General features: G+C 72.4%; 32 protein-coding genes and 4 pseudogenes. 16 read left to right on the forward strand and 20 right to left on the reverse strand.

Going from position 1 to position 43,470, the window contains the following annotated elements; translation table 11 throughout:
* Nucleotides 1–335: 335 nt before the first annotated feature.
* Nucleotides 336–530, forward strand: a pseudogene (locus MXD60_RS15235) (DUF6444 domain-containing protein); the annotation flags it as partial.
* Between the two features lie 153 nt (nt 531–683).
* Here the strand turns inward: MXD60_RS15235 and MXD60_RS15240 are convergent.
* The 4 genes and pseudogenes from MXD60_RS15240 to MXD60_RS15255 all read right to left on the reverse strand — a co-directional run.
* Nucleotides 684–977 (reverse strand): annotated as a pseudogene (locus MXD60_RS15240) (SAM-dependent methyltransferase); the annotation flags it as partial.
* A gap of 178 nt (nt 978–1,155) precedes the next feature.
* A complete protein-coding gene (locus MXD60_RS15245) occupies nt 1,156–3,006 on the reverse strand; it encodes a diguanylate cyclase domain-containing protein (RefSeq protein WP_248819721.1) in 1,851 nt (616 codons plus the stop codon).
* Nucleotides 3,007–3,335: 329 nt separating this feature from the next.
* A complete protein-coding gene (locus MXD60_RS15250; protein ID WP_248819724.1) occupies nt 3,336–3,881 on the reverse strand; it encodes a cupin domain-containing protein in 546 nt (181 codons plus the stop codon).
* The gene (locus MXD60_RS15255) at nt 3,881–4,816 is read right to left on the reverse strand and encodes a LysR family transcriptional regulator (RefSeq protein ID WP_248819725.1); all 936 of its coding nucleotides are present in this window, start codon (nt 4,814–4,816) and stop codon (nt 3,881–3,883) included. The genes MXD60_RS15250 and MXD60_RS15255 overlap by 1 nt, the downstream gene beginning before the upstream one ends.
* A 462-nt stretch (nt 4,817–5,278) precedes the next feature.
* On the opposite strand from MXD60_RS15255, the gene MXD60_RS15260 reads away from it, so the two are divergent.
* Genes MXD60_RS15260 through MXD60_RS15275 form a run of 4 tightly spaced genes read left to right on the forward strand, consistent with a single transcriptional unit; the run spans nt 5,279 to nt 9,651 of the window.
* The gene (locus MXD60_RS15260) at nt 5,279–6,748 is read left to right on the forward strand and encodes an LLM class flavin-dependent oxidoreductase (RefSeq protein ID WP_248819726.1); all 1,470 of its coding nucleotides are present in this window, start codon (nt 5,279–5,281) and stop codon (nt 6,746–6,748) included.
* Between the two features lie 58 nt (nt 6,749–6,806).
* Nucleotides 6,807–8,240, forward strand: a complete 1,434-nt coding sequence (locus MXD60_RS15265; RefSeq protein ID WP_248819727.1) for an NtaA/DmoA family FMN-dependent monooxygenase — start codon at nt 6,807–6,809, stop codon at nt 8,238–8,240.
* A gap of 5 nt (nt 8,241–8,245) precedes the next feature.
* Nucleotides 8,246–9,163: an alpha/beta hydrolase gene (locus MXD60_RS15270; RefSeq protein WP_248819763.1), complete on the forward strand. Its 918-nt coding sequence runs from the start codon at nt 8,246–8,248 to the stop codon at nt 9,161–9,163.
* Entirely contained in the window at nt 9,157–9,651 is a 495-nt protein-coding gene (locus MXD60_RS15275) for a flavin reductase family protein (RefSeq protein WP_248819728.1), read from the forward strand. Before MXD60_RS15270 ends, MXD60_RS15275 begins: the two co-directional genes overlap by 7 nt.
* Nucleotides 9,652–9,740: 89 nt before the next feature.
* On the opposite strand, the gene MXD60_RS15280 is transcribed toward MXD60_RS15275, so the two are convergent.
* Nucleotides 9,741–10,691, reverse strand: coding sequence for an SDR family NAD(P)-dependent oxidoreductase (locus tag MXD60_RS15280; RefSeq protein WP_248819729.1), 951 nt, complete (start codon nt 10,689–10,691; stop codon nt 9,741–9,743).
* 93 nt (nt 10,692–10,784) lie between these two features.
* Here MXD60_RS15280 and MXD60_RS15285 point away from each other — a divergent pair, with 93 nt between their 5' ends.
* Complete coding sequence (locus MXD60_RS15285; protein ID WP_248819731.1) at nt 10,785–11,348, forward strand: TetR/AcrR family transcriptional regulator; 564 nt, start codon at nt 10,785–10,787, stop codon at nt 11,346–11,348.
* 293 nt (nt 11,349–11,641) lie between these two features.
* Here the strand turns inward: MXD60_RS15285 and MXD60_RS15290 are convergent, their stop codons facing one another.
* The gene (locus tag MXD60_RS15290) at nt 11,642–13,834 is read right to left on the reverse strand and encodes a serine/threonine-protein kinase (protein WP_248819732.1); all 2,193 of its coding nucleotides are present in this window, start codon (nt 13,832–13,834) and stop codon (nt 11,642–11,644) included.
* 75 nt (nt 13,835–13,909) lie between these two features.
* Nucleotides 13,910–15,646: an ABC-F family ATP-binding cassette domain-containing protein gene (locus tag MXD60_RS15295; protein ID WP_308222491.1), complete on the reverse strand. Its 1,737-nt coding sequence runs from the start codon at nt 15,644–15,646 to the stop codon at nt 13,910–13,912.
* Nucleotides 15,647–16,030: 384 nt separating this feature from the next.
* Here MXD60_RS15295 and htpG point away from each other — a divergent pair, with 384 nt between their 5' ends.
* Complete coding sequence (gene htpG / locus MXD60_RS15300) at nt 16,031–17,995, forward strand: molecular chaperone HtpG (RefSeq protein WP_248819734.1); 1,965 nt, start codon at nt 16,031–16,033, stop codon at nt 17,993–17,995.
* Nucleotides 17,996–18,012: 17 nt separating this feature from the next.
* Here the strand turns inward: htpG and MXD60_RS15305 are convergent, their stop codons facing one another.
* Nucleotides 18,013–18,813, reverse strand: a complete 801-nt coding sequence (locus tag MXD60_RS15305) for a VOC family protein (protein WP_248819735.1) — start codon at nt 18,811–18,813, stop codon at nt 18,013–18,015.
* Nucleotides 18,814–18,964: 151 nt separating this feature from the next.
* Between MXD60_RS15305 and MXD60_RS15310 the strand changes: the two genes are divergently transcribed.
* Nucleotides 18,965–19,957, forward strand: coding sequence for an alpha/beta fold hydrolase (locus tag MXD60_RS15310; RefSeq protein WP_248819736.1), 993 nt, complete (start codon nt 18,965–18,967; stop codon nt 19,955–19,957).
* A 181-nt stretch (nt 19,958–20,138) separates the two neighbouring features.
* On the forward strand, nt 20,139–20,714 hold the full coding sequence (locus tag MXD60_RS15315) for an aldo/keto reductase (protein ID WP_283098406.1): 576 nt from the start codon (nt 20,139–20,141) through the stop codon (nt 20,712–20,714).
* A 152-nt stretch (nt 20,715–20,866) separates the two neighbouring features.
* On the opposite strand, the gene MXD60_RS15320 is transcribed toward MXD60_RS15315, so the two are convergent.
* The gene (locus MXD60_RS15320; protein ID WP_248819737.1) at nt 20,867–21,517 is read right to left on the reverse strand and encodes a FadR/GntR family transcriptional regulator; all 651 of its coding nucleotides are present in this window, start codon (nt 21,515–21,517) and stop codon (nt 20,867–20,869) included.
* A gap of 645 nt (nt 21,518–22,162) precedes the next feature.
* Here MXD60_RS15320 and MXD60_RS15325 point away from each other — a divergent pair.
* Both MXD60_RS15325 and MXD60_RS29405 read left to right on the forward strand, forming a co-directional pair.
* Nucleotides 22,163–23,800 carry a metallophosphoesterase gene (locus tag MXD60_RS15325; RefSeq protein WP_248819738.1) on the forward strand — a complete coding sequence of 546 codons (1,638 nt, stop codon included), beginning with the start codon at nt 22,163–22,165 and terminating at the stop codon, nt 23,798–23,800.
* Between the two features lie 104 nt (nt 23,801–23,904).
* A complete protein-coding gene (locus tag MXD60_RS29405) occupies nt 23,905–28,662 on the forward strand; it encodes a TIR domain-containing protein (RefSeq protein ID WP_248819739.1) in 4,758 nt (1,585 codons plus the stop codon).
* 307 nt (nt 28,663–28,969) lie between these two features.
* Here the strand turns inward: MXD60_RS29405 and MXD60_RS15335 are convergent, their stop codons facing one another.
* Both MXD60_RS15335 and MXD60_RS15340 read right to left on the reverse strand, forming a co-directional pair.
* On the reverse strand, nt 28,970–29,212 hold the full coding sequence (locus MXD60_RS15335; protein WP_248819740.1) for a hypothetical protein: 243 nt from the start codon (nt 29,210–29,212) through the stop codon (nt 28,970–28,972).
* A gap of 135 nt (nt 29,213–29,347) precedes the next feature.
* The gene (locus MXD60_RS15340) at nt 29,348–29,866 is read right to left on the reverse strand and encodes a hypothetical protein (RefSeq protein WP_248819741.1); all 519 of its coding nucleotides are present in this window, start codon (nt 29,864–29,866) and stop codon (nt 29,348–29,350) included.
* Between the two features lie 40 nt (nt 29,867–29,906).
* Here MXD60_RS15340 and MXD60_RS15345 point away from each other — a divergent pair.
* Nucleotides 29,907–30,284: pseudogene (locus tag MXD60_RS15345) on the forward strand (DUF6157 family protein); the annotation flags it as partial.
* A 138-nt stretch (nt 30,285–30,422) separates the two neighbouring features.
* Here the strand turns inward: MXD60_RS15345 and MXD60_RS15350 are convergent.
* A pseudogene (locus tag MXD60_RS15350) lies at nt 30,423–30,860 on the reverse strand (cupin domain-containing protein); the annotation flags it as partial.
* A gap of 138 nt (nt 30,861–30,998) precedes the next feature.
* On the opposite strand from MXD60_RS15350, the gene MXD60_RS15355 reads away from it, so the two are divergent.
* On the forward strand, nt 30,999–31,718 hold the full coding sequence (locus MXD60_RS15355) for an SDR family NAD(P)-dependent oxidoreductase (RefSeq protein WP_248819742.1): 720 nt from the start codon (nt 30,999–31,001) through the stop codon (nt 31,716–31,718).
* A 417-nt stretch (nt 31,719–32,135) separates the two neighbouring features.
* Here the strand turns inward: MXD60_RS15355 and MXD60_RS15360 are convergent, their stop codons facing one another.
* On the reverse strand, nt 32,136–32,675 hold the full coding sequence (locus MXD60_RS15360) for a TetR/AcrR family transcriptional regulator (RefSeq protein ID WP_248819743.1): 540 nt from the start codon (nt 32,673–32,675) through the stop codon (nt 32,136–32,138).
* An 84-nt stretch (nt 32,676–32,759) separates the two neighbouring features.
* On the opposite strand from MXD60_RS15360, the gene MXD60_RS15365 reads away from it, so the two are divergent.
* Nucleotides 32,760–33,593 carry a nuclear transport factor 2 family protein gene (locus tag MXD60_RS15365; RefSeq protein ID WP_248819744.1) on the forward strand — a complete coding sequence of 278 codons (834 nt, stop codon included), beginning with the start codon at nt 32,760–32,762 and terminating at the stop codon, nt 33,591–33,593.
* Between the two features lie 46 nt (nt 33,594–33,639).
* Here MXD60_RS15365 and MXD60_RS15370 read toward each other — a convergent pair whose 3' ends face one another.
* Nucleotides 33,640–34,344, reverse strand: a complete 705-nt coding sequence (locus MXD60_RS15370) for a response regulator (protein ID WP_248819745.1) — start codon at nt 34,342–34,344, stop codon at nt 33,640–33,642.
* A complete protein-coding gene (locus tag MXD60_RS29410; protein ID WP_248819746.1) occupies nt 34,341–35,594 on the reverse strand; it encodes a sensor histidine kinase in 1,254 nt (417 codons plus the stop codon). Before MXD60_RS29410 ends, MXD60_RS15370 begins: the two co-directional genes overlap by 4 nt.
* A 277-nt stretch (nt 35,595–35,871) precedes the next feature.
* Between MXD60_RS29410 and MXD60_RS15380 the strand changes: the two genes are divergently transcribed.
* Nucleotides 35,872–36,591, forward strand: a complete 720-nt coding sequence (locus MXD60_RS15380) for a hypothetical protein (protein ID WP_248819747.1) — start codon at nt 35,872–35,874, stop codon at nt 36,589–36,591.
* Here MXD60_RS15380 and MXD60_RS15385 read toward each other — a convergent pair.
* The 5 genes from MXD60_RS15385 to MXD60_RS15405 all read right to left on the reverse strand — a co-directional run bounded on the left by MXD60_RS15385 (nt 36,525) and on the right by MXD60_RS15405 (nt 41,702).
* Nucleotides 36,525–37,415 carry a MerR family transcriptional regulator gene (locus MXD60_RS15385; RefSeq protein WP_248819748.1) on the reverse strand — a complete coding sequence of 297 codons (891 nt, stop codon included), beginning with the start codon at nt 37,413–37,415 and terminating at the stop codon, nt 36,525–36,527. The genes MXD60_RS15380 and MXD60_RS15385 overlap by 67 nt on opposite strands.
* Nucleotides 37,416–37,497: 82 nt before the next feature.
* Nucleotides 37,498–37,965: a DJ-1/PfpI family protein gene (locus tag MXD60_RS30345; RefSeq protein WP_308222496.1), complete on the reverse strand. Its 468-nt coding sequence runs from the start codon at nt 37,963–37,965 to the stop codon at nt 37,498–37,500.
* A gap of 142 nt (nt 37,966–38,107) precedes the next feature.
* Nucleotides 38,108–38,716, reverse strand: a complete 609-nt coding sequence (locus MXD60_RS15395) for a TetR/AcrR family transcriptional regulator (protein WP_248819749.1) — start codon at nt 38,714–38,716, stop codon at nt 38,108–38,110.
* Nucleotides 38,717–40,411: an MFS transporter gene (locus MXD60_RS15400; protein ID WP_248819750.1), complete on the reverse strand. Its 1,695-nt coding sequence runs from the start codon at nt 40,409–40,411 to the stop codon at nt 38,717–38,719.
* A gap of 553 nt (nt 40,412–40,964) precedes the next feature.
* Nucleotides 40,965–41,702, reverse strand: a complete 738-nt coding sequence (locus MXD60_RS15405; protein ID WP_248819751.1) for an SDR family NAD(P)-dependent oxidoreductase — start codon at nt 41,700–41,702, stop codon at nt 40,965–40,967.
* 1,022 nt (nt 41,703–42,724) lie between these two features.
* On the opposite strand from MXD60_RS15405, the gene MXD60_RS15410 reads away from it, so the two are divergent.
* Nucleotides 42,725–43,339 carry a hypothetical protein gene (locus tag MXD60_RS15410; protein WP_248819752.1) on the forward strand — a complete coding sequence of 205 codons (615 nt, stop codon included), beginning with the start codon at nt 42,725–42,727 and terminating at the stop codon, nt 43,337–43,339.
* Nucleotides 43,340–43,470: the final 131 nt, after the last annotated feature.

The raw sequence follows: 43,470 nt of genomic DNA on the forward strand, positions 1-43,470 counted from the left end.
ACGATGATTACTTGAAAAGACAGTCCGCTGCGTAGATCAGCTTAATAACGCCTGTCCGGAATCAACGGGGCACACCAGTCCAGGTCTCGAGAGTGCTCACCTGCCGGCAGCTACCGGCACCGAGCCTGCCCTACGGCGACCCGGCACGTCCCATTAGGTCTTGTAGATCGTTTGTTTTTGGTTCCCCGGCTGGTGGGGACGTTTCGATGGCCGGACGACCCCGGGGTGTTGGTGCGGCATGGTTGATCGGACCGTAGGGTCCGGGTGTGTCCGATGATCCGCTCGTGCCGTCGGTGCCGTCGGTGCCGTCGTATGACGAGCTCGCGGCGCTGGTGGTGGAGCAGGCGGCACTGATCGCGCAGTTGCGTGCCGAGTTGGAACAGGCCCGGGCGCGGATCGCGGAGTTGGAGGCCCAGGTCGCCAGGACCTCGCGGAACTCCTCGAGGCCACCGAGTTCGGACGGGCTGGCCAAGCCAGCGCCGACGTCACTGCGGACGAATGCGGGCCGGCGCCCTGGTGGGCAGAACGGCCATCCCGGGTCGACGCTGGGCATGGTCGCCGATCCTGATGTGCGCGTGGCGCACGAGCCGGGGCCGTGCTCGGGGTGCGGGACGTCGCTTGCGGGTCGGCCGGTGACCCGGACCGAACGCCGGCAGGTGTTCGACCTGCCCGAACTACGCCCGGTCGTTGTCGACGTAGAGGATCCGCGACTCCGGCGCGACCCGCTGGACGACCTCGTGCAGGTTCGGCGCGGTCGGCAGGCCGGCGCCGATGTCGAGGAACTGGCGGATGCCGTGATCGCTGGCGAGCACGTGACCCAGGCGCGCCATGAACTGGCGATTGGCGCGCATGGACGTCGGCAGGTTCGGCCAGTGCGCGACGATCTGGTCGGCGGCCGCGCGGTCGACCGGATAGTTGTCCTTGCCACCGAGGATGTGGTCGTAGACCCGCGCCGAGTGCGGGACGTCGGTCCGCAGGTCGAGCCCCTTCGCGGGATCAGGGGTGGCGGTACCCGGCTGGTGTCCGGCACTGGCGAGTTCGCTCACGGTGATCCTCCGTCGACGGATGCGCGAGGCCATGGATAGCACGCACCCGGACCGTCGCATGACCCTTCGTGGCATGGTGACCGGTCCCGGCGAAACCGGGCCGGACTGGTCATTCCGGATCGTTGGCCGCCGACCGGGGGCGAACGTCGTGGCACCGCAGATCGTCGTAGCCCGCTGGAGTCCGGCTCCAGAAACTCGACGCTCTGGTGTCGAGCCGCGGTTGGCGAACCTCGCCTGAGGCGGCACTGGATGGCGTGGCCGAGGCTGCTGTCCAGCCTGACGTCGCCGCATTCGTGGTGGGAGGGCGGGTCCGGGCCGGCGGCCGGCCGGAGCGCCGTCCGCGGGCCTTGACGCAGTACATCGCGTAGTCGGCCTGGCGCAGGAGGTCCTCGCTGGTCTCGACGGACTCGCCGCTGCCGTCGGCGACGGCGACACCGATGCTGAGGCCGATGTGCAGGTGGCGGCCGCCGAGGGTGAACACGGGATGCATGACGTCGGTGATGCGGCGGGCGGTGTGGTCGCTGGCGGTGGAAAGGTCGTCGGTGTCGCGGAGCAGGACGGCGAACTCGTCGCCGCCGAGGCGGGCGGCGAGGTCGCGCTCGCGGATGGCGCCGCCCAGGCGGCCGGCGACGGCGCGCAGGAGGTCGTCGCCGACGGCGTGGCCGTAGGTGTCGTTGATGGATTTGAAGGCGTCGACGTCGCAGTAGAGCAGGGCCAGGCCGGCGCCGTTCGCAAGGTGTTCGGCGACGGCGGCGTCGAGTTCGTCGGCGAACAGGGCGCGGTTGGCCAGGCCGGTGAGCGGGTCGTGGTTCGCCTGGTGGTGCAGCCGGCGTTGGGATGCCTGGACCTTCACCAGCAGCCGGGCGTTCTGGCCGATCATGACGACCTGGCGGATGGTCACCAGGGCCGCGAGGGCGACCGCGAGCTGGAGCGTGACGCCGCCGAGGTTCTCGCCGCGTACAGCGCGTGGCAGTACCAGGACGGTCGCGACCCCGAAGGGCAGGTACGGCAGGCACTGGTGGGCCCAGTGCAACAGCGTCTCGGTGCGTTCCGAGCGCTCGCGGCCCTGCTGGTCCGCGCGTCGCGGTGGCGCGATGATGGCGAGCCCGAGCAGCAACGGCGCGATCGTCAGCCCGAGGACGGCGATGATCGTCTGGTTGGCCGGGTCCGGCCCGTTCTGGGTCACGTGGATGATCGATGCCTCCGCCGCGGTGGTCAGGGACATCCCGGCGATGAGCAGGGCCATCGTGCGCACGTTGCGGGGCCGGCGGAAGGTCAGCACCAGCAGCAGGCCGACGATGGTCGCCGTCCCGGCGAGGGAATGGGTCAGCGCGAGCACGAGCCGCAGGCCGTGGATCCGCGCGGTCGATTCGTGCAGCAGCACGACCCACGAGATCAGCGTCATCGACGCCACGATCAGCAGGGTGTCGATGAGTACGACGGCGTCGCTGCGGATCCGGGTGCCGCGTTCCCCGGGTGACGGTGGCGCGCGGGAGTCGCGAACCGACTGGCTGGGATAGGCCACCAGCGCCAGCATCGCGAGCAGGAGGGGAACAAGATGCGCCGCGTCCGCCGGCCGCGGGGCCTGGGTGGCATATCCCGCGACGATGTCAAGATAGAAGAAGCTCCACTCGACCGCACCGACGAAGATCGCGAAGACGCTGGGGATCAGCAGTGCCCGCCAGAGGCGTTCGCCGGCGGGCGCGCGGGCGAGACCGGAACCAGCGAGGACGAGCCCCGTGGCACTCGCCGCCAGTGGTGGCACCCCCGTGGCGTACTCCCCGGCGGTGCCGGTCAACACCTGCCGCAGCACCAGGGCCACGGCGAGGATCCCGGCGAGCACCAGGACAAGCCGCCGGAAGGCGGTCTCGCTGATGGGCCGCCCCGATGCGGTCCAGGCCGGTCGGCCACGCGGCCAGGGGGAGCGGCTGGACGCGACCGCCGTCCCGAACAGCCCCACAGTCCCTCGCCTCCTACCCCAGTACTTCCCCGCCACCTGCGGTTTGGCACCTCGCAGCCACATCCCGGCCCGAGGGACCGGGATACGACGTTCGGGAGCTCTCGCGCCGGGCGGGCGTCATGGCGACGTTGTCGTTCCCACGCGTGCGCGACCAGCGACCAGCCTGGCGCAGGCGCGAACCGGAGCTCGGGGGCGGCGCTACACAGCCGTACCGTCGACCGCCAGAGCAGGTACGAACATTCGGGTAAGAATTCACGATTCGCGCGTATGCGAACGATGTGGCGGCGGTTCGTGGTGTTGTGGCCGGCGCAGGGTGGTCGAGGGCGTGCTCAGCACTCGGTGCCGGCGGTGCCCTGCTCGTCGGTGTGGACCTCGGACCAGTCGAGGCCGTCGAGGTTGACGACGATGGCCTCCTGGGTGGTGCGGGCGATGACGACGACGGCCTCGACGGAGGGGTCGGGGTTCTCCTCGCGGTGCGGGACGAACGGCGGGACGAAGATGTAGTCACCAGGCGCGGTCTCGACGCGGGTCTCGACGGGCTCGTCGCCGTCGACGTCGAGGAACACGAACACCGGGTTGCCGGCGACGATGTAGATCGCGGTCTCCGACGCGCCGTGGTGGTGGTTGCCGGACGCGGTCGACGCCGGCACGTGGGTCTGGCCCATCCACAGGTTGCGGGCGCCGACGGTCTTGCCGCTGATCGCCTCGCGGCGGCGCATGCCGGAGGTCTGCGTGGTGTCCTCGACGAGGCCGGCGGGCGCGACCCGGTGCAGCCGGGTGTGGAACGGGTCGATGTCGGCGGGCAGCAGCACCCCGGCGGGGGAGCGGACGAACTCCCCGTCGGCGCTGCCGGCGGGGACATGGATCGCGGGCATCAGGCTCCCTTGGCCAGTTCGGTCGTCGGAACGCGGTTGAGCTTCGGCGCGGGATCGAGGTCCGCCGCTGCCGGCCCGGGCGCGGCCCGTTCGGCGAGCAGGCCGCGCAACGCCTCCGCGACCCGCCACGAGATCGTCTCCGCCAGGCCCTGGCGGGACCAGACGGCGAGCGGCAGCGGTCGGGGGGCCGGCAGGTCGTCGCGGGCGACGAGCCCCTCGGGAGTCTGGCTGAGCGTCGCCATCAACGCCACCCCCAGTCCCGCGCCGACGGCGGCCTGCACGCCGGCGAGCTGGATGGCCTCCGCGCCGATGACAGCCGGGATGGCGTGCGCCGAGAGCGTCTCCAGCGCCCGGGTGCGCAGCGCGCAGGGATGGTCGAAGGCCACCACCGGCACCGGATCCGGACCGGCGGGCCGCTGCCACAGCGGCGAGCTGTACCAGACGAGCTCCAGCTCGCCGATGTGGATGGCGCGCGGGTCGTCGGCCGGGCCGAGCAGCAGGGCGAGGTCGACGCCGCCGCCGTCGAGGCGTTCGCGCAGCTGGGAGCCGCGGTCGAGGCGGAACCGGATGGCGTGGTCGGGCAGCGAGCGTTCCAGCGCGGCGGCGAGGTGGGGCAGCAGTTGCGCCGCGGCGTGCTCCGTCGACCCGATGACGACCGACCGCTCGGCTCCGCGGCCGAACTCGCGCAGCGTCTCGTCGTGGATGGCGAGCAGGCGCCGCGCCTGGGCGAGCAGCCGCTCCCCGTCGGGGGTGAGCCGCGACCCGCGGCCCGCCCGCTCCACCAGGGTCCGCCCGGTCACCGCCTCCAGTCGGCGGACATGCTGGCTCACCGCGGCCTGACTCAGGTGCAGCGAGGTGGCGGCCCGCTGGAACCCGCCGCAGTCCGCGACAGCGACGAGGCTGCGCAGCGGCGCGATGTCCAACGTATGGCCCACGCCGCCACACTACTCACAAATCCATAAGGAAACGTGATGTTTCGTCATCACGAAGAGTCGTTGGACATCGACACGCCCGCGCCGCATGCTCACTGACATGACCCAGCTGACCGCCGTGATGCTCACGTGTTGTCGCTGGCTGGACCTGGCCCGCGGCCAGGCAGCCCTCTGTAGCTGACCCCTCCGGCTGGCCGCGCCTCCCGGACGGGAACCGTGATTGTCACTCCGCGTGATCGGTCGCGGAGCGGTCGCCGCCCCCGGAACGACCCGCGGGCCCGCGCGACCGTCGCGGGCCGACCGCCTCGCCGTCGGCCCGGCGCCTCCCCCTTCTGATCGCCACCGCCCGCCTGCCCGCCGGTCGCATGTGCCGGCGCCCGGGTCCGCCCCCATCACCGCCGTCCGGCCGTCCGCCCGTCCGCCACCGCCCGCAGGCCCGCCGCCCACCGTCTGGAAGGTCCCACCATGTCTCGTCGCACCCTCACGCTGGGCGCCGTGCTTTTCGGCGTCGGCGGGCCCGGCCAGCATGCCACCTGGCTCAACCCCGAGATCCCGACCGACGCCAGCGTCGACGTCCGGTGGTACATCGCCCGCGCGCAGCAGGCGGAGGCGGCGAAGTTCGACCACATCTTCATCGTCGACAGCCAGTTCATCACCGCCGACTCGCCGAACCACTATCTCAGCCGGCTCGAGCCGCTCACCCTGCTGTCCGCGGTCGCGGTGCACACCAGCCACATCGGCCTGGTCGGCACGATCACCACGTCCTACAACGAGCCGTTCAACGTCGCGCGCCGCCTCGCCTCGCTCGACCACATCAGCGGCGGGCGCGCCGGGTGGAACGTCGTCACCAGCGGCGACGCCGGCACGGCCGGCAACTACAGCCGCGACGCGCACTTCGACTACCCGACCCGCTACGGCCGCGCGCTCGAACACGTACGCGTCGCCCAGGGACTGTGGGACTCCTACGAGGCCGACGCGTTCCCCCGCGACCGCGAGCGCGGCGCGTTCTTCGACCGCTCCCGCCAGCACGAGCTGAACCACCGCGGCGAGCACTTCTCCGTCGTCGGGCCGCTGAACCTGGAGCGCACCCCGCAGGGGCAGCCCGTCATCTTCCAGGCGGGTGACTCCGAGGAGGGCCGTGACCTCGGCGCGAGCGTCGCCGAGGCCATCTTCACCCACGCCGAGAGCCTGGAGCAGGCGCAGGCCTTCCGCCGGGAGATGCGCGCCCGGGTGGCGGCCAAGGGCCGGGATCCGGAGAACCTGCTCATCGTCCCCGGCATCTTCCCGATCATCGCGGACACCGACGAGCAGGCCCGGGCCAAGGAGGCCGCGGGCCGCGGCGAGCTCAGCTTCGAGCGCGCCCTGGCCGAGCTCGGCCGGCCCTTCGGCTGGCACGACTTCTCCCGCTACGACCTCGACGCCCCGTTCCCCGAGGTCGGCGACGCCGGCGAGCGCAGCTTCCGGACCCAGGCGGACGCGATCAAGAAGCTGGCCCGGGACAACGACCTCACCCTGCGCCAGGTCGTCGAGCACCAGCTGGGCGCCTCGCGCTCGCCGTTCGTCGGCTCGCCGCTGACGGTGGCGAACGAGATCCAGCGCTGGTTCGACGCGGGCGCGTTCGACGGCATCAACATCATCGTGACCGCCCCGAGCGAGTTCGCCCGCTTCACCGACGAGGTCCTGCCGATCCTGCGCGAGCGTGGCGTGGCGCGGACCGAGTACGAGTCCACGACGCTGCGCGGCAACCTCGGCCTGCCCGTCCCCGCCAACCGCCACACCGCCGCGCGGCAGCCGTCGCCGGCACCCGCAGAGCCCGCCGCCACGCCGCCCGCCGCCACGCCGCCCGCCGCCACGCCGCCGGCCGACGTCCACGGGTCCGCCGGTGTCGCTGCGGCCGCCGACGTCGCGGCCGTCCCGCCCGCGCTCGTGTCCTGACCGCGCCCGCCGCCCGCCGCCACGCCCGCATCCGACCAAGCCAGGAGGGAGAACCGAGTTGACCCGCACGCTGCACCTCGCGCTGAGCGCCTACGGCGTCGGCGGCCCCGGCCAGCACGGCCTGTGGAAGGACCCGCGGGTCCCGGCCAACGCCAGCATCGACATCGACTACTACATCCGGCAGGCGAAGACCGCCGAGGCGGCACTGTTCGACGCGTACTTCATCGTCGACAGCCAGTTCATCAACGCCACCTACCCGTCGCACTACCTCAACCGGCTCGAACCGCTGACGCTGCTGTCGGCGGTCGCGACGCACACCCGCCACCTCGGCCTGGTCGCCACCGCGAGCTCCACGTACAACTCGCCGTTCAACCTCGCCCGGCGCCTGGCCTCCCTGGACCAGATCAGCCACGGCCGGGCCGGCTGGAACGTCGTGACCAGCTTCGACTCCGGCACGTCCCGCAACTACGGGCTCGACGAGCACCTCGACCACCCCACCCGCTACGGTCGGGCGCTGGAGTCCGTCGAGGTGGTGCGCGGCCTGTGGGACTCCTACGAGGACGACGCGTTCCCCGCCGACGTCGAACGGGACATGTTCCTCGACCCGTCCCGCCTGCACGCCCTCGACCACGTCGGCGAGCACTTCCGGGTCGCCGGACCGCTGAACGTGTCCCGCTCGCCGCAGGGCCAGCCGGTCATCTTCCAGGCCGGCGTGTCCGAGGAGGGCCGCGACCTGGCGGCCCGGGTCGCCGAGGGGATCTACGCGCCGGGCGGCTCGATCGAGGCGTCGCGGGCCTACTACCGCGACGTCAGGACCCGGGCCGCCGCGCTCGGGCGCGACCCGCGGCACGTGGTGATCCTCGTCGGCGCCGCGCCGGTGATCGCCGACAGCGACGAGGGCGCCTACGAGCTGTCCCGGGACATCTTCGAGGCCGACAACGACTTCGGCCGCAAGCTCGGCTTCCTCGGCCGTGCCTTCGGCGCCCACGACTTCTCCCGCCACGACCTCGACGCCCCGTTCCCCGACGTCGCGCACCTCGCCGAGCGCAGCGGGCGCACCCGCGGCCTGGAGATCGTCCGGCAGGCCCGAGAGGAGCAGCTGACCCTGCGCGAGGTCGTCGAGGCCGTCACCGAGTACACGCCGTCGCCGTTCACCGGCGCACCGGACACCGTCGCCGACGCCATCGAGGACTGGTTCCTCACCGACGCCGCCGATGGCCTCAACCTGCACTTCCGCACGCAGGACGACCTGGAGCGCTTCACCGGCGATGTGGTGCCGCTGTTGCAGCAGCGCGGGCTGTACCGCACCGAGTACGAGGCCGACACGCTGCGCGGCCACCTCGGCCTTCCGATCCCCGCCAACCGCCACACCGTCGAACGCGAGCGCCGGGCCGCGGCGGCGCCGGTCGCGGCGGAGCGGACCGCGTCGTCGGCGTCGTCCGCGCTGGCGTCGGCGGCGCGGAGCACCGAACCCGAACCGGCAGGAGTCTGACCGCGATGACCGACCCCCGCGTCACCGATCCGCTCGCCCTCGACCCACCACCGGGGCTGCGTACCCGGGGAACCGTGCTGGTCGTGCCGGGCCGCGGCGAGTCCACCGGCACCTACCGCCGGTTCGGCACCCGCCTCGCCGTCGACGCCTACCAGGTTCGGGTCCTGTCGGCGCCGACCCTCGACCAGGCCGATCTGCGTGGCTCGCTCGACCGCCTCGGCGCCCGGCTGAGCGCCGCCGTCACCGCCCTTGACGGCCCGGCGCCAGCGCTCGCCGCCGCGAATGCCCCCGCCGGCGGCGGAACGGGCGCCGCCGCGAGTGCCCCCACCGGTGGGGGAGTGCCCGCCGGTGGGGGAGCATCTGCCTGCCGGGGGGCCGGCGCGGCCGGTGAGGGGCTGGTGCGCCCGCTCGTCCTGGTCGGCGCGGACAGCGGCGCCGCCGCCCTCGCGGCGCTCGCCGCGACAGTCCCGCCCGGCGCCCGCTGGTGGCCCGACGCACTCGTCCTGGCCGGCCTGCCCGGCCACGGCGCCCGCGTGATCGGCGACTGGGACAGCGAACTCGACGCGCGCACCCACTGTCCCGTGCACCGCGGCGCACTGCGTGACGATCCGGCCGTGCGACCCGGCGCGCTCGCCGAGGCCGTGCCCGACGCGCTGCTCGACGCGGCCTACGGCAGCACCGCCGAGCTGCCCCAGCTCCTGCTCGTCGGCGACGCCGACCCGCTCGCCGACCGCGCCGCGCTCGCCCGGCTCGCGAAGGGACTGCCCGCGGCCCGCCTCGCCGTCGTCCGCGGCGGGCACCGCGACGTCCTCAACGACCTGCAGCACCGCTCCGTCGCCGCCGAGATCGTGAGCTTCCTCGAGGTTCTGCGCGGCGGCCTGCCCCTCGTCCCGACCATCACGGTGGAGGCCAGCTCATGGTGAGCCCGACGCAGGTGTTCGACCCCCGCCGGCTGCGGCACGTCTTCGGCGCCTTCCCGTCCGGGGTCGCCGCCGTCGCCGCCGTCGTCGACGGTGCGCCGGTGGGGCTGCTGGTCAGCTCGTTCACGTCGGTGTCGCTCGACCCGCCGCTGGTGTCGCTGTGCGTCGCGCATGCGTCGTCGACCTGGCCGGTGCTGCGCGCCGCGCCCCGACTCGGCGTGAGCATCCTCAGCGCCGTGCAGGAACGCGCCGGGCGCCAGCTCGCCGGCCGCGGCGCCGACCGGTTCACCGAGCTTGCCTGGCGCGCCAGCGACGACGGTGCCGTGCTGCTCGACGGCGCCAGCGGCTGGCTGGAGACCAGCGTCGACCAGCAGGTCCGCGCCGGCGACCACGACATCATCGTGCTGCGCGTCCACGACCTCGACGCCGACCACGACGTCAGCCCGCTGGTCTTCCACGCCAGCCAGTTCCGCCGCCTCGGCCGCACCTGACCCACGTGCCGCCCACGCCCCTGCCGGGCGGGGGCGTGGGCGGGCGGCGCGACCACACGGCGCTTCGTCCCGCCCGCACCGCCCCAGGGTCAGGCGCTGGCCAGCGCCGTTGTCGACAGCTCCCACAGGCGGGCCGCCGCGGCCGGGTCGAGGGCGTACTCGGCGACGCCGTTGCGGGGGCCGCGGACGCCGCGTTCGGCCTCGTGGCAGTCCTCGAAGTAGCGACCGCCGATGCCGTCGAGCAGGGGTGAGGTCGCGACCAGCACCGACGTCGCCGCACCCTGCTCGGTGGTCTTCCAGCGCAGCTCGGTGTCGCCGGCGCCGGCGGCCGCGCGCATCCGGTCCAGCTCCTCCTCGGTGATGTAGCGCTGCAGGTTGGTGCGGATGCCGCCGGGCATCAGCGCGTTGACGGTGATGCCGTCACCGGCCCAGCGCCGGCTCGCCTCGACGGCGAACAGCACGTTCGCGGTCTTGGACTGCCCGTAGGCCGCCCACGGGTCGTAGTCGCGGCGCTCGAAGTGGATGTCGTCGAAGACGACCGGCGAGCGGTGGTGGGCGCTGGAGCTGACCGAGACGACCCGCGCGCCCCCGCCGGCGGCGGCCAGGGCGCCGTGCAGGCCGGTGGTCAGCCCGAAGTGGCCGAGGTGGTTGGTGGCGAACTGCAGCTCCCAGCCCTGCGGGGTGCGCAGCAGCGGGGACGCCATGATCCCGGCGTTGTTGACCAGGATGTCCAGCGGGCCGTCCCAGCGCGCGACGAAGGCGGCCACGCTCGCCTGGTCGGCCAGGTCGAGCGGGCGGACCAGAAGCTGCTTGCTGCCGGTGCTGTCGGCGAGTTCCGCGGCGACGCGCTCGCCGGCCTCGACATCACGCACGGCGAGGGTCACCTCGGCGCCGGCGCCAGCGAGTGCCCGCGCGGTCTCCACGCCGATGCCGGAGGCACCGCCGGTGACGATGACCCGCTTTCCGGTGAGGTCGATGCCGTCGACGACCTCGGCGGCCGTCGACTCCGCGCCGAACGGGGTGGTGAGCCGGTCGATCATGGACGTCCCCTGTCGGTAGAATGAATCGGAGGAACCTCCGCTTGCTGTCCCAGGCTAACCGGAGGTTCCTCCGCAACATTCCCGGGAGGTGGGATGGCGAGCGCACGACCGCTGCGCGCCGACGCCCGACGCAACCGCGAACGGCTACTCTCCGTTGCCGTCCAGGCGCTGTCCCGCGAGGGCGCGGACGTCTCGCTCGAGGCGATCGCGCGCGAGGCCGGCGTCGGTATCGGCACGCTCTACCGGCACTTCCCGACCCGTGAGGCCCTCGTCGACGCCGCCTACCAGGGCGAGCTCGACCGGCTCTGCGACCGGGTCGACGACCTGCTCGCCGCCGCGCCGCCCGAGCAGGCCCTGCGCGCCTGGATGAACCACTTCGTCGACTACATGGGCACCAAGCGCGGCATGGGCGACGCGCTGCGCGCGCTCATCGCCAGCGGCGGCGACCCCTTCGCCCGCAGCCGGGACCGGCTGACCGCCGCCGTCGCCGCCCTGCTGGGCGCCGGCGCCGCGGCCGGCACGCTGCGCGCCGACGTCGCCCCCGACGACGTCCTGGTCGGCCTCAGCGGCATCTCGCTGGCCGCCGCCGACCGTCGCGACCGCGCGCAGACCGACCGCCTTCTCGGCCTGCTGATGGACGCCCTGAGACCCCGCTGACCCGGCCGGCCCCGCCTCGGAGATCCGTTCGGGCGGCTCGTCGCCGAGAGGTGCAGGATGCTCGTCCCGTGGACGGCCTCGCACCCATCCCGGCCGAGTTGCTGCGGAGTGACGGAAGTCACGTTGAGTCGATGGCAGCGTCAATGCTCACGTACCGCGATTTCTTGGGCAACGAGCAACAACGGACGCGTATCGATACCGCTGATCGAAAAGCTCGCCTGTCGCCGCGCTAAGTCCGGGCTGGTCGAACGACCGGCTTTCGTGGGCCCGGCGGCTGCCCGGCGCCGTACTCGTCAGGGCATGGGCGTCGCCGACGATCGCGGTGGCGCCGGATCCGGCGGGGGCGGGGGCGGGGAGCTGGAGCTGGCGGCGCTGGCGACGGTGAGCGTCACCGTGGTGTCGCGGCGAACCGTGCCCGCTTCCGGTGACTGGGCGAGAACCGTGCCCGCCGCCTGGCCGGTCGCCGGCTGCTGCTGCACGATGACGTCGAGACCGTAGCCCTGAAGCGTCGCCTCGGCGGTGGCGACCGGCTGACCCTTCACGGTGGGCACGCTGATCTGCGTGCTCACCACGGTGATCGTCACCGGCGAGCGGGGTGCCACCCGGGTGCCCACCGGGGGCTGCACCGCCTCCACCCGGCCGGGCCCGATCGAGGACGGGCCGGTCTGGGTTCGTACCGTCACCACCAGGCCGAAGGTCGTCAGGGTTCCCCGCGCGTCCAGCTCGGTGCGGCCGATCACGTCGGCGACGGTGGCGAACTCCGGCCCCTGGGTCTCGGTCGCGCCCGGCTCGGGCGTCGTCCCGGTCGGCGGGTTCGGGCTCACCCCGGACGGCCCCGCGGTCCGGTCGCCGGGGGAGGCGGTGACGCCCGCCGTGGCGGCGGTGTCCCCGTCCGACACCGTGATCGTGATCTTCGTCGAGCGGCTGACGACGCTGCTGCTGGGCGGACTGACCTGCACGACCCGGTCTCGCGGGACGCTTGCGTCCGGCTTCGTCACCCACGCGATGTTGGTGAGACCGGCGGCGCGCAGTCGCGCGGCAGCGTCGTCGGCGGTCAGGCTGATCAGGGCGGCGGGGACGACGAGGTGCCCGGCATCGGCGATGGCGGTGGGGGTGGTGGCGGGGCCGGGCCCACGCGGGTCGCGTGCGGCGAGCGCCACGGCGCTGGCCGTGACCAGCGCGGCCAGCGTCATTACCGCGATCAGAACTCTGCCCCGGCGCCCGATCGCCCTCGTCGTGGGCTGCCGGCCGCCCCGCGTGACAGGCTCCCCGACACCGCCGAGCGCGTCCACGCCGGCGGCACCGGCCGGCGCCGCGGCCGCCGCGGATGCCGAGCAGTCGGCGGATGCCGAGCAGTCGGCGGATGCCGAGCAGTCAGCGGATGCCAAGGAGCTAGCGGACGCCGAGGAGCCAGATGCCGAGGAGCCGGCGGACGCCGGGGGGAGGGCCGTACCCGCGGCGCCGGCCGTCCCGGGAAGGCCGGCGGCGTCGGCGGGGGTCGGCGCGGCGGTGGGGCGGCGCAGGTCGAGGAGCCCGGTCGCCGGGTTCGTCGGTGCCGCGGACGGTGCGTCGAGCTGCACCCCGAGCCGGACCATGCGGGCGAAGATCTCCTCGGCCGTCGGGCGTGCGGCCGGATCGCGGCGCATCGTGTCCCGGACGATCGCGGCGAGGTGCTGGTCCAGTCCGTCGAGATCGACGTCCGTCGTGGCGATGCGGTACAGCAGCGTGGGCACCGAGCCGGTGCCGAACGGCGGCCGTCCGGTGCTCGTGAACACGACCAGGCCGCCCCAGGCGAACACGTCGGTCGCCGGCGACACGGGCTCACCCCGGGCCTGCTCCGGCGCCATGAACATCGGCGTGCCGATGGCCTTGCCCTGGGTGATGGTCGGGCTGTCCGCGGCCCGGGCGATCCCGAAGTCGATCACACGGGGGCCGAGCGGGGAGAGCAGCACGTTCGACGGCTTGAGATCGCGATGGACCAGCCCGGCGCCGTGGATCGCGGTCAGCGCCGCCGCGACGCTCACCGCGACCCGCTCGCCGTCCGCGGACCCGAGCGGGCCGTCCGCTGCGACCTGATCCGCCAGCGTCCGCCCGGCGATGAACTCGGTGACCAGGTACGGCGCGGCGTCCGGCGGGTCTGCGACGGCCAGCACCTCCGCGGTGCAGAACCGGGCGACGCGGCGGGCGACCTGCGCCTCCCGACGGAACCGGGCCCGGTACTCGGCGTCGTCGGCGAGCTCCGCACGGACCACCTTCACCGCGACCAGCCGGCCCGTCGCGGTGTCCCGGCCGAGATAGACGGTGCCCATCCCGCCCTCGCCGAGGCGGGAGAGCATCTCGTACCCGCCCAGGTCACGGGGGTCGGACGGCCGCAGCGGACTCCCCGGGGGGTCCGCGCCACCGGACGCGGCGTCGCTCCGCTCGCCACGGCGGGGGTCCGCGCCCGGCCCAGGCCCGCCCGCAGCCGCGTATGAGTGCGAGTTCACGACACCTCCGCCCGGGAACACCTGAGTGCTCGGACGGCGTTCCGCCCTCGCACACCGTGACGCGCGGGACCATCATCAGGTTGCCCGGCTCCGGCGCGTCGGCGACTGTCCACCACCCGACACCGGGCCGGGCGTTTGGTCGGTCTCGGGCGGGAGAAGGGTCAGGCGCTCATCGTGCCAGCGGCGGCGGATCGCCCGGTCATGGCTGACCAGCACGATCGCGCCCGGGTAGGCGTCGAGCGCCGCCTGCAGCTCCTCGACGAGCGCCAGGCTGAGATGGTTCGTCGGCTCGTCGAGCAGCAGCACGTCGACGGGGTCGCGCAGGACCCGGGCGAGGGCGAGGCGCTGGCGCTGGCCGGCGGAGGCCCGGCCGATCGGCAGGCTCAGCTGCTCGGCGGTGAACAGACCGAACGACAGCAGCGCGGCGGCGTGCTCCCGGGCGTCACCCGGATGGCCCCGGGCGAAGGTCGCGAGCAGGCTGCGGTCGGGGTCGTCGACGTCGATCCGCTGCGGAAGGTGGCCGGCGGTGGCCCGCCGGGTCAGCGTGCCGTGGTCGGGGGCGAGCTCCCCGGCGAGCACGCGCAGCAGGGTGCTCTTGCCCGCGCCGTTCGCGCCGTCGACCAGCAGCCGCCCGCCGGCCGGGACGGCGACGGTGACGGGCGCCAGCCGGCCGGCGACCGACACGTCGACCGCGTCGAACAGGACGCCACCGCCCGTGCCTGTTGGCGCCGGGCCCGCGGGCAGGGCGAAGCGCAGCGGCTGCGGGGGTGCCGCGACCGGATGGTCGAGCAGACGGCGCAGCCGTTCCTCGGCGTTGCGTACCCGGCTGGCGACCGCCTGCTGGACACGATCCCCGGCGATGCCGTAGGACATCTTGTTCTTGTCCGTCGGGCCGCGGTGGGACGCGCCCCGGCGGGCCGTGCTCGCGGCGGCCTCGCGCTGGCGGGCGACGTCGGCGGTCCAGGTGGCGTGCGCCTGGGCCCGGCGGGCGCGGGTGGCGGCGCGGGCGGCGAGGTAGCCGCCGTAGCCGTCGCCGTAGCGGCGGACGCCGTGGGTGTCCCCGTCGACCTCGATGAGGGTGTCCGCGACCTGGTCGAGGAAGATCCGGTCGTGGGAGACCACCGCCGTCGTCCCGGTGCGGGCCCGCAGGTGGCTGGCGAGCCAGGCGAGCCCGTCGTCGTCGAGGTGGTTCGTCGGCTCGTCGAGCAGCAGCACCTCGCGGCCGGCCGCGAGCACGCAGGCCAGCCGCAGCCGCGCCTGCTGACCGCCGGAGAGCGCGCCGAGCGGCCGGTCGCGGCGCAGCCCGCCGAGGCCGACGCCGTGCAGCACCTGTTCGACGCGGGCATCCGCGTCATAGCCGCCGCGCAGCTCGAACGCGGCGAGCAGCGTGCCGTACTCGGCGAGCACCCCCGCGTCGCCATCGCTGTTGCCGCTGTGGGCGCCGCCGTCGCAGAGTGGCGGACCGGCGGACATCGCCGACTCCAGCGCGCGCAGCCGGGCCTCGATCGCCCGCAGGTCGGCCAGCGCGTCGTCGACGGCGTCGGCGACCGTCCAGCCGGGCGTCGGGGTCGCCTCCTGCGGCAGATGTCCGATGCCGCCGCCGGCCTGGCGGATCACCCGACCGTCGTCGGGCAGTTCGACCCCGGCGAGCAGGCGCAGCAGGGTGCTCTTGCCCGAGCCGTTCTCGCCGATGATGCCGGTGCGGGCGCCGGTCGGCAGCGAACAGGTCACCTCCCGCAGCACGGGGCGATGATCATAGAACTTGCTGGCAGCGTCCAGCGTGAGCTGGGTGGATGTGAGAGGGGAAGACACGGCGAACCTCGGAGACGGGACCGGGCACACGTCCGGGCAGGGGCCGGCGTGCGAGGGCGGCGTCTCACAGGTCCATCTGGCGGCTCCCGGGGAAGGCAACGTGTCCGTCCGTGACGGTGCCATGCCCACGGGCGGCCCGCAACATGTTTTCCGGCCGCGGCCACGCCGGGCGGCCGCGGGCGGCGGGCTGGCCGAGGGACCGGACGGATCCGGTCGAGGGCGCGTCGCGTCCCGGTATGATTCCTGCCGCTGAACCTGCTGGATAATCCGCTCACGGCCGGGGGCGCGGCTCCTGCGGCGCCGGTCGTCGCGGAGAATCGGCGCCGGTCGCATTTCTTGCCACCTGTCCAACACCCTGTCCGTGTCCGCATGGAGGAAATCCCCGTGAGTAGCCGGGTCGAGACGCTGGAATTCCAGGCCGAGGCGCGTCAGCTTCTGCGGCTGATGGTTCATTCGATCTACTCCGACAAGGACGTGTTCCTGCGGGAACTCATCTCCAACGCGTCCGACGCGCTGGACAAGCTGCGCCTCGCCTCCCTGACCGACCAGGACCTGCGGGTCGACCTCCCCGATCTGCACATCGAGCTGGTCGTCGACCGCGACGACCGGACGCTGACCGTGCGCGACAACGGCATCGGCATGTCCCGCGACGACGTCGTCGGCCTCATCGGCACGATCGCCCGCTCCGGCACCGCCGAGCTGCTGGGCAAGCTCCGCGAGGCCCGGGAGTCCGGGGACGCGGGCGCCTCGGCGGATCTCATCGGCCAGTTCGGCGTCGGCTTCTACTCGACCTTCATGGTCGCCGACCGCGTCACGCTGCTCACCCGCCGCGCCGGCGAGGACACCGGCACCCGCTGGGAGTCCACCGGCGAGGGCACCTACGTCATCGAGGCCGTCGACGACGCGCCGCGGGGGACCGCGGTCACGGTGCACCTCAAGCCCGAGGACAGCGAGGACCGGCTGTTCGACTACACCGACGAGCGCAAGATCCGCGAGATCGTCAAGCGCTACTCCGACTTCATCGCCTGGCCGATCCGGATGGCCGTCGAGCGCCCCGCCCCGGCCGCCGCCGACTCCGACGGCGAGGGTGACGGCGAGCCCGCGGACGACGCGACGGTGACCGAGATCGAGACGCTGAACTCGATGAAGGCGCTGTGGGCCCGCCCCCGCGAGGAGGTCGACCAGGCCGAGTACAACGAGCTCTACCGCCACCTCAGCCACGACTGGACCGACCCGCTCGAGGTCATCCAGATGAAGGGCGAGGGAACGTTCGAGTACGAGGCGCTGCTGTTCATCCCCGCCCGCGCGCCGCTGGACCTTTACACCCGCGACGCCCGCCGCGGAATCCAGCTCTACGTCAAGCGTGTGTTCATCATGGACGACTGCGAGGCGCTGCTCCCGAACTACCTGCGCTTCGTCAAGGGCGTGGTCGACGCCCGCGACCTCTCGCTGAACATCTCCCGGGAAATCCTGCAGCAGGACCGGCGGATCCAGCAGGTCCGCCGCCGGCTCGTCCGCAAGGTGCTCGCGTCGGCGCAGAGCCTGCTCGACGGCGACCGCGAGCGCTACCGCACCTTCTGGGGGGAGTTCGGCGCGGCGGTGAAGGAGGGCCTGCTGGAGGACGCCGACAACACCGAGGCGATCCTCGAGATCGTCTCCGTCGCGTCGACGGCCGACCCGGAGGCGACGACCACCCTGCGCGAGTACACCGAGCGGATGAAGGACGGCCAGACCGAGATCTACTACATGACCGGCGACTCCCGGGCGACCATCGAGAACTCCCCGCACATGGAGGCGTTCGTGGCCCGCGGGTACGAGGTGCTGATCCTCACCGACCCCGTCGACGAGGTCTGGGTCGAGCGGGTCGGCGCCTTCGACGGCAGAACTCTGCAGTCGATCGCGAAGGGCCAGGTCGACCTCGGCACCGACGAGGAGCGCAAGGAGGGCGAGGCCGAGCGGGAGCGGCAGCGCAAGGAGTACGCGGACCTGCTCACGTGGATGGCGCAGCGCCTCGGGGAGGACGTCAAGGAGGTCCGGCTGTCCTCGCGGCTGACGACGTCGCCGGCCTGCGTCGTCGGTGACACCTTCGACATGACCCCGGCGCTGGAGAAGATGTACCGCGCGATGGGCCAGTCCGTCCCGCACCCCAAGCGCATCCTGGAGCTCAACCCGACCCATCCGCTGGTCACCGCGCTGCGCCGGACACACGAACAGGACGTCGAGTCCGTCGCCCTCGCCGAGACCGCCGACCTGCTCTACGACCTGGCGCTGCTGGCCGAGGGCGGCGACCTGCGCGACCCGGCGCGGTTCACCCGGGTCCTCGCCGGTCGCCTGGCGAGCGCCCTGTAGTCCCGCCCCGCCCGGTGTCACCGCGCCGGCGCCGTACCCGTGGCGCCGGCGCGGGCAATGATCGCGAAGGCGTCGCCGTGCGGACCGGCGGCCAGCGCGAAGCGGCCGGTGGGCAGGTCCGACGCCGTGACGAGCACGGTGCCCCCGAGCTCGCCGACCCGGGTCAGTGCGGCGTCGGTGTCGGCGACGGCGAAGTAGGTCAGCCAGCGCGACGGCACCTGGGCCGCAACGACCGGGGGCATCGCGAGCAGCCCGGCCACCGGCGCGCCGGCGAGCTTCCACTCGTAGTACTCCATGGGACCGTCGCCGGGACCGGGATCGGCGATGGTCCAGCCGAACACCGCCGGGTAGAAGGCGCGGGCGGCGCGGAGATCACGACTGTCGAGCTCGTTCCAGCAGAAGGAGCCGGGCTCGCCCCGCACCCCCGCCCCGGGGAACGCGCCCGGCTGCCAGACCGAGATCGCCGCGCCGGCCGGATCGGCGAACACCGCCATCCGCCCCAGGTCGGACACGTCCCGCGGCGCCGCCAGGACCGCGCCGCCGGCCGCCCGCACGGACCTGGCGACCTCGTCGGCGTCCTCGACGCGGAGGTAGGTGGCCCAGGCCGCCGGCCACGCCGGATCGAGCCGCGGGCCGAGGCCGGCCACGGGCAGTCCGCCGAGGGTGAAGATCGTGTAACCGCCGGCGGCGGGGTCCGGGAAGACCTGGGCCTCCCAGCCGAACAGGGCGCCGTAGAACGCCCGCGACGCCTCGACGTCGGGACTGGCGAGGTCGACCCAGCACGGCGTCCCGGGTTCGTACGCGGTGATCACGGCCATCGGGGCAGCCCTTCGTCGCGGAACGGGACCGCACCGCCCGTTCGATGAACCCGCACGCTAGCGCCGGCGTCCGACAGTTCCGGGCTCCGGCGCCGGCTGCCGACGTCACACCCGCGGGCCCCGCACCCGCCCGTCGCATTACGGTGACCGGATGAGGCACGTTGACCCCGATCGGGAGGACACCGGCGCTTTCGTCGCCCTTCCCGCGGCCGGCCACACCCCCCCGCGACGGCGCCCGGTGACCGAGGCGGTACAGCCGGTGCTGCTCGCGGCCGGCTGCTACGCGCTGTCCGGGCTGTTCGCCCCGGTGCCGCGGCCCCGGGGGACCATCGTGGCGCTGCACGGCGGCGGTGTGAACGCCACCTACTTCCACTGCGCCGCGGACCCGGAACTGTCGCTGCTCACCCTGGCCGCGGCGGCGGGCTGGCAGGTGCTCGCGCTGGACCGCCCCGGCTACCGGGCGTCGGCGGACCTGGCCCCCGCCGACCAGAACCTCCCCGCGGGAGCCGAGATCGTCCACCGCGCCCTCGACACCTTCGCCGCGTCCCACGAGGTCGGCGCCGGGTGGTTCGTCCTCGCCCACTCCTACGGCGTGGAGCTGGCGATCCACCTCGCCGCCCACGCCCGTGGCGGGGAGCTGCTGGGCATCGACGGTTCGGGCTCGGGACGCCGCTTCCAGCCCGGCCGCTTCGGCCTGGACCCCCACGCCACGGCCCCCCGGACGGCCCGCGAGGTGATGGCGCTGTTCTGGGGTTCGCCCGAGCTCTACCCGCCGGGGGTCCTGCGGGCCCGCCAGGGCCTGCTCGAGCCGGTGCTGCCGGGCGAGGCCGCCGAGGCGCCGACCTGGCCGGACGCCTTCCCCGCGCTGGCCGGGCGGGTCCGGGTGCCGGTGCGCCTGACGATGGCGGAGCACGAGCAGTGGTGGATCTCCGACGACGTCGAGCTGGCCGCGACTGCCCGGGCGTTCACGTCGGCGCCGCTGGTCGAGACCGCCCGCCAGCCCGGCGCGCCGCACAACGTCAGCCTGAGCTGGGCCGCGCGGTCCTACCACCTCGCCGCGCTGGCGTTCGCCGAGCGCTGCCTGCTGCGGGCCCGTCTCGGCGAAGGCCACCTGCCGCGGCAGGCCGCGCCGACCCACGAGTGACCGGGGCCGCCCGTCCGGTCTGACCCGACTCCCGACGCCACGGGACACCCGTGGCGCGGTGGCCCGGTCACGCGGCGGGATAGTGGCGGGAGCGGCCCGCGGGCGCGGGTGGTGGACGAAAGGGAAATCGCAGGGCCTTCCCGGCGGTACCTGTCGGGTCGGGGATCTGGAACGCACCCGGATGGGCCACGGCGCCCTGCGGCTCGCCGGGCCGGGCGTCCTCGGCCCCCGAAGGACCGTGACGGCGCGCTCGCCGTGCTGCGGGCCGCGGCCGTCGACCTTCGGCATCCGCCACCTCGACACCGCGGACTTCTACGGGCCGCACGTCACGAACGAGCTCATCCGCGAGGCGCTCGCGCCCGCACCCCCGCCGAGCGGCGCGCCGCGGTCCACGACCACCTGCGCCCCCTCCTTCCCGCTCGGCGGGTTCACGCCGCTGCGGTCCGACGCGCTGGGCGCCGTGGCCGGCGAGCTCGGTGCGACACCGATGGCGGTGGCGCTCGCCTGGCTGCCGCAGCGGTCACCGAACATCCTGCTGATCCCCGGCACCTCGTCGGTGGCGCACCTGCGGGAGAACGTCGCCGCCGCGGGCCTGCCCGCCGGCGTCCTGCGCGGCGACGCCGCCGCGCGGCTTCGGACTGGCGCCGCAGCGCCGCTCCGGTGCGCCCCGCTATTCGCGCCGGTAATGCGGCGTCGGGCATTCTCGATTCCCGATTCCACCGCGCTGCGTGGCCGCCTGCTGATTGCTGGGATGTGACGGATGTTTAGGGCGGCAGCGCAGGAACGATGATCCTGCCCGATCGGCGGCATGTCGACTGTGAGATGAATCATGGCCGGATCGGATGACTCTCCGGGGGTCGGTTTCACGGATTGCTTTCCTGCAAAAATCGAACCCCGCGGAAGTGTTGTTCAGTGCCAACCAACGATCTCTTCGACGAGGTCGGCGCGGTCGGCGGTGACCCGGTTGCAGTAGGCGTCCATGTGCGCGGCCATGAGTCGTTCGGCCAGGTTCGCGTCGCCGAGGAGAACGGCCTGGGCTATCGCCGCGTGCGCCGCCATCGTGGTGTGCCGCTCGTGCGGCTCGTTGAAGACCGGGTGCTCGATGCGGGCGAGCGCGATGTCGCGGATGGATTGGCAGACAAGGCCCAGGACTGGATTGCCGGACGCGGCGATGAGCGCGGTGTGGAAGCTGGCCGCCCGGTCGCGATAGGTGTCCTGGTCGCCGTCGGCCGGGCTGCTGGTGACGAACTGCTCCAGCTCACGGACCTGCGCGCGTTCGGGATTGGCGGCGGCGAGCCGGGCCATCAGTGGTTCGAGTGCCGCCTGGCCGCGTAGGAGATGGGCGTACCGGGCCTGGAGGAGGTGAAAGAACAGCGTCTCCGTCCGAGCGAGAAAGGTGCTGCGCGGACCGACGAGCATCGGGCCACCGCCCGGTCCGGGGCGGATCGAGATGAGCCCCTGCACTTCAAGGATTCGCAGTGCCTCGCGTACCGAACCGCGACTGGCGCGGTAGTTTTCGATCATCTCGGCCTCGCTGGGCAGATTCGTGCCCCGGGGCATGCCTGCCAATCCTCGGACGATCTCCCGTGCCAGCCGGATGGGAACCTTCTCGGCGCGCGTCAATCGGGGATCCGGGACGGAGGAGGGGAGGGTACCGGCATGTGAGGGGTGCCCCTTCGCCGCAGTGGTGGTGGCGTCGTCTCGACCGGTCCGAACTGAACCCACGGCCTCCCATGGCGGTGCGCGGTTCGCCCGGGTAATGCGACAGTAGCAGCAACGACATTGTGCCGTTGCCGAGGCAACTATCGTTGTCCGGCGCTTCCGGCACCGCTTTGTCCTGACGCGGACGAGACGCGGGATCGGCGGATGCCCTCGACGGGCACGTTACTGTAGGCTGCTTTCGCTGAGCGGAGCGTACCCGCGGGCTGGGGCGGTGATCATCTCTCGTGTGGTCTGCGCGGCTGCTGGCCATCCGGAGGGCCGCGGACCAGTCAGGAAGGCGGCGCAGGCGGTGCGGACCAGGGTGATCGACTGTCGACACGAGCGAAACGTCGTGCTTGACCATCGTGTTTACCCACTTTTTGGGCGGTGGCCATCCAGACATGGGGGCGGGCGACCGGCGGTAAGCCTACGTTCGGCGCCATGCCTGTGAGTCCAACCAGCGAAGTTGTGGCGTCCGGCGTTCCGGCGCAGATTGCCCGCGACATGTCCATTGCGGAGCAGCACGACTGGCTCCAGACCTTTCTTCGTCGCCGCCCGGTGAGCCGGCGCGGCCTGCTGGTCGGCAGCCTGGCCGGCGCCGGCGCGGCGACACTGGGCACGACGCCGTTCGGCCGGGCCGCCTACGCCGCGAGCACCGAGGCGCCGCTGCTCGTCGGTGGCCGGCACACCGCCTTCGGCGCGGACCCCGCCCGTCAGCTCCGCCTCGCGGGCCAGCTGACGCGTAACCCCGGCCGCGGCCGGATCCTCGTCGACATCGGCCCGACGCGCGCCCTCGGCGGCACCGTGGAGGCCGAGATCCGGCCGCTGCTCTCGCAGGTCCCGCAGGTCGACGGGTCGATCCTGGCGGTCGAGCAGTTCTACGTCCACGCCGCGTTCGACCGGCTCGCCCCGGGCCGGGAGTACTACTACCGCTTCCGTGTCCCCGGCGGCGCCGCGACGCCGCTGCAGGCGGTGCGCACCGGCCACGCGAAGGGCCGTAACGGCGGGTCGTTCCGCTTCACCATGATGGGCGACCACGGCTCGAACTCCACGCCGCCGGGCGACCCCAAGGGCGTCTTCGACGACAACTACTACAAGCCGGACAACGAGCCGACCGTCGCGCACGCCTCCGCGATCACCGCGGCGATCGCCCGCCTCGACCCGGCGTTCCACCTGCTCGCCGGCGACATCTGCTACGCCGACCCGTCCGGCGCCGGCAAGCCGCCGAAGCGCACGACCACCGGCACCCCGCCCGTCGGCTTCGACAACTACGACCCCACCGTGTGGGACGTCTACCTGTCGGACATCGAGCTCAGCGCCGCCCGTACCCCGTGGATGTTCGCCACCGGCAACCACGACATGGAGGCGCTCTACTCGCCGCACGGCTACGGCGGCCACGCCGCCCGCCTCGACCTGCCGACCGACGGCCCCAAGGGCTGCCCGAGCGTCTACTCGTTCGTCTACGGCAACGTCGCGGTCCTCTCGCTGGACGCCAACGACGTCAGCTTCGAGATCAAGGCGAACGCCGGCTACTCCGGCGGCGCGCAGACCTCCTGGGTCGAGCGGACCCTCAAGGCCTACCGCGCCGACCCCGACATCGACTTCATCGTCTGCTTCTTCCACCACTGCGCGTACTCGACGACGTCGCAGCACGCCAGCGACGGCGGCGTCCGCGCCGCGTGGACGGCACTGTTCGACCGCTACCAGGTCGACCTCGTGCTCCAGGGGCACAACCACCTCTACGAGCGCTCCGACCCGATCCGCGGCAACGCGCCCACCCGCGAGGCGCTCGACGGCTCCACGATCGAGCCGGCCAGGGACGGCACGATCTACATCACCGCCGGCAGCGCCGGCCGCCCGCGCTACGCGTTCCAGACGGGCGAGCAGGAGTCCTACCGCGGCAAGATCGTCCCGGCGTCGAACGTCGTGCCCAACAGCTACGTCTGGGCCGCCGACGGCACGAAGACCCCGGAGTCGATCAGCTGGTCGCGGACGCGGTTCGACAACTACGCGTTCGTCGCCGTCGAGTCGGCACCCGGCCGCCCCGGCGGCGCGTCGACGCTGACCATCCGCGGCGTCGACGAGCACGGCACCGAGTTCGACCGCGTCACCCTGAGCCGCCCCGTTCCGAAGCGCCACTGAGGTTGCTCCACGTTCCACCGGCCGGTGGGTGACGGTGAGTGTCACCCACCGGCCGGGCACGGACCCGCTGGCACAACCCCGACACGCGGTGACATCCTGTCCCGGTGACGTCGGGGGACGATACGGGTGTACCCGCACGCCGGGTGTTCGTCAGCTACACCCAGGACGACGTGGGCTGGGCGCGCTGGATCGCCTGGCAGCTGGCCGCCGAGGGCTGGCAGGTCGACCTGCAGGACTGGCATTCCGTGCCGGGCACGAACTTCGTCGCCTGGATGGACGCCTGCCTCGCCGCCGCCGACCACGTCCTGCTGCTGCTCTCCCCGGCCTACCTGCGCTCCACCTGGGCCGCCAGCGAATGGCAGGCCCGCTACGCGCCGCGTCGGCGCACGCTCGTCCCGGTGCGGGTGAAGCTGTGCGAACCGGTCGGACTGCTCGGGCCGCTGGTCCGCGTCGACCTGTACGACCAGGACGAGGACGGCGCCGCCCAGGCCCTGCTGCGCGGCCTGCGCGGCGCCCGCGACGGCCACCTCGTCCCCACCGACCAGCCCCCGTTCCCACGGGCGACACCGGCCTCGTCGCCGCCGGCTTTCCCCGGCCTGGACGCGGAGACGTTCACCGGCTGGGTCCGCGACGCCTGCCGCGACCGGTGGCCGGGCGCCGCCGTGCGCCTGATGCCGCCGGCCCACGCCGGCGAGCCGCGCTACCTGGAGGTCAGCGGCGAACTCGACGGGGAACGCGCCGTCTGGCCGGTCGGCCTGTGCCCCGGGCGGGTGGACGCGGACCTCGTCGAGGCGTTCCGCACCGGCGTCCACGCCCGCTACGACGCCCGCGGCCAGTACGTCGACTCCTACCTCGTGCACGGCGCCGGGCTGGGCGTGCCGGAGCTGCGCCGCCGCGCCCACCGCGGCGGGATCCGGCTGCGCGGCCTCGCCGAGTTCGAGGGCCGCTGGGATCCCCACGGCTACGTCCTGCGCCAGGTGAGCCGGCTGGGCTCGGACGGGCGCTACCCGCCGTCGCTGTACGTCCCGCAGCGCTACGTCCTGCTCGACGATCCTGGCGAGCAGGCGCCGACCGACGACGCGTTCACGGCGATGCTCGACTGGCTGGACACCGAGTCGGCGCGGTTCCTGCTGGTCCTGGGCGACTTCGGCCACGGCAAGAGCTTCCTGCTGCGCGAACTGGCCCGCCGGCTGCCCGAGGAGCTGCCCCGCCTGGTGCCGATGCTGGTGGAACTGCGGGCCCTGGAGAAGAGCCACGACGTCGCGGACCTGCTCGCCCTGCACCTGTCGAAGGTCCGCGAGCCGGAGCCGCGGGTGCCGGCGGTGCTGCGCATGCTGGACCGCGGGCGGGTCGTGCTGCTCTTCGACGGCTTCGACGAACTCGCCCAGCGGGTCACCTTCGACCGGGCCGCCGAGCACCTGCGGATGATCCTCGACGCGGTGTCGGGCAGCGCCAAGATCGTGCTGACCAGCCGCGCCCAGCACTTCGCCTCCGACGACCAGTGGCGCACCGCGTTCGGCGAGCGGGTGCGCCAGCTCGCCGGCAGCCGCCAGATCCGCCTCCTCGACTTCGACGCCAGCCAGATCCGTGACTACCTCGTCCGCCTGTTCGCCCTCGCCGAGCCCGACCGGGCCGCCGCCGAGCGCCGGGCGGACGAGCGGCTGCGCCTCATCCACGACCTGCGCGACCTCGTCGACCTGTCCACCAACCCGCGGATGCTGTCGTTCATCGCCGAGCTGCCCGAGGCCGACCTGCGCGCCGCCCGCGCCGCCGACGGCACGCTGAGCTCGGCGGACCTGTACGCGACGCTGGTCGGCCGGTGGCTGCGTTTCGAGGCCGACCGGCGCCGGGTCACCCCCGGCTCCCACCAGAGCCTTGATGAGGCGCAGCTGCGCACCGCCGTGGACGCCCTGGCCATGGCCCTGTGGGAGAGCGACACCGATGCTGTTGACCAGAGCGAACTGACCGAGACGGTGCGCACCACGCTGACCGACCTCAGCGAACGGCGGATGAGCGTCGCGGAAGCGGCGTTCGCGGTCGGCTCCAGCAGTCTGCTGCGCCGCGGCGACGACGACCGCTTCGCCTTCACCCACCGCTCGATCATGGAGTACCTGGTCGCCGCCACCATCGCCGCGCACTTCTCCGAGGGCCGCACCGACACATCGACACCACTACATGATCGTCCACTGACCGAGCTGATGATCGATTTCCTGGTCGGCCTGGCGGACCCGGAACAGTTGCGATCCTGGGCCCGCGACGCGCTGCGCCACCACGACGAGGCCATCGTCGAGGGGGAGGAAGACGGTGACGACTGGGAGATGCCCCTTCCCCGGCTGTTGCGCGGATCCGTCCAGGCGGCGCGGGACAACGCCCTCGCGCTTGGCCACCGCCTCGGTTTCCCGCTGGGCGCCGTCCACCTCGAAGGCCAGGACCTGCGCGGGCGGGACCTGTCCGGCGACGACCTGCGCTACGCCGACCTGCGCGGGGTGAACCTCGCCGGCCAGCGACTGCACGGCATCGACCTCACCGGCGCCGACCTGCGCGGCGCCGACCTGCGCGACGCCTGGCTCGTCCGCCCGGTGCTCACCGGCGCGCGCCTCGCCGACAGCCGGTGGGACCGCGCCGTGCTCCTCGAACCCGTCCTCGACGACGACCAGCGCGACGCACCCGAACTCGCCACGGCCATCCTCGGCGGCCGCGACGAGCCACGGGCGGAGGTGCGGGGCTGGGCCGACCTCGACGGCGACCCGGTTCTCGCCTTCTCCGCCGACGAGACGATGCTCGCCGTCGCGGCCGGCGCCACCGTCGCGCTGTTCGACGTGCCGAGGCTGGACCCCCGGGGCGAGGTGCGCCACGAGGTCGCCGTCCGCGCGCTGGCCTTCACCGGCGCCGACCAGCTGGCCGTGGTCGGCGTGGACGACGAGGCGGTCGTGCGCGAGCTGCGTACCGGCCAGGTCGTGCACCGCTGGCCGATCGGCGCGGGCGCCGCGGTCAGCGCCACCTTCGCCGCGGACGGGGCCTGCCTGGCCGTGGCCACGCGGGGCGAGGTGACGGTGTACGAGGTGGCCGCGGGTCGCCCGCGCGTGGTCTGGACGCCGCCTTTCCGCGCGGCGGGCCCACCTGTGTTCTCCCCACGCGGCGACCTGCTCGCCATCCGCGATCACCATGGCCAGCTGTGGATACATCACGGCACGAGCGGACAGCTGATCAGCTGTGTCTCCTCGAACGCCGACCCGCGGGACCGGTGGGCGTTCCTGCCCGAGGGCAGCCTCGTCTCGATCAGCCCGGAGCGTTCCTTGCGAGTGTGGAGCGTCGCGACCGGTCAGCAGATGGCCCAGACATACCTGCCGCCCGACGGGGTGCTCGGGGTCCCGACGAGCTGGCGGTTCAACCCGGCGGACACGTTCCGGGGGTTGATCGTTCACAAAGTGGAGAGCGCGCTCCGGCAGCTACAGGCCGAGCAGTCCGCAGCGAGGTACGCGATCTCGCCCCACGGTCGCTGGTTCGCGACCGCTGTGCGCCACGGCTGGATCCGGCTGGAGACCATGCCCGGCGGGCAGGAGGTCCTGCGGGCGGCGGACCGGGCCAGCCAGCGCTTCACCGTGGACGGGGCGGCGGTGGTGACCGTGCGGAACACCGCCACGCGGTGCTTCGTCGACGTACGGCTCGTGCGCACCGGCCACCAGGTCTCCGTCCTGCCTGGCCGCGACCTGCCCACCGCCACCCTGGCCGACCCGCTATCACCCGCGGTGGCGCTGGCCGTGTCGGCGGACGGGCTGCTGGCCGTGCGGGACCTTCCCGGCCGCGGCGGTCCGGGCGCGGTCACCGTCCTGCGGGTGCTGCCGCGTGGCTGGCCGGAGCTGCCGGTGCACGGGCATCCGCTGGACATGGACCTGGACAGTGCCCTGAACGTCGAGATGCCGGGCGGCGTCACCGCGGCGGCGTTCTCCCCGGACGGGCGGACGCTGGTGCTCGGCGGCGCCCGCGGTGAGATCAGCGTCGTCGATCTGGCGTCGCGGCGCCGTCAGATCCCCACGGGCATGGCCGGTGCGGATGACGACGTCCACAGCGGAGTGCGCGCCCTCGCCTTCGCGCCGGGCGGCGCGGCCGTCACCGGTATCGAGGGGACCAGCCTGAGCACCTGGCTGCTGAGCACCGGGCGCCTGCTGGTCGAGTGGCAGCTCGCGTTCGACGCGACGATCGCGTCCTACTCCCCGACGGGACACCTGCTCGCCGTGGCGGGGCGCGGCATCAGCCTGCTGCGTCTCGGAGCCGGTGCGCCCGGTGCGCCCGAGGCACTCGAGGCCCCCGATGAGCTGGAGATCACGGCGGTCGTGTTCGCGCCGCACGAGCGGCTGCTCGCGGCCGCCGGCCGGGAACAAGGCCGGCATCGGCTGTGGCTGTGGGACGTCCTCACGGGCCGCCGGGCCGCTGGCCTGGAGGTGTCGGCGCCCGTGTGCGATCTTGCCTTCTCACCGGGCGGGGGAGAGGTACTGGCTGCCGCCTGCGTCGATGGAACCCAGCGCTACTTTGACGTGGACTCGCTGGTGCCGGCGGCCACGGTGGTGCCCTTCGACGACGGCGGCCACGCGGTGCTGCTGCCCGACGGTTCCCATCGGATCGTCGGCGATCCGGGCGGCGCCGTGCGGTGGACGGCGCGGGGCCGGGAGTTCACCCTCCACGAACTCAACCTGCTGCTCGCGCCGGGCCGCCGGCTGGGAGCCGGTGACAGGATCCCGGCCCTGGCGGCCTTTCCCGCTCCCGAACCCGACGCGAGTTCCTGGGCTCACCCGCCCGGCCGTACGGACGACGAGCCCGACGCGGGCTCCTGGCTTCGCCTGCTCGGCCGTCGCCGTCGATGAGCGGCGCTGGCGGCACGCCCGGCTGTCAGGACCAGGCCGGGCAGGACAGGGCCCGTCAGGACAGGGCCCGTCAGGACAGGGCCCGTCAGGACAGGGCCCGTCAGGACCGTGCCCGTGTTCTGCACGGCGGTGGGCCGGCCGTGCAGCCCGTGTTCGGCCAGCGTGCGCCCGTGGGCGCGGGGCCGGGCGGGCGGGGGCCGCGAGCCCGCCGCGCATCGCGGGCTGGCGGGCGGGGGCGAGGCGGGTGTGGGCGGCGCGGACGACGGCGGTGGGAGCACCCTCGACGCTCGACGGTGCGGGGGCCACGTCAGGAACCCCCCGTCGCGGCGTGGGTCGCCCCGCTGCCGCTCCACACCGTCGACCCGGCGGGACTCCACGTCCCCGGGCTGGCGGCGTCCGAGGTACCGGTGGAACCGGTGGTCGTCGTGGCCGCCGGGGCGGTGTGTTCCTGGGCCGGCATGCCGAAGCCGATCATGCCGGCGGCCGCGATGGCGGCCAGTCCGGCCGTGACGGGACCGACCCGCCGTGGTCCCTGCTCTCGTGTGGCCACCGGCAACCTCCCACCGTCGGCGCCCCGGAACGGAGCGGATGATGACCGCAGTGGGAGCCGCGGCTGTGGGGTGGCTGTGAGCTGGCGTTGCGTCGGCCAGGTACAGCGCGCCGCGGGCCGGCGGCCGGGCGGGGGTCAGGCCCAGAAGGTCGGCGCCGCGGCGTCGATCTCGCGGGCGGACTGTTCGTAGCCGGCGGCCACGGGCGCCAGCACGTCGGTGCCCAGCCGGCGGATGACCTCGGCGTTGAGCCGGGCCCGGGCGGCCACGACCAGGGCGAAGGCCGCCGGGTCACCGTCGTGGCCGTAGGCGTCGAGCAGCAGCCGCAGCCGCCGGGGCCGATCGTCGACGTCGGTGAGACCGGCGCCCGCCACCGCGCCCGGGGTCAGCAGCGGCACCCAGGTCAGCGCGGTGAACGCCAGGTCGAGCTCGCGCGAGGACGGGCCGGCGGCCGGGGTCCACGGCCCGGTTCCCCGGCGCACCGTGTCACCCACCCGCACCCCGCCGACGTGACGCCCGCCCGGCAGGGGCAGCTCGGTTTCGAGATCGTCAACCATGAGTGAGGTGTAGCCGTGCGGGCCGCCGGCGACAACCGGATATCGCGCGGGTGAGGTGGCCGTCGCCGTGCCGCGCGGAATGTCGGACCCCGGTGGCACGCTGGTTCCAGCACCGGGACACCACGGGCGGAGGATGCGGATGGGCAGCGGGAACCGGTCGGCCGGCCTCGAGTCGGTGGACTGTGCGGAGACCTTCATCGCGGTGGCCGAGGACTGTCCGGTCGAGGCGGGGACGGAGCCACCGCGTCATCCTGAGCGCCCGTCGATCGCCGCCCGGACCTACGAGATGATCGCCGCGCAGCCCTACCGGTTCACGTCGGCGGACGTGCTGTTCGGCGTGTTCGCCGATCGCACGGGCATCCCGGCGCCGGAGCGGGTCGCCGCCCGCGCCGCCTTCTTCGCGCGCGGCCAGGCGTGCCTGCGAGCCAGCGATCTCGGCCGGCGTTACGGCTGGGGGCTGCACGCCGACGCCGCCGGCCGCCTCGCGCTCTACGGCCGGGAGACACCCGAGTACGCCGCGTTCCTCGCCGGTCGGCCCCCGGCGGGCGCCGAGGGCGCGGGGCCGGTCCAGGTCGTCCGGGCGATGCGGCGCAGCCGCGCGGGCAGACCCGCCGGGCGGGGGGGGGGGGGGGCCCCGCGGGGGGGGGGGGGCGCGGGGGCCGGCGCCGGGTGTCCCGGCGGGAACGTGGACCACCTCCGGCAGCACGGTGAACAGCGGCGTGGTGACGGCGGGATCGTGCCGGTAGGAGGCGCACAGGATCCTGGTCCGCGCCGGTCCGGGCCCGACGTCGAGGCGACCGCCGGCGGCGAGCGCGGCCTTCGACGCGGCGTGGTCGAACGGCTCCAGCGGGCCCGCCGGATCACCGGCCAGCCCGTGTTCGGACCCGGTGGGCAGGAGGACGACGTCGCCGGGCATGAGCCGCAGCGGGGGTTGGCCGGGCAGGCGCAGCCAGGCGGTGCCGGCGGTGACGGCGTGGAAGGCCGCCGCGGAGATCTGGAACAGCCGCAACCCCCACGGATCGCCGGCGTGGACCGTGGCCGCGACGGTTCCGCGCACCCCGGCGACGCTCAGCACGTCGGCGAGCAGATCCATTGTCGAAGCCTACCGATGGGCTCATGATGCACCGAGCCGTGAGACGAACAGACAAGTTTCTGAGACTTTCTGTCATCGATTGATGCTCTGACGCGCCATACGGTTGCCCCACCGAACATTTCGACCGGAAGGCGACCCATGAACGTCAAAGGCAGCACCGCCCTGGTGACCGGCGCGAACCGGGGCCTCGGCGCCCGCCTGGTCGACCAGCTCCTCGACGCCGGCGCCAGCAAGGTCTACGTCACCGCCCGGGACCCCCGTGACGTCGCCTCGACCGTGAGCGCCGACCCGCGGGTGAGCGTCCTCGCACTGGATGTCACCGACCGGGCGAGCGTGGACGCCGCGGCCACACTCGCGACCGACGTCACTCTGCTGGTCAACAACGCCGGGGTGCTCGGGTTCGGCAGCGCCCTCGAGGGCGATCTGGACCTTTTCCAGCGTGACATGGTGACGAACCAGATCGGCCTGCTGCGGGTGAGCCGGGCCTTCGTCCCGATTCTGACGGCAAACGCTCCTGGCGCGATCGTCAACGTGCTGACCCTGATCGCGCTGGCGCCGGTGGCGGGAATGGCGGGGTACTGCGCGTCGAAGGCCGCGGCGCATTCCGTCACCCAGTCCCTGCGGGCGGAACTGCGCGGCCGGGACATCGAGGTCGTCGGGGCCTACCCGGGCGGCATCGACACCGACATGCTTGCCGGTGTCGATGCGGAGAAGGCCGCCCCGGAGGTCGTCGCCGCACGGATCGTCGCCGGTGTCGCCGCCGGACAGACGGTCATCTGGCCCGATGACGCCTCCGCCGGCGCGGGCTCGGTCTACCTCGGCGACCCGACGGGACTCGAACGCATGCTCGCGGGCTGACCGGACGCCGCCCGGTTCACTCCGCGGGTGCCGGCAGCGTCGTCACCCGCAGCGGCCACAGCAGCGTCCGGTGAGGCCGTGCGGCGGTAGACATACCACAGAAGATCGAAGACCAGCAGCGTCGCGACGGCCTGAACACCCAGTGGCAGCCGGGCCAGGGTCCGAAACCGTCCTGGCTCACCAGTGCGCCGGCGGCGAGGACGCCGACGGTCTCGGCGAGGCGGCGCGTGATTCCGCAGTGCTTGCCCGTCAGCTGCTCGTGCTTTTCGACGGCGTCAAGGCGCGCGGCCTGAGTGGCAACTCCGGCCAGCCGGGCAGGGACGCCAGATCAGTGGCTGGAACCCTCCTTGCGACGGCATCCTGAGTCGGCGCGGCGGATCTGTGTTCGCACAGTGGTTCACGCGGCGAGGGGCGGCCTCAGGCGTTCAGCCCGGCGATCACCACGTCGATTGCGCGGCTGATGGTGCGAGGTGTCGTCGGCGTGGTGGCACAGGCCTGGGCGAGTCCGCGGAGCAGGAGGTAGACCTCGTCAGCCCCGACGTCGCGGCGGACTGCTCCTGACCGCGCCGCGCGGTCCATCAGGTCCTCGACGGTCGCGCGCAGCGTGTCCGCGCCCTGCCGGACGCTCGGCGGGAACTGTCCGTCGGGCATCTGGGCGGCGAGGGTCAGCTTCGTCGCCCCGCCCTCGACCATGGTTCGCAGCAGATCTCGGAACGCCTGCCCCGCGTCGGCGCGGGCGGCCAGGGCGCAGGCTCGCTCGTTGAGCAGGTCGAAGTGGCGGACCAGGGCCGCCTCGATGAGATCGGCCTTCGTGGGGAAGTGGCGGAACACGGTCGCGATGCCGACCTCGGCGCGGCGCGCGACGTCCTCGGTGGAGCCGGCCGCGCCGTGCTCGCCGAACACCGCCTCGGCGGCGGCCAGGATGCGTTCGCGGTTGGCGACGGCGTTTTTTCGCACGGCTGCCTCCCATCGGGTCCGCCTGGTAAACGAAGTCTGGACTTCGCTACCGTAGGGGAGTCGCCACTTCGTTTTGGAGGCTCGATGCTACCGACACCTGACCCGGCCGACGTCGTTCGCATGGTCACCGCTGGCGTGAGCCGGCTGGTTTCCGATGATCTCGCTCCGGACGAGCGCGAGCGCCAGCTTGACGCACTCGCCGGCCTGTACGGCGAGCGGACGGACGTCCGGCATCCGTTCGCGCCGTTGGGTGGTCGACCGATGCGCACCCGCGCCGAGCTGCGCCAGCACTTCGCCGGGTCAGCCGGACGAGTAGCCGGCGTTCGGTCGTTCGCGCCGACGGACCTCGTCGTGCACCGGACGGTGGATCCCGAGGTGGTCGTCGCGGAGTTCTCCTACGCCGGAACGGCCGACCGCGGCGAGTTCGCCGTGCCCTGCGTACTCGTGATCCGCGTCCGTGACGGGCAGATCGTCGAGTCCCGCGACTATGCCGACCACATCGGAATGGCCCGAGCGCTGGGTCGGCTCGAGCCGCTGGCACGGGTGCTCGTGGACGACACCATGCGCGCACCTGTCAGCCCGAACAAGGCTCAGACGAGTCGGAACCTGGCGCTGCGGATGCATGCGGCGTTCAACGCGCTCGACCTGCCGGCGGTCGACGAGGTCTTCGCCGACGACTTCTACAGCCATCCGCTTCAGTCCCGCGGTCCCGGCATGGTCAAAGAACGATGGCTCGCCATGCGCACAGCCGCACCGGACCTGCGCACGGAGATTGTCGACCTGTTTGCCGAGGACGACTGCGCGATGATCCGTTCCAGGCTGACCGACGACTCCGGCGAACTCATCGAGGTCATCCGTGTCGCCGACGGACGGATCGCGGAACTGTGGGGCGCCCGCACCAGTCCCGTCGGGACATGATCCCGCAGGGGCCCGGCACGCCCGTGAGAGGCAGACGAGCCAGCGCCTACGAATGGCCGCCGGGAACCACTGTTCCCGTTTCGTAGGCGATGACGACGAGCTGAGCCCGATCCCGCGCGTGTAGCTTGGTCAGTAGGCGGCCGATGTGTGTCTTGACGGTGGCCACGCTGACGTACAACGTCTCGGCGATCTCCGTGTTGGACTGTCCGGAGGCGACTTTCACGAGGACCTCCAGCTCACGTTCGGTCAGCGTGGCGCGGAGGTCCGTCCGGACTGCCAGGGGCCGCGGCTGACGCGCGAACTCGGCGATGAGCCGCCGGGTGACGGTGGGTGTCAGTAGCGCGTCTCCGCTGGCCACGATCCTGATCGCGGCGAGGAGGTCCTCCGGCGGAGTGTCCTTGAGGATGAAGCCGCCGGCGCCACCGCGGAGCGCCTCGAAGACGTGCTCGTCCTGGTCGAACGTCGTCACCACCAGAATGCGCGGAGCCGGGCCCTCGGACGCGATGACCCGGGTGGACTCCAGGCCGTCCATGATCGGCATGCGGATGTCCATGAGCACGACGTCGGGCCGGAGCTGTCTGGTCAGGCGCACGGCCTCCACGCCGTTGCCGGCCTCGGCCACCACCATCAGATCGCGTGCCGATTCGACCAGCGCCCGGAAACCGGCTCGGACGAGCGCCTCGTCGTCGGCGATGAGTACACGGATCTGAGCGTGCTGGCCCGGCGAACCGGCTCGTCCGTCCTCTGTCATTGAGCGTGACCCGCCACTTCATCAGCCATTTCCTGAGCGCCGGAGTCATCCGCTGGGAAACGGGCTACAACGGCGAATCCGCCCTCGTCCCGTGGCGCGGCGGTGAGCGTCCCGCCGAACAGCTCGGCCCGCTCACGCATCCCGATCAGACCGAGCCCCCCGCCCTGTCCGCTGAGCCGCCGCACCCCCGATTGGACGTCGCTGCCGGGGCCCGGGTCCGCCTGCTGGTCGACCCGGCCGTCGTCGACGATGCTCAGGACCAGTTCCTGGTGACCGTGGTGGACCTCGACCTGTGCGCTGGTGGCGTGGGCGTGCTTCACCACGTTGGTCAGCGCCTCCTGCACGATGCGATACGCCGAGGTTTCCAGGACCGGGAGGTAGTCACGAGGCTGGCCGGTGGCACGGTAGGAAACCCGGAGGCCGTCGTGGCGCAGGCCGGTGACCATTGGTTCCAGGTCACGTAGTGTCGGCCCCCCGATCCGCTTGGAACCACCGAGCGAGGTCGGGTCCGGTGCCGCCCGTCCGGCCTCGGTTCGAGTCTGGCGCAGGACGTGACGCACCTCGTCGAGGGCCGACCGGCTGGTGGTCTCGATCGCGATCAGAGCGTCCCGCGCCTCCGCCGGCCGCTCGTCGAGCAGCAGCCGAGCCACCCCCGAGCGGACAGCAATCATGCTCAACGTGTGCGAGACCACATCGTGCACATCCCGGGACACCTGCAGCCGTTCCTCCGCTCTGATGCGGCGCTCCCGTTCGGCGGCCTCGCGTCGGCTCTCCCACGCGAGGCGACGCCGGTAGTCGCGCCGGACGTGCAGGGCGTCGCCCAGCAGCGAGGCGGGCGCGGCGATCAGGACCTGGACGAGATCCTGATCCTGGTCGGGATGCAGCGGCATCGCGGTCGCGGCGGCCGCGGCCACCGCAACCATGGCCGCGCCGCACCAGAGCAGCGAGGTGCGCCGCGGGCACCGGTCGGCGACGGCGAAGAAGGCGAGGGGCATCGCGGGCCCGGCGTTGCTCACGAACGGCGTGAAGCGCACCCCGAGCAGGGCTGCGGAGCACTCGACCGCCGAGACGCCGACGAGTGCCGCGAGCGGCCACCGCCGGCGCATGATCAGCGGTGCCACGGCCAGGGCGCCAAACAGCACGACGTGCGTTGTCGACCCGTACGTGGCCGGCCCCGAGCCGATGGCCACGCCCACCGCGCCCGGCAGGGTGAACGCGGCGAACGAGACCGCGGCGAGCACGACATCCACCGGACCAACCCGGCTCTGCCGACCCGGCCGCCGGCCCAGCACGCGGCTGAACGGGGAGACTCGGGTCGAGTCGGCGGATCGCGGCGTGGGCGCCGGTGTCCCGTTCACCATGAGGGTGACGGTAGACGCGCAGTTCGGTCCTCGGCGTCAGTCTGGAGTCGGACCGCCGTGGTCATCCCCGGGTCGGATCGAACGGCTGACATGGGTCCGCGGGCGGAGCCGAAGTAGCGCCCGTGGCCGGACGACGGTTTGCGCCACAGGCTCGACATTGGTTCTCATGAAATCGACCGCCAGATTCTCGACGTCGTCCGCCGGAACGCCGATCCGCTCCGTCGCCCGGCAGTTGTCCCTGCCGCTCGTGGGGTTGTGCGTGGTTATGCTGGTCGCGGGCATTGCGTCCGGTGGCCTCAGCTACCGTCACCGGTCACCGGTTCGGGAAGGACACAGCGCGGGCACCGCCGCCTGGTGGCCGCACCTGGGCGTGCTCGTCCTGTGCGTGGTGTTTCTCGGTGGGGCCTGGCTGCGCTGTCGGCGGGTCCGCCCGACCGGTGACGGCCGGCTGTTTCTGCTGATGCCCCTCGGCAGGTCGGCGGCCCGCCGCCTGCGGCGCACGATGTCGGCCGCTCGACGCCGGCCGGCCGTGCTCGTGCGGCTCGCCGCCGCGGTGCTTCCGGCCGCGCTGCTGCTGTATTCCTGCTGGCGCGTCGGTGACCAGGTTCTCGGCGGCCTGGACCCGAACTTCACCGTCAACGCCTGGGGAGGTCCGACCTACCTGGGCGCCATGGCCTGCCACTACCTCGACGCTGTGGCGATGGCCATCCCGGCGGTCTGGCTCCTCGACCGACTGCTGCTTCCCGACGGACCCACCCCGAATCGCCGGCGCGGCCGGGACCGCCGGCAGTCCGGCTCCGCCACGGGTCAGGTGGGGCGTCAGGAATGGGCGCGCAGGGCTCGGGCGTACCACTCCCAGGTGTCGATGATATCGGTGGGCGCCTGAGCGGGGGCCCAGCCGTTGATGATGCCGACCAGGGTCCAGTAGCGGCCGACCCGGCGGTCGGTGAAGGCGTCTATGCGGTCGGCGATAGCGGTGCGGTTCTCCGGCGGGGCCGGGCTGAGTGATGCGAGACGCTCGACCACGGTCAGGGCTTCGAGGGAGGCCGGGTCGACACCGGCGCGGGCGGCGGGACCGGCGATCTCGCCGACGGCCTTGCCGACGTCGAACTGCGCCACGTCCGGCTCCGGGCCTTCGGTGCGGGCCCGTTCGGCCATCCTGCGGCTGGTGGCGATGAAGTCGGGATCGCGCAGCAACTCGACGATCTCCACCCAGGCCGCGACCTGTTCCGGGGTGGGGTCCTCGGGCAGTTCGGGCGCGCCCATGGACAGCTTGTCGGCGACGGTGCTGGGGCTGTCGCCGAAGACCGCGTCGAGGTAGTCGTCGACGATCCGTCGGCGTTCCTCGGCGGTCTGGTTGGTCAGGTCGGTCATGCGTCCCAGCTCCTCGGGGTCGGTGGATCCGGTGAAGGCGCGCAGCACCGCGCGCTGCAGCCGCAGCACGCGAATCTGGGCCTCGAGGGCGCGTACGTGCTCGGCGGCCACTTCGGCCAGGGATGCTTCGGCACCGAGCACCCGCCTGATGTCATCCAGGCCGACGCCGAGCTCGCGCAGTGTGCGGACCAGCCGTGCCCGGGCCACGGCGTCCGGCCCGAACAGCCGGTACCCCGACGTCGAGCGTCCCTCGGCGGGCAGCACGCCGGCGTCGGCGTAGAACCGCAACGTCCGTACCGAGAGCCCGGTGCTCGCCGCCAGCTGGCCGATCAGCATGGAGCGATCCTCAGGCCTCCACCGAGTGGAGAGTCAATCCGGCCTCCTCAGCCGGGGGTCTTCAGCCCGTTGCCGGGTTGGATCAGCGGGTCGTGGAGTGGGTGAACGTGGCCCGGTAGGCACTGGGGTGAGGCCGATCCGCTTCGCCAGGTGCTGGCGCAGCGAGTCGGTCGTCGCCAGGCCGCTGAGGCGGGCCACCTGCGTCATCGGCAGGTCGGTGGTCTCGAGGAGCGTCGTAGTCGACGCGGACGAGGTGCAGGCACAGATCGATGCCGGCGGCCAGGCCGGCGGAGGTGAGCACATTGCCTTCCTCGACATAGAGGACATCGGGGCGCAGGTCCACGGTCGGGAAGCGGGCGGTGAACTCCGCGGACCGGGCCCAGTAGGTGGTGGCGGTTCGGCCGTCCAGCAGACCAGCCTGGGCCAGGACGAACGCACCGGTGAGATGGACGCGACCCGTTCTCCCGCGGCTGATGCCCCGCGCAGCGCGTCGAGTACGCGCGGGTCGATGCCGTCGCGGGCGCGACGGTAGTGGTGCCGGCCTGGGAATTTAAGGGACGTGACCGGTTCCGGCCATGACGTTGACCGGGTGGGGTGGCGTTGTCCGAAGAGTGGCAGCCATGCCAGTCCGGTAAAACGGTGACCGGAGAGCTGCTGGTTCCGCCGGTGAGTGAATCACCGAGTGCTCTCGGTCAGAGTGTGCCGAATCCTTGTTGGAGCCGGGCCAGGGCGTTGTCGACCGCAGCGCCCGGGTCTCGATCCGGAGAGGTCGCCGAGGGTCGCCTGAACGCGTCGAGCTGAGTGATCATCATGATGCCGATGATGGCGCCGCTGACCGCGACGATGTCAGGGTCGTCCGCGTTGCGTCCGGCGCGTTCCGCCACAGCAAGGGTGAATTCGTGCGCGGCGGACGTCAGGTGGTCCAGGTGCGCCGCGCGGACTTCGGGTATCGCGGCGATGAGGTCGTTGCGGTGCTGCTCCAGGGCGCGCTGCTCCGCACTCAGGGTGGCGTAGCCGGCGCGCAGCGCCTCGCGGAAGGCCGTGATGACGCCCTCGCCTGCCGGGCGGGCGCGGAACTGGGCCAACATGTCGTAATCGGCGGCGTCCCACAGGACCATGTCGGGCTTCGTCGGGAAATGGCGGAAACAGGTCCGCGTGGCGACCCCGACCTCTTCGGCAATCATGCTGACCGTGGTTTCGGTGTACCCACGCTCGGCGAACAGCCGCAGGGCGGTCGACTGGATTGCCTGCCTGAGTGCGAGAGTCTGCGTCTGACTCCACGATGGCCGGTCCGGCGACAACTACTCGTTCCCTTCGACGACGGTGCCAACGCGTGCTGCGTCGATCATTGCCACCCCACCCGCCGGGCTGACCGTCGACGGCAGCGGAGCGCCATCGGTAGCGCTGGCCGTTTCGCCGGCCGCGCCGTCATCGCCACCGGCGACGGCCAGCGAGGCGGTGGTCGCCCGGCGTGGGAACAGTGCCAGCGCCAGAAGCGCCCCGGTGAACGCTATCCCGCCGCAGACGAGCAGGGCGGTGTCGAGGCCGTCGACGAACGCCGAGCGGACGTCGGCCAGCAGGGCTGGTGAGTGGAGCCGGTCGGCCAGCGCGGTGCCGTCGAAGACCCCGCCGCGTGCGGCACCGGCCTGGGCCGGGGTGAGTCCGGTCATCGCCGGGCTGAGGTCGAGGTGGGAGCGGTAACTGGCGAGTGCGGTGGTGCCGAGCACGGCGGCGCCGAACGGGCTGCCGGCGTCCTGCAACGCCTGGATGAGGGCCGAGGCGACACCGGCCCGGGCAACGGGGATACGCCCGAGCGCGGCGGCGGTGGCCGTGGCGAGGACCACGCCGATCCCGGCACCGGTGATCGAGGTCCAGCTGGACACGAACCCGAATCCGCTGCCCGGGCTCGTCTCGGATCCGAGTACCAGGCCGGCGCCGAGCGCCGCGAAGCCGCCGACGAGCACCACCTTCGCGCCGATCGTCCTGGTGAGTGCCTCGGCCCCGATCGCGCCGACGGCGAGCCCGCCGAGCAGCGGGAAGAGCCGCAGGCCGGAGCCGATGGAGTCCACGCCGAGCACGGCCTGGAAGTACTGCGGCAGGGTGAACAGCACCCCGATCATCGTCAACGAGCACAGGAAGGCCAGGACCGTGCCCCAGACGTAGTCGGGGATGCGGAACAGGCCGACATCGACGAGCGGCTCCCACGGGGAAGTCGACGCCGACGACGCGGGCAGGGCGCGGGTGAGACGGCGCTGCCAGAGGGCGAAGACGAGCACCAGCAGGGCGCCGGCCAGCAGCGCGGCGATCACGACGGCCGAACCCCAGCCACGCGTGCCCGCCTCGGCGAATCCGTAGACCAGCCCGGCCAGTCCGGCACCGAACAGCGTCATTCCCACGAGATCGAGCCGTCCCCGGCGCGGCGCGCGGGACTCCGGCACCAGCGTCACCACCGCGACCAGCGCGATGACCACGACCGGCATGTTGATCAGAAAGACCCAGCCCCACCAGAACCGGTCGAGCAGCCAGCCGCCCAGGATCGGCCCGGTCGGCAGGGCCAGGAAGTTCACGCCCGCCCACACGCCGACCGCCCGGGAACGCTCCTCCTCGGCGAACATCACCGTGACCGCCGACATGGCCATCACGACGATCCCGGCCCCGGCGACACCGCCCACCGCGCGTGCGGCGATGAACATGGCCGCCGAACCCGACCAGGCAGCCCAGGCCGAGGCGGCCCCGAAGGCGGTGAGCGAGGCGAGCATCACCCGGCGCCGCCCGTACCGGTCACCCAGCGATCCCAATGGCAGCATCGCCGCGGCCCAGGTCAGCAGATACGCCGAGGAGAACCACACCAGATCCGTGGCCGAAGCATGCAGCTGCGGCGCCAGCGTCGGCAACGCCACCGCCAGCACTGTCCCGTCCACGCCGACGGCGAAGACCGCCACCGCGACGCCGGCCAACGCCCACCACTTCCGATCCATCACGACCACCCCTGTCATCTAACGCGCATCTGTCAGTGAGTGACAGTAACACCGTGGATGACATTCGTGCAGAGGATGACCAGGGACCGCTGTACCCAGCTTCATCCGGAAGGGCGACGGCCGAACACCGCCGCCCAGACACGCGCGTTCCTGCGTGATCGTCCGCGTGTCGGTCGCACCATGCCCGCGGGACCCGTGGTTGGTGTGGTCTTACTGCCGGACCGCTGGACCTCCTCAGCGGCCGAGTTGCCGGCGGGCGAGCGAGACGAGTTCGGCGTTGGTGTGGGCGTGGCCGTCGATGCCCCAGCCGCCGTCCGGCGCCATCGGGCCGCCCGCGTCGGGACGGGTGATCATTGTGATGTCGATGACGGCGCCGCTGACCGCGATGGCATCGGGGTTGTCCGCTTGACCACCTCGCGCGACACCTGCACACGGAGCTCTTCAATCCCAGCGAGTGCGCCAGCAACTACGAGTTCTGCTACCTGACCACCGGGAAGCTGCCCCCGGAGGGCACCGTCTGCCCGCAGAGCGTGCGACCGTTCTGAGCGGCAGAATGCGTCCCGCCGTGGGTCTACCAGGAGACCGGTCCGCCGGCGTCCATGAACATGCCGGAGTCGGCGTGCGCGGGGAGCGTCGCCGCGGTCACCACGACCTGCGCACCCTGCTCGGGCGTCAGCGGTGCCTGCTGCCTGTTCATCGGGGTCAACTCTGTCCGCACAAAACCCGGGCACACGGTCGTGACTTTTATCGGAGTTCCCTTGAGGCTCTTTGCCAACTCGACGGTAAGGCTGTTCAGTGCGGCCTTCGAGCTCCGGTACGCCGGTAGGAGCATCGAGTAGTACGGGGAAAGCGGGTTGTTCTGATCGGTGAGTGAGCCCATCGTGGAGGACACGTTGACGATCCGACCGGCGTCGCTCCGCCGTAGCAGTGGCAGGAAGATCTCGACAACCGTGACCACGCCGAACACGTTGGTCTCAAACGTCCGCCGGAAGATGCCCGGGTCGACGAACTCATGCTCACCGTCGTCCGTCGCCTCGGGCAGAATGCCCGCGTTGTTCACCAGGACGTCAAGCCGACCGTACCGGTTCTGGATGGCGGTCGCGGCGGTTCGCACGGTTGACGGACTGGTGACGTCAAGGTGGACCCAGTCCGCCTTGCCGGGTCCTTCGCCCAACGCCTCGACAGCCGCACCGGCACCCGCTTCCTGGCGCGCGCCGATGACGACGGTGGCACCTGTTCGGATCAGCGATCTGGCCGCAGCGAACCCCAGCCCCCGGTTGCCGCCGGTAATGAGAACAATGCTCGGCATTCTTGTCTCCTCTGTCCTGCGCCATCTTTCGTTTCGAAACTAGCGTCGCCTCCTCGCCGAGCGCTGGCGGAAATGCGACATCGTGTTCCTGGGGGGGGGCTCGTCCCGCCAGGTGCCGCCGACTCGAACACCCGGGTCGGCCGCGCCCTCGCCGCGTCGGTGGCCGGAGTGACAGGCACGATCCCTCGTGGGAGGGACGCCGCGGTCACCCTCGCGGTGACGGCCGCGACCGTCCTTTCCGCCGTCGCCCTCCGCGAGCCTGGTGGATCACCGGCTGGCGATCCTCGTGTCGGTTCCGGTCCGTAGCGGCGGCACGCCCCCATCCGGAACGGTTGGTGCTGCTGATCGAAATGATGCTGGACCGGCGGGTGTCGGAAGGGGCAGACGCTCCGGGGCGCGTCGCGAGCCGCCAGGCTGTCGGGCGTCGTAGATCGCTGTTGACGGACCGATCATCGCGTCCGCCGATATCCGACTTCGGGCATTGCCTCGTGCTGGCCCAGACGAGCTGGTTATTCGAGTTGTTCAACGCATTTTTCGACACAAGGAGACGTCTTCGTCCACTCTGTGGCCGAAGAAAAACCGACATGGGTCGTCCCGCTGGGCCCGAGCCGACCGGGACAGCACATCGAAGTCCGGGTGCAGACTGGAGCCAGACCTTCCGGCTGGTTGTGCTGCCGACGCTATGACGCGCCGGTGCGCACCAGCTATGTGACATGTGGTCGGTTTGCGTGGACACTGCAGAGCGCCTGAAGCGCTTCGCATACCTCCTTCTTCGGAGCGGCATTATGGTACTTTCTGCGCCGGTCCAGACAGGTGATTCTGCGGGTCGGAATGCCTAGTTGGAGTCTTCGGGAGGAAGCAGAAAATCTGCGTGTCCGCGCCGGCGCGCTCGCCGGACGCATTCGTTCGCACGCCCATCGAGCTAGATTGCGTTTGCGGCCAGGGAAAGCCGCAAATCCTAGAATGGTGGTCAAATGAAAAATGTAATGGGGCGGTGCGCCGCTCTCGCCACGATGTCCGGTGTGGCCGTAGTGGTGGCGCTGGGTCCGGGAGCTGTCGCGGCTCACGCCTCGGTCGTCACCGATGGCCCCGGCGGGGTTGTCAGTACTTCGGACCCGTCCGGGGAAGACGCATCGTCGTTCTCGGACTCCGGGCCGTCCTGGAGCTCGGATGAGCAGCCGACTGACGAGGACAACTACAGACGGTATCCAGATGGCAAGAAGCTCGACATCAAGAAGAAGAAGGACACCATCAAGGTCGAGAGTGTGACCTGGTTCGAGAAGAACAAGAACAAGAACAAGAACGACGATCACCAGGGCTGGGGCGATAACTGGCCGGCCGAGGAGGAGCAGACCGAGGGTGACGCAGGTCATTCGGACCTCGTGGCGGGAGACCCGTGGCTCGGCCAGTCGGACCCCAGGCACAAGAAGCAGGACATCAAGAAGAAGAAGGTGACAATCCAGGCCCAGCGTGTGATCTGGTTCGAGAACAAGGACCACGACAAGGGCAAGGACCACGACAAGGGCAAGGACCACGACAAGGGCAAGGACCACGACAAGTGGGATGACAACGGCTCGGACTGGTTCGGGGACGGCGGGCCGGTGGATGATGACTCCGCGCCGGTCGACTGGCGATGACGTGGTAGCTGCCGGACCTCCTGGGTCAGGACCGCGGCAGTGTCTGGCAGTCAGTTAGGCGGGTGTCCGGGTGGTGATCGTGGGGGGGGGGGCGCCCGCCGGCCCCCCCCCGGGGCCCCCCCCGCCGGCCC

The organism is Frankia sp. AgB32 (assembly GCF_023243045.1).
Taxonomy (GTDB): domain Bacteria; phylum Actinomycetota; class Actinomycetes; order Frankiales; family Frankiaceae; genus Frankia.

Excerpts from the sequence above, each read along its gene's own strand:
- MXD60_RS15250 (WP_248819724.1), bottom strand. The coding sequence starts at position 3,881 with ATGCCCGCGATCCATGTCCCCGCCGGCAGCGCCGACGGGGAGTTCGTC.
- MXD60_RS15260 (WP_248819726.1), top strand. The coding sequence starts at position 5,279 with ATGTCTCGTCGCACCCTCACGCTGGGCGCCGTGCTTTTCGGCGTCGGC.
- MXD60_RS15270 (WP_248819763.1), top strand. The coding sequence starts at position 8,246 with ATGACCGACCCCCGCGTCACCGATCCGCTCGCCCTCGACCCACCACCG.
- MXD60_RS15275 (WP_248819728.1), top strand. The coding sequence starts at position 9,157 with ATGGTGAGCCCGACGCAGGTGTTCGACCCCCGCCGGCTGCGGCACGTC.
- MXD60_RS15280 (WP_248819729.1), bottom strand. The coding sequence starts at position 10,691 with ATGATCGACCGGCTCACCACCCCGTTCGGCGCGGAGTCGACGGCCGCC.
- MXD60_RS15285 (WP_248819731.1), top strand. The coding sequence starts at position 10,785 with ATGGCGAGCGCACGACCGCTGCGCGCCGACGCCCGACGCAACCGCGAA.
- MXD60_RS15305 (WP_248819735.1), bottom strand. The coding sequence starts at position 18,813 with ATGGCCGTGATCACCGCGTACGAACCCGGGACGCCGTGCTGGGTCGAC.
- MXD60_RS15310 (WP_248819736.1), top strand. The coding sequence starts at position 18,965 with ATGAGGCACGTTGACCCCGATCGGGAGGACACCGGCGCTTTCGTCGCC.
- MXD60_RS15315 (WP_283098406.1), top strand. The coding sequence starts at position 20,139 with ATGGGCCACGGCGCCCTGCGGCTCGCCGGGCCGGGCGTCCTCGGCCCC.
- MXD60_RS15320 (WP_248819737.1), bottom strand. The coding sequence starts at position 21,517 with ATGCCCCGGGGCACGAATCTGCCCAGCGAGGCCGAGATGATCGAAAAC.
- MXD60_RS15325 (WP_248819738.1), top strand. The coding sequence starts at position 22,163 with ATGTCCATTGCGGAGCAGCACGACTGGCTCCAGACCTTTCTTCGTCGC.
- MXD60_RS15355 (WP_248819742.1), top strand. The coding sequence starts at position 30,999 with ATGAACGTCAAAGGCAGCACCGCCCTGGTGACCGGCGCGAACCGGGGC.
- MXD60_RS15365 (WP_248819744.1), top strand. The coding sequence starts at position 32,760 with ATGCTACCGACACCTGACCCGGCCGACGTCGTTCGCATGGTCACCGCT.
- MXD60_RS15370 (WP_248819745.1), bottom strand. The coding sequence starts at position 34,344 with ATGACAGAGGACGGACGAGCCGGTTCGCCGGGCCAGCACGCTCAGATC.
- MXD60_RS15380 (WP_248819747.1), top strand. The coding sequence starts at position 35,872 with ATGAAATCGACCGCCAGATTCTCGACGTCGTCCGCCGGAACGCCGATC.
- MXD60_RS15385 (WP_248819748.1), bottom strand. The coding sequence starts at position 37,415 with ATGCTGATCGGCCAGCTGGCGGCGAGCACCGGGCTCTCGGTACGGACG.
- MXD60_RS15400 (WP_248819750.1), bottom strand. The coding sequence starts at position 40,411 with ATGACAGGGGTGGTCGTGATGGATCGGAAGTGGTGGGCGTTGGCCGGC.
- MXD60_RS15405 (WP_248819751.1), bottom strand. The coding sequence starts at position 41,702 with ATGCCGAGCATTGTTCTCATTACCGGCGGCAACCGGGGGCTGGGGTTC.